This window comes from Acrocarpospora sp. B8E8 (genome assembly GCF_039871605.1).
Lineage (GTDB): Bacteria > Actinomycetota > Actinomycetes > Streptosporangiales > Streptosporangiaceae > Acrocarpospora > Acrocarpospora macrocephala.
In genome coordinates this window covers 56,848-114,518 of the sequence record NZ_JBDPLV010000020.1, presented here as the reverse complement: position 1 = coordinate 114,518, position 57,671 = coordinate 56,848, and the positions used below count along the sequence as shown (strand labels likewise).

The 57,671-nt window shown below is 69.3% G+C and carries 47 protein-coding genes (2 of these 47 only partly in view); 20 read left to right on the top strand and 27 right to left on the bottom strand.

The window, feature by feature from the left end:
• Both ABGB08_RS21130 and ABGB08_RS21125 read right to left on the bottom strand, forming a co-directional pair.
• Positions 1–188, bottom strand: the 5' portion of a protein-coding gene (locus tag ABGB08_RS21130; protein WP_347592797.1) for a hypothetical protein. It extends 31 nt beyond the left edge of the window; only the first 188 of its 219 coding nucleotides appear in the window; its start codon is at positions 186–188; its stop codon lies beyond the left edge, outside the window.
• 209 nt (positions 189–397) lie between these two features.
• Complete coding sequence (locus ABGB08_RS21125; protein ID WP_347592795.1) at positions 398–1,417, bottom strand: NAD-dependent epimerase/dehydratase family protein; 1,020 nt, start codon at positions 1,415–1,417, stop codon at positions 398–400.
• A 119-nt stretch (positions 1,418–1,536) separates the two neighbouring features.
• Between ABGB08_RS21125 and ABGB08_RS21120 the strand changes: the two genes are divergently transcribed.
• Positions 1,537–2,112, top strand: a complete 576-nt coding sequence (locus tag ABGB08_RS21120) for a TetR/AcrR family transcriptional regulator (RefSeq protein ID WP_347592793.1) — start codon at positions 1,537–1,539, stop codon at positions 2,110–2,112.
• Positions 2,113–2,190: 78 nt separating this feature from the next.
• On the opposite strand, the gene ABGB08_RS21115 is transcribed toward ABGB08_RS21120, so the two are convergent.
• The 4 genes from ABGB08_RS21115 to ABGB08_RS21100 form a co-directional block, all read right to left on the bottom strand.
• Positions 2,191–3,648, bottom strand: coding sequence for an MFS transporter (locus tag ABGB08_RS21115; protein ID WP_347592791.1), 1,458 nt, complete (start codon positions 3,646–3,648; stop codon positions 2,191–2,193).
• Between the two features lie 67 nt (positions 3,649–3,715).
• Complete coding sequence (locus ABGB08_RS21110) at positions 3,716–6,148, bottom strand: protein kinase (protein ID WP_347592789.1); 2,433 nt, start codon at positions 6,146–6,148, stop codon at positions 3,716–3,718.
• A 136-nt stretch (positions 6,149–6,284) separates the two neighbouring features.
• The gene (locus tag ABGB08_RS21105; protein ID WP_347592787.1) at positions 6,285–9,104 is read right to left on the bottom strand and encodes a DUF1116 domain-containing protein; all 2,820 of its coding nucleotides are present in this window, start codon (positions 9,102–9,104) and stop codon (positions 6,285–6,287) included.
• A gap of 101 nt (positions 9,105–9,205) precedes the next feature.
• The gene (locus tag ABGB08_RS21100; protein ID WP_347592785.1) at positions 9,206–10,030 is read right to left on the bottom strand and encodes a DUF2877 domain-containing protein; all 825 of its coding nucleotides are present in this window, start codon (positions 10,028–10,030) and stop codon (positions 9,206–9,208) included.
• 227 nt (positions 10,031–10,257) lie between these two features.
• Here ABGB08_RS21100 and ABGB08_RS21095 point away from each other — a divergent pair, with 227 nt between their 5' ends.
• The 7 genes from ABGB08_RS21095 to ABGB08_RS21065 all read left to right on the top strand — a co-directional run bounded on the left by ABGB08_RS21095 (position 10,258) and on the right by ABGB08_RS21065 (position 20,714).
• Positions 10,258–11,892 (top strand): PucR family transcriptional regulator ligand-binding domain-containing protein, encoded by a 1,635-nt coding sequence (locus ABGB08_RS21095; RefSeq protein WP_347592783.1) that lies wholly within the window; start codon positions 10,258–10,260, stop codon positions 11,890–11,892.
• Positions 11,893–12,046: 154 nt separating this feature from the next.
• On the top strand, positions 12,047–13,384 hold the full coding sequence (locus tag ABGB08_RS21090; RefSeq protein WP_347592781.1) for a solute carrier family 23 protein: 1,338 nt from the start codon (positions 12,047–12,049) through the stop codon (positions 13,382–13,384).
• Between the two features lie 38 nt (positions 13,385–13,422).
• Positions 13,423–14,274, top strand: a complete 852-nt coding sequence (locus ABGB08_RS21085) for an FAD binding domain-containing protein (RefSeq protein WP_347592779.1) — start codon at positions 13,423–13,425, stop codon at positions 14,272–14,274.
• Positions 14,267–14,743 carry a (2Fe-2S)-binding protein gene (locus tag ABGB08_RS21080; RefSeq protein WP_347592777.1) on the top strand — a complete coding sequence of 159 codons (477 nt, stop codon included), beginning with the start codon at positions 14,267–14,269 and terminating at the stop codon, positions 14,741–14,743. The genes ABGB08_RS21085 and ABGB08_RS21080 overlap by 8 nt, the downstream gene beginning before the upstream one ends.
• Complete coding sequence (cutA, locus tag ABGB08_RS21075; RefSeq protein WP_347592775.1) at positions 14,740–17,127, top strand: aerobic carbon-monoxide dehydrogenase large subunit; 2,388 nt, start codon at positions 14,740–14,742, stop codon at positions 17,125–17,127. Before ABGB08_RS21080 ends, cutA begins: the two co-directional genes overlap by 4 nt.
• Positions 17,128–17,442: 315 nt before the next feature.
• Entirely contained in the window at positions 17,443–19,326 is a 1,884-nt protein-coding gene (locus ABGB08_RS21070; RefSeq protein ID WP_347592773.1) for a hypothetical protein, read from the top strand.
• Positions 19,323–20,714: an extracellular solute-binding protein gene (locus ABGB08_RS21065; protein WP_347592771.1), complete on the top strand. Its 1,392-nt coding sequence runs from the start codon at positions 19,323–19,325 to the stop codon at positions 20,712–20,714. The genes ABGB08_RS21070 and ABGB08_RS21065 overlap by 4 nt, the downstream gene beginning before the upstream one ends.
• A gap of 12 nt (positions 20,715–20,726) precedes the next feature.
• Here the strand turns inward: ABGB08_RS21065 and ABGB08_RS21060 are convergent, their stop codons facing one another.
• From ABGB08_RS21060 to ABGB08_RS21020, 9 genes are all read right to left on the bottom strand, one after another.
• Entirely contained in the window at positions 20,727–20,897 is a 171-nt protein-coding gene (locus tag ABGB08_RS21060) for a hypothetical protein (protein WP_347592769.1), read from the bottom strand.
• Positions 20,898–20,977: 80 nt separating this feature from the next.
• Positions 20,978–21,163, bottom strand: a complete 186-nt coding sequence (locus tag ABGB08_RS21055) for a hypothetical protein (protein ID WP_347592767.1) — start codon at positions 21,161–21,163, stop codon at positions 20,978–20,980.
• Positions 21,160–22,539 carry a hypothetical protein gene (locus tag ABGB08_RS21050; RefSeq protein ID WP_347592765.1) on the bottom strand — a complete coding sequence of 460 codons (1,380 nt, stop codon included), beginning with the start codon at positions 22,537–22,539 and terminating at the stop codon, positions 21,160–21,162. Before ABGB08_RS21050 ends, ABGB08_RS21055 begins: the two co-directional genes overlap by 4 nt.
• Before the next feature lie 53 nt (positions 22,540–22,592).
• Positions 22,593–24,134 (bottom strand): peroxidase family protein, encoded by a 1,542-nt coding sequence (locus ABGB08_RS21045; protein ID WP_347592763.1) that lies wholly within the window; start codon positions 24,132–24,134, stop codon positions 22,593–22,595.
• A gap of 300 nt (positions 24,135–24,434) precedes the next feature.
• Positions 24,435–25,664, bottom strand: a complete 1,230-nt coding sequence (locus tag ABGB08_RS21040; RefSeq protein WP_347592761.1) for a cytochrome P450 — start codon at positions 25,662–25,664, stop codon at positions 24,435–24,437.
• A complete protein-coding gene (locus ABGB08_RS21035) occupies positions 25,661–26,530 on the bottom strand; it encodes a fatty acid desaturase (RefSeq protein ID WP_347592878.1) in 870 nt (289 codons plus the stop codon). The genes ABGB08_RS21040 and ABGB08_RS21035 overlap by 4 nt, the downstream gene beginning before the upstream one ends.
• 147 nt (positions 26,531–26,677) lie before the next feature.
• Positions 26,678–27,586 carry a cytochrome d ubiquinol oxidase subunit II gene (cydB, locus tag ABGB08_RS21030; protein ID WP_347592759.1) on the bottom strand — a complete coding sequence of 303 codons (909 nt, stop codon included), beginning with the start codon at positions 27,584–27,586 and terminating at the stop codon, positions 26,678–26,680.
• A gap of 102 nt (positions 27,587–27,688) precedes the next feature.
• A complete protein-coding gene (locus ABGB08_RS21025; RefSeq protein ID WP_347592757.1) occupies positions 27,689–29,143 on the bottom strand; it encodes a cytochrome ubiquinol oxidase subunit I in 1,455 nt (484 codons plus the stop codon).
• Between the two features lie 585 nt (positions 29,144–29,728).
• Positions 29,729–30,403, bottom strand: a complete 675-nt coding sequence (locus ABGB08_RS21020) for a polysaccharide deacetylase family protein (protein ID WP_347592755.1) — start codon at positions 30,401–30,403, stop codon at positions 29,729–29,731.
• Between the two features lie 881 nt (positions 30,404–31,284).
• Between ABGB08_RS21020 and ABGB08_RS21015 the strand changes: the two genes are divergently transcribed.
• Positions 31,285–34,416, top strand: a complete 3,132-nt coding sequence (locus ABGB08_RS21015; protein WP_347592753.1) for a tetratricopeptide repeat protein — start codon at positions 31,285–31,287, stop codon at positions 34,414–34,416.
• Between the two features lie 143 nt (positions 34,417–34,559).
• On the opposite strand, the gene ABGB08_RS21010 is transcribed toward ABGB08_RS21015, so the two are convergent.
• From ABGB08_RS21010 to ABGB08_RS20985, 6 genes are all read right to left on the bottom strand, one after another.
• Positions 34,560–35,456, bottom strand: a complete 897-nt coding sequence (locus ABGB08_RS21010; protein WP_347592751.1) for a hypothetical protein — start codon at positions 35,454–35,456, stop codon at positions 34,560–34,562.
• 209 nt (positions 35,457–35,665) lie between these two features.
• Complete coding sequence (locus ABGB08_RS21005) at positions 35,666–36,313, bottom strand: carbon monoxide dehydrogenase subunit G (protein ID WP_347592749.1); 648 nt, start codon at positions 36,311–36,313, stop codon at positions 35,666–35,668.
• An 85-nt stretch (positions 36,314–36,398) separates the two neighbouring features.
• Entirely contained in the window at positions 36,399–37,205 is an 807-nt protein-coding gene (locus ABGB08_RS21000; RefSeq protein WP_347592747.1) for an XdhC family protein, read from the bottom strand.
• A gap of 75 nt (positions 37,206–37,280) precedes the next feature.
• Entirely contained in the window at positions 37,281–39,650 is a 2,370-nt protein-coding gene (locus tag ABGB08_RS20995) for an aerobic carbon-monoxide dehydrogenase large subunit (protein ID WP_155359003.1), read from the bottom strand.
• A complete protein-coding gene (locus ABGB08_RS20990; RefSeq protein ID WP_155359004.1) occupies positions 39,647–40,114 on the bottom strand; it encodes a (2Fe-2S)-binding protein in 468 nt (155 codons plus the stop codon). Before ABGB08_RS20990 ends, ABGB08_RS20995 begins: the two co-directional genes overlap by 4 nt.
• Entirely contained in the window at positions 40,111–40,977 is an 867-nt protein-coding gene (locus ABGB08_RS20985) for a xanthine dehydrogenase family protein subunit M (protein WP_347592744.1), read from the bottom strand. The genes ABGB08_RS20990 and ABGB08_RS20985 overlap by 4 nt, the downstream gene beginning before the upstream one ends.
• A 176-nt stretch (positions 40,978–41,153) precedes the next feature.
• On the opposite strand from ABGB08_RS20985, the gene ABGB08_RS20980 reads away from it, so the two are divergent.
• On the top strand, positions 41,154–42,065 hold the full coding sequence (locus tag ABGB08_RS20980) for a LysR family transcriptional regulator (RefSeq protein ID WP_347592742.1): 912 nt from the start codon (positions 41,154–41,156) through the stop codon (positions 42,063–42,065).
• A gap of 69 nt (positions 42,066–42,134) precedes the next feature.
• Here ABGB08_RS20980 and ABGB08_RS20975 read toward each other — a convergent pair whose 3' ends face one another.
• Positions 42,135–42,983 (bottom strand): NAD-dependent protein deacetylase, encoded by an 849-nt coding sequence (locus ABGB08_RS20975; RefSeq protein ID WP_347592740.1) that lies wholly within the window; start codon positions 42,981–42,983, stop codon positions 42,135–42,137.
• A 192-nt stretch (positions 42,984–43,175) separates the two neighbouring features.
• Here ABGB08_RS20975 and ABGB08_RS20970 point away from each other — a divergent pair, with 192 nt between their 5' ends.
• From ABGB08_RS20970 to ABGB08_RS20935, 8 genes are all read left to right on the top strand, one after another.
• Positions 43,176–43,553 carry a hypothetical protein gene (locus ABGB08_RS20970; RefSeq protein WP_347592738.1) on the top strand — a complete coding sequence of 126 codons (378 nt, stop codon included), beginning with the start codon at positions 43,176–43,178 and terminating at the stop codon, positions 43,551–43,553.
• Between the two features lie 91 nt (positions 43,554–43,644).
• Positions 43,645–45,690, top strand: a complete 2,046-nt coding sequence (locus ABGB08_RS20965) for a hydantoinase/oxoprolinase family protein (RefSeq protein WP_347592736.1) — start codon at positions 43,645–43,647, stop codon at positions 45,688–45,690.
• Positions 45,677–47,494: a hydantoinase B/oxoprolinase family protein gene (locus ABGB08_RS20960; protein WP_155358998.1), complete on the top strand. Its 1,818-nt coding sequence runs from the start codon at positions 45,677–45,679 to the stop codon at positions 47,492–47,494. Before ABGB08_RS20965 ends, ABGB08_RS20960 begins: the two co-directional genes overlap by 14 nt.
• Positions 47,495–47,775: 281 nt before the next feature.
• Positions 47,776–48,642 (top strand): helix-turn-helix transcriptional regulator, encoded by an 867-nt coding sequence (locus tag ABGB08_RS20955; protein WP_347592734.1) that lies wholly within the window; start codon positions 47,776–47,778, stop codon positions 48,640–48,642.
• 32 nt (positions 48,643–48,674) lie between these two features.
• Complete coding sequence (locus ABGB08_RS20950) at positions 48,675–49,520, top strand: SAM-dependent methyltransferase (RefSeq protein WP_347592732.1); 846 nt, start codon at positions 48,675–48,677, stop codon at positions 49,518–49,520.
• Positions 49,517–49,696 carry a DUF397 domain-containing protein gene (locus ABGB08_RS20945; RefSeq protein ID WP_347592730.1) on the top strand — a complete coding sequence of 60 codons (180 nt, stop codon included), beginning with the start codon at positions 49,517–49,519 and terminating at the stop codon, positions 49,694–49,696. The genes ABGB08_RS20950 and ABGB08_RS20945 overlap by 4 nt, the downstream gene beginning before the upstream one ends.
• A 257-nt stretch (positions 49,697–49,953) precedes the next feature.
• Positions 49,954–51,126, top strand: a complete 1,173-nt coding sequence (locus tag ABGB08_RS20940) for a CoA transferase (protein ID WP_347592876.1) — start codon at positions 49,954–49,956, stop codon at positions 51,124–51,126.
• Between the two features lie 134 nt (positions 51,127–51,260).
• Complete coding sequence (locus ABGB08_RS20935) at positions 51,261–52,748, top strand: carboxyl transferase domain-containing protein (protein WP_347592874.1); 1,488 nt, start codon at positions 51,261–51,263, stop codon at positions 52,746–52,748.
• On the opposite strand, the gene ABGB08_RS20930 is transcribed toward ABGB08_RS20935, so the two are convergent.
• Genes ABGB08_RS20930 through ABGB08_RS20915 form a run of 4 tightly spaced genes read right to left on the bottom strand, consistent with a single transcriptional unit; the run spans position 52,740 to position 55,245 of the window.
• Positions 52,740–53,171 (bottom strand): hypothetical protein, encoded by a 432-nt coding sequence (locus ABGB08_RS20930; RefSeq protein ID WP_155351099.1) that lies wholly within the window; start codon positions 53,169–53,171, stop codon positions 52,740–52,742. The two genes, ABGB08_RS20935 and ABGB08_RS20930, sit on opposite strands and share 9 nt — an antisense overlap.
• A complete protein-coding gene (locus ABGB08_RS20925; protein WP_347592728.1) occupies positions 53,168–53,626 on the bottom strand; it encodes a hypothetical protein in 459 nt (152 codons plus the stop codon). The genes ABGB08_RS20930 and ABGB08_RS20925 overlap by 4 nt, the downstream gene beginning before the upstream one ends.
• A 10-nt stretch (positions 53,627–53,636) precedes the next feature.
• Complete coding sequence (locus tag ABGB08_RS20920; RefSeq protein WP_347592726.1) at positions 53,637–54,416, bottom strand: carbon-nitrogen hydrolase family protein; 780 nt, start codon at positions 54,414–54,416, stop codon at positions 53,637–53,639.
• Complete coding sequence (locus ABGB08_RS20915; RefSeq protein ID WP_347592724.1) at positions 54,346–55,245, bottom strand: DUF418 domain-containing protein; 900 nt, start codon at positions 55,243–55,245, stop codon at positions 54,346–54,348. Before ABGB08_RS20915 ends, ABGB08_RS20920 begins: the two co-directional genes overlap by 71 nt.
• A 28-nt stretch (positions 55,246–55,273) precedes the next feature.
• Here ABGB08_RS20915 and ABGB08_RS20910 point away from each other — a divergent pair, with 28 nt between their 5' ends.
• Entirely contained in the window at positions 55,274–56,425 is a 1,152-nt protein-coding gene (locus ABGB08_RS20910; protein ID WP_347592872.1) for a pyridoxal phosphate-dependent aminotransferase, read from the top strand.
• 66 nt (positions 56,426–56,491) lie between these two features.
• On the opposite strand, the gene ABGB08_RS20905 is transcribed toward ABGB08_RS20910, so the two are convergent.
• Positions 56,492–57,283 (bottom strand): SAM-dependent methyltransferase, encoded by a 792-nt coding sequence (locus tag ABGB08_RS20905; RefSeq protein WP_347592722.1) that lies wholly within the window; start codon positions 57,281–57,283, stop codon positions 56,492–56,494.
• 159 nt (positions 57,284–57,442) lie between these two features.
• Between ABGB08_RS20905 and ABGB08_RS20900 the strand changes: the two genes are divergently transcribed.
• Positions 57,443–57,671 carry the beginning of a hypothetical protein gene (locus tag ABGB08_RS20900; protein WP_347592720.1) on the top strand. It continues 470 nt past the right edge of the window, so only the first 229 of its 699 coding nucleotides appear in the window; its start codon is at positions 57,443–57,445; its stop codon lies off the right edge, out of view.

Here is a 57,671-nt window from a genome sequence, read left to right as displayed (position 1 = left end):
AAGGAGCTCTCGCCGATCGCGGGCGGCCATACCACGGGCTCTTCGAAGAGTTCGCAGTGGAAGAGACCTTCTGAACTGGCCATGATTTCAACGTCGTCGATCGCTTTGTCGATGGCGCGTCCGGCCGTCCGACCGCGTCCGAAGCCGTTCCACAGCACGACATCGTCGGCGATGGCAGGGGTGCCCATAGCCACGAGCGCGGCAACCGTCCCGGCCGCCAGGAACCCGTTCAGGGCCTTCCGTCGGGATGTTCGCAATCTCATGTGGAGATACCCATCTCTCTTGGCCGTGCCCCACCGAGGGCTCAACCGTTGCCCGGCGGAGCTTTATCAATCGCTAGGTATACGGATTGCTTTCGGATCGGGATTCATTCAGCAACCGGCTTCTAAAACGGTTCCTAGGCCGCGCCGTGTGCGATGAGGCTCTGGGCACAGTCGAGGACGGTTTGCTTCGCGGGGCGTGGTCGCCAGCCGAGCAGGCGGCTGGCCTTGTCGGTGCTGTGGCGGTTGCGGCGGCCCAGCGAGGGGGTGATCTCGCGTAGCGAGGGGTCGCGGAATCTGGCCGCGAGGCGGACCGCGAAGTCGGGGATCTGCCGGGTGGAGACCTTGTGGCCGTGCGAGCCCAGGCCGTCGCGCAGGATGCGGGCCATCTCCCGCATCCAGGTGAACTCTCCGGTGGCCAGGAAGCGCTCGCCCGCCGCGGCCGGCGCGGTCATGGCCCGGAGGTGAATGTCGGCGACGTCGCGGACGTCCACGATTTCGAGCCCGATCCTGGGGACGCCGGGCATCCTGCCGGAGATCATGCGGCCGACGATGCCGACGGAACCGATGGTGCCCGTGCTGAGGATGGGACCGAACACCGCGCCGGGGAGCACGGTGGTCAGCTCGGTCGGTCCTTCGCGGCCGCTCATGAAGTCCCAGGCCGCACGTTCGGCGAGGGTCTTCGAACGCCGGTAGGGGATCAGTGCCGGGTCGTCGGGATCAGTCCACAGTGTCTCGTCCGTCGTGCCTTCGGTGGCGTACGACGAGGGGCTGGCGGTGTTCGCGGCCGAGGTCATCACGACGCGTTTCACCCCGGCCGCGGTCGCGGCGCGCAGGACGCGCAGGGTGCCGTCGCGGGCGGCGGCGATCATGGCGGCCGGATCCGCGGCGGTGATTCCGAGGGGGGACGCGACGTGCAGGACACGGTCGACGCCCTTGACCGCGGCGTCCCAGCCGTCATCATCGAGGAGGTCGGCGACGGCGAAGGTCAACCGGCCGGCCGGGTCGACGACGGTCGATACGGCCTGGGTGAGGCCCTCCTCCTTGCCCGGGCCACGCACCGTCGTGCGTACGTCGTATCCGCGTTTCAGGAGTTCGGCGATGCACCAGCCGGCGACGTAGCCGCTGCCTCCCGTTACCAGCACCAATTCGGCCATGAATCGTCCTCCGCGGTGGGCGCGTTGTGCCAGAATGAAACGGAGACCCCTCCGATTACGGATTCACGGTAACGGAGGCCCCTCCGATTCGCAAGACGTACGGGACGGATGGCTGACACGTGAACTCGCTGCCCTCGAAGCCGACCAGGAAGGACGCCCTCGGCAACCGGGAGCGGATCTTGACCGTCGCCCGTGACGCGCTGGCGGCCTCGACCAGCGCGTCCCTCACCGCGATCGCCAAGCAGGCTGGCGTAGGCATCGGAACCCTTTACCGCCACTTTCCGACCCGGGAATCCCTCATCCTCGAGCTCTACCGCCACGACATCCAGCAGCTCATCGACCTGGCTCCCACGCTGCTGGAGTCACATCCCCCGTTGGCGGCACTCCGCCGCTGGTTCGAGGAGGTCGCCCGCTACGGCCGCCTCAAGTACGGCGTCGCCGAAGTCGTCCACGCGGCGACCAACGGCGGCCTCGACGACGAGTACTACCAGCCCTTCGTCGACGCCATCGCCGTCCTGCTCAACGCCGGAAGCGCCGCCGGCTCACTCAAACCCGACCTCGTCCCGGAAGACGTCCTGCTCCAGCTCAGCGTGCTGTGGCGGATCGATCCTGCCCGCGACGGCGAGGCAAGAGCCGCACGAATCCTCACCCTCATCATCGACGGCCTCCTGGCGAAGCCAACGACATCCACCTAGGAGGCTGCGAGTGCTTGTCCGCGAGTTCGGTCTCCTGTGCGTGGACGGTGAATAGGGCTGGACGGGCGCCAGATGGCGCTAGGCGGGATTTGCGGGGGTTCGGTGGCCGCGGATCAAGGTTAGGGCGGTGAGGGCGACCATGACCGCTACAGCGGTGGTGAGGGTCGCGAAGGAAGTGGTGCCGACGACGGCGCCGGCGAGGAGGGCGCCGGTCGCGCCGCAGACGTTCATGGTGAGGTCGGAGAGGCCCTGCACGGCCGGGCGGCGGTCGAGCGGAACCGACTCGGTCAAGAGGGCCGAACCGGCGACCAGGCCACAGGACCAGCCAAGCCCGAGGACGAACAATCCGGCGGAGATCTGCGGGACTCCGTAGCCCGCCGTTCCCGCGAGCGCGGCCGAGATCAGGAGCAGGACCATGCCGGCGATCAGGACGGGGGAGCGGCCAAGACGGTCGGCCAGCCAGCCGACAACCGGTGAGAGCACGTACATTCCGGCGATGTGCAGGCTGATCACGATGCCGATCACGGAGATCCCCGCGTGGCCGTGATCGAGGTGAACCGGCGTCATCGACATGATCGAGACCATCGCGGTGTGACTGACCGCAATCGCCACCAGCGCCTGTCGAGCCGCCGGAATCGCCCGGATCGTCCCCCAAGCATCGCGCAACGTATCCACCAGCGATGCCTTCGCCTCAACGTCGGCCTTCCCTTGGGGAGCAGTGCCGGAGACGGCTCCCACCTGGGGAACGGTTTCGGAAACGGCCTTCGCCGGGGGAGCGGATCTAGTGGCGGCTCGCCCAGGGGGAGCGGCTTCGGGAAAGGCTCCGCTTTGGGGGCTGTTCCCTTCGAGGGTGGGTTCAGCGTCGGCCGGAGCGGAGAAGCGGTGAGCGGACCGGGCCAGGAGGAGTGGGTCGGGGCGTAGGCCGAGATTGATGATGAGGGTCGCGACGGTGAAGGTGATGCCGGCCAGCGCGAAAGGTCCGGCCGCCCGGGGAAAATCGAGTGCTTCGGCCAGATTGGCGGCGGGCTCCGCGAGATTGGGTCCAGCCACCGTGCCGAACGTCGCCGACCAGACGACGAGCGAAAGATGCCGAGCCGCGTGCCCCTCCGGCGCCAGATCCGTGGCCGAATAGCGGGCGGAGAGATTCCCGGCACTCGCCCCGCCGACCAGAACCAGCGCCGCCAGCAGTAACGGCCACGAACTGAGGACGACCGCCACGACCGCGATGAGACACCCGGCGACCGCCGACCCGTACGCGAGAGTGAGCCCCGCCCGACGCCCGCTACGCCCGGTGGTCCTGGCGGTAGGCAAAGCCAGCAAGGCGGCACCAAGAACCGTGGCCGTCCCGGCCAGGCCGCTGATCGCGGTCGATCCGGACAACTTGGCGACGAACAACGAACTGAGCGCGACACTCACCGCCACCCCCACCCCACTGCTGATCTGCGCCAGCGCGAGCACACCAAGAGTCCGCCGCTGCACCGCCCGCAGGTCAATCGCCGCAGAACGTATGCCGGAGATGTGGGGGGCTGATGTCATGCGCGAAGTTTGCCATGACTCATGTCGCCAACCAATCGAGTTCTGCCAAGGTGACAGGTCGGAAAGGTCAGGCGGGGGAGAAAGTGGTCCAGAGGACCTGGCGGATGGTGGCGGCGGTTTCGGACCATTCGTAGTCGGGGGCGGTGAAGGTGAGGGAGTAGGACTCGTCGTCGGTTTGGATGTAGCGGGTGATGGTGCGGATGGTGACGTTGGTGGCGTCGCGGTAGGTGTACTCCCATTCGGCGGCGGGCCAGCGGTAGCTGACCGGGCCGAGGGTGACCTGGGTGTACTCGTCGAAGCCGGCGGCCTTCTTGGCGACCTGCTGGAGGGCGTTGAGGCTGCCGTCGGGGATCTTCACGATCAGGCCGCTCTGGGCGCTGTCGGGCGGGCCGACCAGGCGGACGCCGTCGTCTTCGGCGGTGACTTTCCAGGTGAGGGGGACGGCCACGGTCACGCCGCCGAGGGTCTGGCGCTTGAAACCCTTCGGGATCGGCGCCTCGGCGCCGCCGGATTCCGCGGCGGAGGAGCCGGGGGCGGTCAGCGCGGGATTGTTGACGGTGGCCCTGGTGTCCGGTGTGTCGTCTCCGCCGGGGAGCATGATCAGGAGCACCAGCACGATGAGCGCGATCACGGCGACCGCGGCCACCACGACCATCGCGCCGCCGCGGCCGGGAGCGTCGTCGTCGTTGTCCTTGCTGCGGCGGCGGCTGCCGGTACGGGTGGCGTGCTCCCCGGTCGTGGACGCCGCGGAGCGGGAGCGCCCGCTTCCGGTGGAGAACGGGTCGTCGGGGTCGAGCGCCAGATCGCGGGCCAGGTCGCGGGCCAGCTGCCCGGGCAGGTCGGCGGGTCCGGGGGTCGGCCAGCGGCCACCGCCGGTGGGTCGCTCGGGCGCGTGCGTCGACCCGGACGGGCTGGTCAGCGCGTCCAGCGGATCGAACATCGGGTCCCGGGGCGCGGTCGACTGCGGTCCGCCTCCCGGAGCGTTGAAGAACGCCGCGCCCGGGCCGCTGTCGTGCACCGGCGCACCGAACTGCCCACCCATCGCGCGCTGCGGAGCGGGACGGTTCGCCGCCTCGTTGGGCGCACTGGTACCGGACGTGAGGAAACCGGAACCGGTGGCTCCAGAACCAGACGCGCCAGGGCCAGTGCCCTCGGGACCGTACGCGCCAGGACCGGAGGCTCCAGGATTGGAGGTGCCGGGACCAAATGGGTAAGGACTAGAGCCGCCAGGGCCGGAAGTGCCCGGACCATATGCGCCAGGACCGGACGTTCCAGGACCGGACGCGCCGGGACCGGAGGTGTCCATGCCATGCCTGCCCGGACTATGCGCGGGGAAGCCGGAAGCGGGAGTCCCCGCGCCGGGTGTGCCAGGTGCGTTGAACAATCCGGACGTGCTGGCCAGGGCGTCGTAGCCACCCGGGGGCTGGAGCTGGGGGTCGGAGGCGGCTGGCTGGAAGGACGCCATCGCGTAGCCGCCGGACGGGTTGGTGTAGGGAACCCGTACCGGACCCGAGGGGGTTTCGATGATGCGCGACGGGAGCGGGCCCGACGGGGAGTCCAGCGGCGGGAGCATCTGCATGGGGGTCGCCTCGACCGGCGCGGGTGACGGCATGCCGGACTGGCCGCGCAAACCGTTGCCGACCGCGAGCAGCACCCGTTCGAGCATGTCGGCCACCTGAGCGGCACCAATCCGGTCGGCGGGGTTCTTGCGCAGCAGACCCTCGATGACAGGCAGCAGCACCCCGGCGCGCTGCGGCCGGTTCGGCTCCTGGGTGAGCACCGCGCCGAGCACGGCCACCGCGTCCGGCCCTTCGTACGGCGGCCGCCCCTCCACCGCCGCGTACAGCGTGGCCCCGAACGACCACAGATCGGCCGCGTGCGTGATCGTGCGCCCCTGCAGCCGCTCCGGCGGAATGTACGCCGGTGACCCCATCAGCAACCCGGTCTGGGTGATCGTGACATCGCCCTCGATGGCGGCGATGCCGAAGTCGGTCAGCACCACCCGGTCGGTGGTCAGCAGCACGTTGCCGGGCTTGACGTCCCGATGCAGGATCCCGGCGGCGTGCGCGTGCCTGAGCGCGTCCAGCACCCGGATGCCGATCTCGGCCACCTGGCTCACCGGCAACGGCCCGCTCTGCCGTACGGCCTGCTCAAGGGACCACGCCCGGACCAGCTCCATGACGATCCAGGGCCGCCCGTCCTCCTCGACGACGTCGTGGACGGTGACGATGCCCGGGTGGCTCAGCCGGGCCGCGGAGCGCGCCTCGCGCAGCATCCGGCGATGGGCGACCTGGCGGCCGGCGGCGTCAAGACCGTACGGCAGGATGAGCTCCTTGACCGCCACGTCCCGGTCCAGCAGGACGTCGTGCGCGTGCCACACCATGCCCATGCCGCCACGGCCGACGGGCGAAAGCAGGCGGTATCGCCTGCCCACCAGTCGCCCCTGCCCTTCCGGCGCCCCTCCAGGAGTGGCTCCGGCACCGCCTTGACCCTCCGGCATAGGGGGGACCATACCGAGGAGGCGGTCGGTTGTCATAGGCAGTATCCCCAATTCTCCTCGTTTGGTTCGCGCGAGAACTCCGCGCGAAATGAGAGGTTGGGGACTGATAGTAGGTCAATCAGAGGTCAACGCGCATTCATTCGCCCGTCAAGACCCCGGCCAGCGCATTGGCCGCGGCCACGAACGCCTCCGGCGGAGGGCTCACCAGACCGGCTCCGACCTGGCCTGTTCCGGCCACACGCCCGGCGATGCCGGTGTTGACGACCGGAAGCACGCCGGTACGGGCGACCAGGGTGACGTCGATGCCGACGGGGGTGCCGCGGAAGCCGAGCCCGGGAATCTGGTAGGTCGGATGTTCGGCCAGGGTGATCTCGTACATGGCGGTGGTGGCCGCCACCGCGTCCGCCACGTCCCCGCCCACGAACCGGACGATCGCGGGCGCTGCGGCCATCGAGAAGCCGCCCAGGCCCACCGTCTCGGTGATGGTGGAGTCGCCGATGTCGGGGTTGGCGTCGGCGGGGCCGTACTGGCCGAGGTAGAGGCCGTCGGGCACGCCCGCGGGGCCGGTGAACCAGCGGTCGCCGCAGCCGGAGATCTGGATGCCGAAGTCGGTGCCGTTCCTGGCCATCGCCACGACCAGGCTGGAGCCTGGCACGTCCCTGGCGGCGTCGGCGCTGACCTTCGCGGCGGCCATGCCCGCGTTCAGGAAGAAGTGATCGTTGCCGTTGATGAAGCGGAGCACGTCCCCGGCCTGGCCGGGCGCGGCGTCCACGATGGCGGGGGCGAGTTCGCGGACGAGCAGCGAGGTGGCCGCCCGGTTCCTGTTGTGCAGCTCGTCGCCCATCTGCAGCGCCTGCGCGATCAGGTTGCGCAGATCCAGGGGGCCGCCCAGCTCCAGGGCGGCCTGCAGGGCGGGCCCGAGCACCTCGCCCATCCAGCGCAACCGCTCGACCACCTCGGGCCCGTACGCGCCGTAGCGGAGGACCTTGCCGAGGCCCTCGTTGAGCGAGCAGTACGCGGTGCCGCCGTGTTCGGCGTCGTGCACCTCCAGCATCCACATGGACGGGCTGACCACGCCCGCCATCGGGCCGACCGTGCGGTGGTGGTGGCAGGAGTCGAGCCGGATGGAGCCGGTGGCGAGCTTCTCCTCGGCCTCGGCGGGGGAGGCGGCGAGGCCTTCGAAGAGCATGCCGCCCATCAGCGCGCCGCGCATCGGGCCGGACGCGCGCTCCCACTCGATCGGGGGTCCGGCGTGGAAGAAGGTGCCGGGAGGCAGGTCGAGGACGTCACCCGCACGGCGTACGCCGACGAGTTGCGGGCGGGCGGAAAGGAGCCGTTCGGCGGCGCGGGTGTTGGCGGCGGCGCGGCGTGGGTCGGCGAGGACCCGGTTCAGCGCGTCCGAGGTCCCGGCCAGCGGGGGCCGCCAGTCGACCACGGCGTGCGGCACCGCCTGCTGGTCAAGCGCCTCGGCCAGTACGGACGTCCCCACCGCGATCACGTGCGGCTCGGAGACGAGCAACGCCAGCTCAGGTCCGGGGTTCGCGCCGGAACCCGCGTGCGGGGCGGGTCGCGCGGCGGCCGCTGTGGCGGGTGTCAGACCGGCGAGGATGCTCGCGTGCCTGGCGGCGGCGGCGTTGGAGGTGAACACGGCGGCTCCGGCGGCGGCGAGGCGTTCCGCCTGCGCCTGGAGGTCCTGGGGATCGCCCTCGGTCCCCACCAGGGCGACCACGACCGAAGCACCCCGGGCTTTGGCCTCGGCGAGCGCGGGCGCCAGCCGGGCCGCCGGGTCGGGATCGGACCCGTGGCCGAGAACCACGTCCATCAAGACCACGCCGGACTCCACGGCGGCCAGCGCCTCCAGCCGCAGCGCTGGATCGATCATCGGATGAGCCCGTCCCCGGGTGTACTCGTCATCGCCGAAGTCGGTGAATGTCCCGCCACCCGCGATCAGCTTCGCCTCGGTGCACAACGTGCCACCCGAATAAAGGCCGACCAGCGGCCCCGCACTGCCAGGCGTACTGGCCTCCCCCCAGCTAGGCCAAACCGGGACTTCCTTGCCGAGCGCCGCCAGCACATTCTCCGTGGCGGCCGTCAGATCATCCTGTCCTGGACCGAGCAACGCCATCACGACCGGCGTTCCGGACCGCTCCACGGCCGCCCGCACCTGCTCCGCGACCGAAGGATCGGCGGGCTTGGAGATGACCACGATCAGCTCCGTCGCCGGATCCTGGTCCAGCGCCTCCAGCGCCCGCAGCGTGGACCGCCCGCCCACCTCCGCCGACAGATCCCGCCCGCCCACACCGAGCAGATGGCTGACCCCCACCCCGGCCAGATCCAGCAGGCTGGACACCTGCTGCGCCCCCGTCCCCGACGCGGCCACGATCCCGACCGGCCCCGGCCGCAGCACGTTGGCGAAGCCGAGACCCGCCCCGCCCACCACGGCGGTCCCGCAGTCGGGCCCCATCACCAGCACCCCGGCCGCCTCGGCCCGCTCCTTGAGCAGCACCTCCCGCTCCACCGGCACGTTGTCACTGAAGATCATCACTGACAGCCCGGCGTCCACCGCGTCCATCGCCTCGGCGAACGCGTGTTCCCCCGGCACGCTGACCAGCACCACGCTCGCGCTCTCCGCCCTGCGGGCCGCCGTCCTGGTGGTCCGCGGCGGCGCGATCTCCCGCGCGCCCTCCGAGGAGGCCCGCGCGGACAGCTGCCGCCCCAACTCGTCAGAAGCCGCCGCCAGCTCCTCGGCGGAATCCGCCCGGACCGCCACCAGCAGATCCCCCGGCGTCGCCGGGGGCACGTCGAAGCCCGCCTCCCTGGCCAGGTCCACGTTCAGCTCGGTCGCCATCGCCACGATCGCGACCGACACCCCGGCCCGGCTGGCCAGCGCCTGGCTGACCCGCATCAGGCTGACCGAATCGTGGTAGACCCCGCTACGCACTTCGACGAGATTCACGAACGCCCCCAGTTATTAATTAGAAAGTCGTGATCTGGACAGCCGCGGCGGTGAATCGCCTGGTCGGAGGCTATGCGGCTGTCTATGGGACGGGTTTCTGGTTAATAGTTGGACAGGTGAAGGACGGCCGACAACCCGGTGCGTACGCCCCAGGCGAGATCCGCGCCCGAGGTGTGACCCAGATGCAGCAGCCGGTGCAGCGACGGCTCGATCGGCTGCCCGCCCGCCAGCGCGCGCAGCACGGCCAGCACCTCCATGCTCGCCTCGCCGCGCGCCGCGCAGTCCAGCAGGGTGGCCGAGATCGGCGTGGTCCGCGTCCTGGCGTCGAACGTGACGGCCGCCGCCAGCCACCCGGCCAGCCAGACCGCCCGGTCCACGCCCGCCGCCGCGCCCAGCTGGCGCAGCGCCACCAGCAGCCCGGCCAGCATGTCGTCGCCGCTCGGGGTCAGCCCAGGGCCCAGGCCCATCAGCTGCTCGGCCGAGGTCACCGCGTTCACCAGCGACCCGGAATGGCAGCCGTCGGCGAGCAGCTCGCACGCGCCGCCGGTCAGCCCGGGGCGCCGCGCGGACGCGTCGCAGATCTCACCCAGCTGGGCCAGCGACTCGGCCAGCCTGCCCAGGTCCGTCCGGGGCAGCGCCGGAGCCGGATCCCACCAGCGGCGGATCCGGATGGCCAGGCCGCCCACCTCGATGAACCCGTCGCCCACCCAGGCCTCGTCCCCGGCGGCGAACCCGTCCAGCGGATCGGTCAGCACGACGGCGTTGGGCAACCGGGTCGCCTCCCCGGTCACCAGGGCGATGACATGCGGCTCGACCTCCGTCCTCAGTTCCAGGTAGACCGCGGCGGGGAACGCCGCGAGCACCCGGGCCGGGCGTCGTGGCGTCTCCAGCGCGGGTCGCACGGCCATGCTGGCCGCGCCGGGCACGTACGTACGGTCTAGGGTCGCCCCAGTAGAACGAGCCGGGGATCGGCGCGCTCTCGGGCGGGTGCCTACGGTCACCAGACCTCCCTCATCAGGGTGACGTTAGAACGAGCCCTCCAGAGGCCGTACGGGGAAAACTGCCAACAGTCGGCCAAATGCTTGGCTCTTCCTGACAGTCGGATAGTCGGGCACAATCGGCGAGAGATGTACCAACCCCTCCGGAGCAGACGATGACGAGTGACCCCGCGGCCCCCGCCATGCGCCTGGCCAGCACTGGAACGATCATTCACGGTGTCGCCGTAGGCGAGGTGCTCGGGGTCTCCACGCTCGCCGGGGCCCGGCTGATCGCGGGCAAGGGCGGCCTGGACCGGATCGTCCAGCGGCTCAACGTCATGGAAGTGCCGGACATCCTCGCCTGGGTGAAACCGAACGAGCTTCTGCTCACCACAGGCTATCCGCTCAGGAACACTCCCCAGTCGCTCGGCCGCCTTGTGGCGGATCTTGACGAACGCGGGCTCTCCGCGCTGGCCATCAAGCTGGGCCGCTACCTCGACGAGCTGCCGGAGGAGATGGTGGAGCAGGCCGACCGGCTCAACTTCCCGCTCATCCTGCTCCCCAACGACGTCGGCTTCGACGACATCCTGAACCAGGTGCTCACCGACATCCTCAACCGGCAGGCCGCCACCCTGGCCAGGGCCGAGGAGGCGCACCGCGCGCTGGTCCAGATCATCCTGGCCGGGGGCGGCCTGCGCGAGGTCACCGCCGAGGTGGCCGGGCTGCTCGACGTGGCCGTGGCCGCCGTGGACGTGGGCGGGCACGTGCTGGCCTCGGCCGGGGGCGCGGAGCAGGTGGCCATGCTGCGGGAGGCGTACGTGTTGAGCGCCAACCTGAGCACCAGGCCGGAGCCGACCCGCACCGACGCGGCCGACCCGCTGGTCCGCGCGGACGGCCACTACGCGGTCGTGCCCATCGTGGCCGGCGGCCACCACCACGGCAGGATCGCCGCCTTCAGCCAGGCCGGCACGCTCCGCGACAGCGACATCCGCATCCTGGAGCGGGCCGCCACCGTGGCCGCCCTGGTGGTCACCAAGCAGGAGGCCGTCACCGCCGTCGAGAGCAAATACCGTGCCGACTTCCTGCGCGACGTGCTCACCGGCCGCGGCGGCACCCGGATCGCCGAGCGCGCCAAGGCGTTCGGCTGGGATCTGGAGCGCCCGGTCTCCGTGCTGGTCGCCGAACTCGACCCGGAGAGCGACGAGCGCACTGCGCAGGACCGGCTGCTCGCCGCCTGGCAGGCCTCGGTCCGGCGGCACGATCCGCGCGGCGCGGTCGCCGGGTTCACCCGCGAGGTGGTCGCCATCGTCGGCTCCGGCGTGGACACGGCCCGGCTCACCTCGGCCGCCTCCGCGACCTTCGCCGACTGCACTTTCTCCACGGGGATGAGCAGGATCGCCCCCGGGGCCGAGGCCCTCGCCGACGCGTACGGCCAGGCGCTCAAAGCCGCCCGGGTGGGCCGCCAGCTGCACGGCCCCGGCGCGGTCGCCCACTTCGACCAGCTCGGCGTCTACCGCCTGCTCTCCCTGGTCAGCGACACCACCGAGCTGCACTCCTTCGTCCGCGAGACGCTCGGCGCGCTGGCCGGCGACGACGACGCCGAGAACGCCGACCTGCGCCGCACCCTGCACGTGCTGCTGGAGACCAACCTCAACGTGGCCGAGACCGCGCGCCGGCTGCACTTCCACTACAACACGCTGCGCTACCGCATCGGCAAGCTGGAGCGCATGCTCGGCAACTTCACCGAGGACGCCCACCTCCGGCTGAACCTCACCCTCGCCCTCCATGTGCTGAACATGCGTGGTATCTGAGCACGCGGTTTGGCAGATGATGCCCGTGTGCAATGGCGATCACAGTCCTAATGTGCCCGCAACGGGCCTGGTAGGAGGCTCGTGAAGCGATGCCGCGCTGGGATGCCCGCGGGGTGGCCACCGGACGTCGGCCCAGGCAAGTAAAGGGGCTCACATGGCTTTCGGATGGAAGGTACACGGAGAGGGACGCGGTCTCGCGCCGGGCGAGGTCGTCAAGCCGGACGAACGCCTGTCCTGGCCGCGCATGGTCGGTTTCGGCGCCCAGCACGTGATCGCCATGTTCGGCGCCACGTTCGTGTTCCCGCTGGTCATGGGCTTGGACCCGAACGTCGCGGTGATGATGTCGGGGGTCGCGACGATCCTGTTCCTGCTGATCGTGCAGGGCAAGGTGCCCAGCTACCTGGGCACCTCGGCCTCGTTCGTCGGCGCGGTGGTGGCGATCCGGGCCGCCCAGGGCGACAGCGCCACCGTCACCGGCGCCATCCTGGTGGCCGGCCTCGTGCTCGCGCTGTGCGGCGTGGCCATCCACTACCTCGGCGTCCAGGTCATTCACAAGATCTTCCCGCCGGTGGTGACCGGCGCGGTGGTCATGCTGATCGGCTTCGGCCTGGCCTTCGTGGTCGCCGACGTCTACTGGCCGCAGGACCACTGGATCGCGTTGATCACGATGATCGTGACATTCATGATCATCGCGCTGTTCAAGGGCTTCCTCGGCCGGATCGGCATCCTGCTCGGCCTGGTCATCGGCTTCCTGCTGTCCTGGCTCGCCGACAAGATCTTCGGCGACATCATCGCGTTCAACGCGGGCACCAGCGCGGTCGACACCCACCCCCGGGTCAACTTCGACGCGGTGGCCTCGGCCGACTGGTTCGGCCTGCCCAGCTTCCACGGGCCGGAATTCAAGGTGTCGGCCATCGTGCTGGTGCTGCCCGCGGTGATCGCGCTGATCGCCGAGAACGTGGGCCACGTCAAGGCCGTCGGCGAGATGACCGGGACCGACGTGGATCCGTACATCGGGCGCGCCGTCATCGGCGACGGTGTCGGCACCGTGCTCACCTCCGCCGTCGGCGGCTCGCCCACCACCACCTACGCCGAGAACATCGGCGTCATGGCGGCGACCCGGGTCTACTCCACCGCCGCCTACTACATCGCCGGCGTCATCGCCATCCTGTTCGGCCTCATCCCCAAGTTCGGCGCGCTCGTCGCGGCCACCCCCGGCGGGGTGCTGGGCGGCATCACGGTCATCCTCTACGGCATGATCGGCCTGCTCGGCGCCAAGATCTGGGTGGAGAACAGGGTGAACTTCGCCGACCCCGTGAACATGCTCCCGATCGGAGCGGGCATCATCCTGGCCATCGGCCCGGTGAGCCACACGATCACCGACGACTTCTCGCTCGCGGGCATCGCCCTGGGCACGATCGTCGTGCTCGGCGGCTACCACCTGCTGCGTGCGCTGTCCCCGTCGGATGTGGTGAAAAATTCCAACGGTTGAGCCACTATCCGTAACGCGATCGGAGTAGAACCACTTTCGTGAAACCGCCGCCGTTCGACTATCACGCGCCCATCTCGGTGCGCGAGGCCGTTGAGGTCCTCGCCGAGGTGGGCGCGCACGGAAAGGTGCTGGCCGGAGGCCAGAGCCTGATCCCCCTGCTCAACATGCGGATCGCCGCCCCGGCCCACCTGGTCGACATCAACCGGGTGGCCGGGCTCGGCGAGATCCGCACGGACGCGACCGGCGTCCGGGTCGGGGCGCTGGTCAGGCACGCCGCGGTGGAGCGTTCCGCCGCCGCCTGCCTGGCCCAGCCGCTGCTCCGGCAGGCGCTCAAGCTGGTCGCGCACCCGGTCATCCGCAACCGCGGCACCGTCGTCGGCAGCCTCGTGCACGCCGACCCCGCCGCCGAACTCCCCGCCGTCCTGGCCCTGCTCGGCGGTTCGGTACGGCTGGCGAGCACGACCGGCGAGCGCGAGGTCGCCGCCGCCGACTTCTTCACCGGCCCGATGGAGTCGGCCACCAGGCCCGGCGAGCTGGCGGTCTCCGCGTTCTTCCCGGCCTGGGACGGCGGGACCAAGTTCCTCGAGGTGGCCCGCAGGCACGGCGACTACGCCATGGCCGGGGTGGCCGCCGCCGTCCGGCTGGACGAGGACCTGCGCGTCACCGCCGCCAAGGTGGCCTGCGTCAGCGTCGGGCCCGCGCCGGTGGTGGTAGACGTGACCGGGGCCTGTGGCGGGCGGCCGGTCGCGTCGGTGGAGTGGGGTTCGGTGGTGGCGGCCGTACAGGATCGGATCGAACCGGAGGCGGACATTCACGCGACGGCGGACTACCGGCGGCACCTGACCGGGGTGCTGGTCGAGCGGGCGATCAAGGCGGCGGCCGATGTATGACATCACGCTCATCGTCAACGGCGTGCCGCGCGAGGTGCGGGTGCCCGCGCGGCGGCTGCTGTCGGACTGCCTGCGCCACGACCTCGGCCTGACCGGCACCCACGTGGGCTGCGAGCACGGCGTCTGCGGCGCCTGCACGGTCCTGCTGGACGGCGAGCCGGTGCGCTCCTGCCTGACCTTCGCGGTCACCGTCGACGGCCGGGAGATCACCACGGTGGAGGGGCTGGCCACCGGCGGGCGGCTGTCGCCGGTGCAGCGGGCCTTCGCCGAGTGCCACGGCCTGCAGTGCGGCTTCTGCACCCCCGGCTTCCTGTGCACCACGACCGCGTTCCTGCGGGAGAACCCGGCGCCGACCGACGAGGAGGTGCTGGAGGGCATCTCCGGCAACCTGTGCCGGTGCACCGGCTACCAGAACATCGTCAAGTCCGTGCACCGCGCGGCGGAGCTGCTCGCGGAGGAACCCTCGTGACCACCAAGCTGTTCGGCGAACCGGTCCGGCGGCGGGAGGACGCGCGGCTGATCAGCGGGCAGGGCCGCTACCTGGACGACCTCGGGCAGCACGCGCTGGCCGCCGCGTTCGTCCGCTCGCCGCACGCGCACGCCCGGATCACCGGCATCGACGTGGACGCCGCCCTCGAGGTGGACGGCCTGGTCGCCATCTACACCTGGGAGGACCTGCCCGAGGGGGTGTGCGAGCCGCTGCCGCTGCTGATCCCGCATCCGGCGCTCACCCACGGCCGCACCGCCTACCCGCTGGCCCGCGAGGTCGTGCGGCACGTGGGCGAGCCGATCGTGATGGTGGTGGCCCGCGACCGTTACCTGGCCGAGGACATCTGCTCGCTGATCGAGGTCAGCTACGAGTTCCTCAAGCCCGTGATCGGCCTGGAGGAGGCCGTCTCCGGCGCGCATCTCGTGCACGAGGACGTGCCCGGCAACGTGGGCGCGCACATGGTCCAGGAAGTTCCCTCAGCAGACGGCCGCTCGGCCACCGAGGCCATCGCGGCCGCGCCGCACACGCTCTCCTTCCGGCTGGACATCGAGCGCAGCGCCAGCATGCCGCTGGAGGGCAAGGGTGTGTACGCCCGCTGGGACGCCGACGACCAGTCGCTGCGGATCTACTCCTCCACCCAGACCTCCACCAGCGTACGGATGGCGCTGGCCGCCAAGCTGGGGCTGCCGCTGCCGAAGGTCGAGGTGATCGCGCCCGACGTCGGGGGCGGCTTCGGCGTCAAGATCGTGCATCCGTGGCCGGAGGAGGTGCTGGTGCCGTGGGCCGCGCGGGTGCTCGGCCAGGAGGTCAAGTGGACCGAGGATCGGCGGGAGCACTTCATCGGGAGCGCGCACGAGCGGGCTCAGGTGCAGCACGTTCAGGTGGGGTTCGACGACGCCGGACGGGTGCTGGGGCTGTCCGTGGAGATCTTGCATGATCATGGCGCGTATACGCATTACGGGATCATCGTGCCGATCATCACGTCGACGCAGCTGCTCGGGCCGTACCGGATCGGGGCCTATCGGGTGGAGTTCTCCTCGATCTACACGAACACGGTTCAGGTGACGCCGTACCGGGGGGCGGGGCGGCCGCAGGCGGCGTTCTGCATGGAACGCACGATGGACAAGATCGCCCAGCATCTGGGGCTCGACCGGACCGAGGTGCGGGCCGCCAACTTCATCCAGCCCGACCAGTTCCCGTACGACCAGGGCATGATTTTTCAGGATGGGCGCCCGCTTATCTACGACAGCGGCGATTATCCGGAATCACTGCGCAAACTGAAGGATTTGATCGGCTGGGATGATTTTCCCGCATTGCGGGAGTCCGCCCGGGCGGACGGGCGACGGCTCGGCATCGGCCTCGGCTGCTACGTGGAAGGCACCGGCGTCGGCCCCTACGAGGGCGGCCACATCCAGATCACCTCCGACGGCCGGGTGCACGTCTCCACCGGCCTCACCTCCCAGGGCCAGGGCCACGAGACCGTCTTCGCCCAGATCGCCGCCACCGAACTCGGCGTCCCCATCGACCGCGTCTCCGTCGTCACCGGCGACACCCGCCGCTTCGGCTACGCCGTCGGCACGTTCGCCTCCCGCGCCGCCGTGATGAGCGGCAACGCCATCGCCCTGGCCTGCCGCAAAGTCCGCGAGAAGGCCCTGCGCGTGGCCGCCGACGCCCTGGAGGCCGACCCCCGCGACCTGGAGATCACCGACGGCGTCGTCCACGTCGTCGGCGCCCCCGCCGCCTCCATCCCGCTCGCCACCGTCGCCGTCCTCTCCAACCCCCTCAGGTACGCCTTCGACGAGGAGGCCAAACGCGCCACCCAGTTCGCCTCCACCGGCGGCATGGACCGCCCTCCCGTCAGCGAAGGCGAGGAACCCGGCCTCGAAGGCAAGGACTACTACTCCCCGATCCGCTCCACCTTCGCCTCCGGCATGCACGCCGCCATCGTCGAAACCGACCCCGACACCGCCGAAATCCGCATCCTCCGCTACGCCGTCGTCCACGACTGCGGCAAAATGATCAACCCCATGCTGGTCGAAGGCCAGATCCACGGCGGCGTCGCCCAGGGCGTCGGCGGCGCCCTCTACGAAAAAATGGTCTACGACGACCACGGCCAACTCCTGAACGCCTCGTTCATGGATTTCCTCATGCCGTACGCCACCGAAATCCCCCACATAGAAACCGACCACCTGGAAACCCCGTCCCCACTGAACCCCCTGGGCATCAAGGGCGCCGGCGAAGCGGGCGTCATCCCGGTCTCCGCGGTGATCGCGGCCGCCATCGAGGACGCGGAAGGCCTCTCGATCGACCGCATGCCGATCTCCCCTTCCGACCTGCACGCCCTCCGGCGAACCGGACGCTGATTCATTCGCCCCCTCGTATCGAGGGGGCGGGACGGGGAAATCGGTCGTCCAAAAACCCTGGTTCAATACATCAACCAGATGATTGTTCCATTTATCCTGGGCGCTTTCGGAACATAATTCCGTTCGGTCGTCAATTGTAAATCTCCTTATTTTGCGCCGCTCTTGCGAAAACCCACCATTTCGTCGTGCCTCATGTGCTTGCATACGCACATGAGGATGCACGTGCATCTGCAGAGTTATGGAGCAACTCCAGTCAGGTCCAGCTGAGCGATGAGGAGTGACCATGCACTTCTTGGCGAGCCTGGGGGCACACCGGTGACTGCCCAGGACGACGAGCAGGCACGGTCCGGCACCGTCAAAGGGCAGATCGGGATTGCGGTGATCGCCGAGGTCCTCGCCGGAGTCGCCGGCAAGGCCCTGGAAAGCGTCATCGTCTGGATCGCGTGCGCGGCGGTCGGGTTGATCCTCGCCGCCGGATGGGTGCGGCTGCCCACCCGTCGCAGATCACCAGGGTCGGCCGCCGGGCGCCGGCTGAGGCGGTTGGGCGCCCTGACCACCTGGCCCGCCCTCGGCGCCGTCAGCGTGCTGGCCGGTTACCACGCCCTTTCGCCCATTTCGCACTTGGTCCGGCCACAGCCCTGCCCGGCCGCGACGGAGTTGCACGCGATCACCGCACGAGAGAACGTCCCCGCGCTGCGGGCGGCGGCGGGCACGTTCGTGCGGGACACGCTCCTGGGCGGTTGCCCGGCCTACCGGGTCTGGGTGAACGCCGCCCCGTCCCTCGACGAGATGATCTTCGGGTTCGAGCATGACTGGCGGCGCAGCCCGTCGCAGCAGGGGACCGAACCCTTCCACCGGCTGAACGGAGCCCGCCCGCACATCTGGATCCCGGCCAGCACCGGGGAGGCCGACTACCTCATCGAGCGGGTCAACCGGGCTCGGGCCAGGCTCGGTATCCGCGGGTCCATCGACACCGAGCCGATGGTCCTGGCCGTGCTCGGAGCGGTCGCCGCGGACCTGATGCGCGAGCTGGGGCAGGAGGTCAAGGGCGGCGGTCACGAGCTGGGCGAACTGCTGTCCGTGGCACGGTCCGCCGCCCGGCTGACCGTGGTCTATCCGTGGCCGGGGCTCTCCTCGGCCGGTCTCATCGCGGCGGCGGACCTGTCGGATCTGGATCCCGGCGGCGCGTGGGCGCTCAGTGGCGCCTACGACGACAGCGTCAGCGCCCTGCTCTGCCGGTTCCTCGAACTGCCCATGCCGGGCTCCGCTGGCCCGGCGGAACCGACCGGGCGGGCCAGGACCTCGGTCGCCCTCGTGGTGCCCCGCCACAGCGTGAGCGACTACAACCAGGGCGATCTCGGCGTCGAGGGCTGCGGCGGAGACTGGCAGATGGGGCGGGACGCCCTGCAGGAGTTCTCCTCGCCAGGCTTCCGCAGTCTGGACTACCCGTTCGTCGACGTCGACTGGACCGGCCAGCCGGCCCCCCAGCTGGCGGCCGGGCGGGACGCCTTCCGGAACTGGCTGCTGCGGCACGGGCTGTTCGGGGACCAGGTGGCGCCGCCCAGGTCCGGCAAGCCCGCCGTCCGGGGCTCGGCCGAACTCGCCGACGCGCTCAGCGACGTGAAGAGCGGGCTTCACAAGATCAATTTACACATCGCGCTCGATGGCACGGGCTCGATGTCCCGGCCGCCCAACTCGCTGCGCCGCCAGGTCCGCGACGCGTTCCCGGCGGTCCGGCAGATGCTCATCAATGAGGATGTGCTCCACCTCTGGGCGTTCTCCTTCGCCCGGGAACGGGTCATGCTCACCTCGCTCACCTCCTCCGCCTCCCGGAACGACCGCTTCAACGACCTGATTCAGAACATCGCGGGCAGGCCGTTAGTCGGGCCAGAAGTCCCGGTCACCAGCATGATCCGCAAGCTCGGGCCGGGGTCCAGGCCGTTCGTGGCCGCCGTCGTCACCGATGGCGGGCTGTTCGACGACGATCAGGCCGCCGAGACCGCGCGGCGCGTCACCCGGGCGCTGGCCGAGACCGAGCCGGTCGGCGGGGTCTACGTCCTGGTGCTCGGCGACGGCAGGTGCGAGCCCTCGCTGACGTCGGCGGACAGCCGCGCGGGTCACCTCCTGTGCGCCGAGGCGGGACCGGACACCGCGTTCGCGCTCAGGCAGATGATCTCGACGATCCGGGAGTGGTCGTGACCCGCAGGCGGCGGCTGAGGAGGACCAGGCGGTCCTTCCTGCCACGCGCGCTGGCGTTCGCCACCGGTGCCGGCGTGCTGCTCGGCTGGCTGGCCATCCAGAACGGATCAGCCCCGGAGCTCGCGGCCTGCGCGGACCGCGACCACCTCACCGTGGCCGTCGGGAACGATGTGGCCGGGGGCTTCCGCCGCGACCTCGTGGCCGAGTGGAACAGCATCGGCACGATGAAGGCGGATCTGGTCGAGATCTCCGACAGCACCGACGAGGTGCGCGTCGAGATGGTGCAAGCCGCGCAGTTCCAGAGCTGCGCGTACGACATCTACCTGGTGGACGTCGCCTGGACCGGGGAATTCGCCGAGCGGGGATACATCAGCGAAATCCCCCTGACCGTCGCGGAGCGCGCGCGATTCCTCGACAAGGCGCTGCGCACCGGGCAGTTCGCCGGAGTTCAGTACGCCATCCCGTTCGCCACCGACGCGCCCCTGCTGTTCCGGCGGTCGGGCATGCCCCTCCCGGAGAACCCGGACGCGCTCCTGGAGGCCGCCAGGCGGCACGGGTACGCGGTGCAACTCGACGACTCCGAGGGCGGGAGCGTCACCCTGTTCGAGGCGCTGTTCTCCGCCGGCGTCCAGGTCACGGCCGGGGGCGAGGTCGTGCTGGACCAGCCGGTGAACGCCCAGCGGGCGGAGCGGGCGCTGGCCGGCTGGCAGGAGATGATGCGGTCCGGCGCCCAGCGAGCGGTTGGATCGCACCTCCGGGAGGAGGACAGCATCCAGATCTTCCGCTCCGGGGCGGCCGGATACATGCGCAACTGGGCGTTCGCCTTCCACCGGCTGGCCATGGACTCCTCCATGCGCGGTCCCGGCGGCGACCTGCTGTTCGAGGTGAGCCCGCTGCCGGGGACCGGTGTCCTGGGCGGCTCCAACCTCGCCGTCGCGGCCAATTCCCCCCACCCTGAGGAGGCGCGCAAGTTCATCGCCTTCCTCACCGACGACGAGGTCCAGAAGAAACTGTTCGCGTGCAGCGGCTACACGCCGGTGCTCAAATCCGTCTACGCCTCGTACGCGCGCCAGCCGGAAACCTGCCAGGAACTGCTGTCCGGAACGTTGGAACCACCGCCCTCGGACGGCCTGGAGACGACGGCGGCCGAACTGCAGGCGCTGGCGGGAGCGATGCACGCGGCCTTGGAAGCGGCGGAACCCCGCCCGGCAGGGGCACATTATTCGCTTTTCAGCAGGGCCTTCCGTTCCTGCGCCCGCGCCCTGGTGCTCTCCCGCGTGGCCAGGCCGGTCGACTTCGACCGCTGGGCGCGAGCGCTACGCGAAGCGATGTCCGGAAGGCACGTCGGCGAGCGCGACGCCTGCCCCGGCGGTCCCACCGATCAGTGATCCCGTCAGTGATCACGGCGGGACTGCGGTCAGGCGTTCTTTCCCATGCGCGTCCGCGTCCGGGTCAGCGGGGAGAGCGCCGAAGACGCGCTCCTGTTCGGCGAGCCATAGGTCTCGGGTCCGCTCCGCGGCCAAGACCGTGGCGATGCGCTCCGAGACCGAGTCGGCTTGTCCGGCGTCCACGCTGGATCACACCCAGTCGTAAAGATCCTCGGGGAGGCTGATGTCGATCTTCTTCGTGGTCATATGAGAATCATGCATGGTCAGACTCGATCGCCGAGGGCTTGTGACGCGGCGGTCAGGTCGGTGGCGGCTTGGTGGCAGCGGGTGGCGTAGGTGCGGGCGGTGGTGGTGAACCAGGGGGGTGCGGCTGGGTCGTCGTGGAGGCGGTCGGCCAGTTCGGAGAGTTTGGTCGCGCAGGCTTCCAGGGTGTGGGCTAGTTCGATCATCGTGGGTCCTCGGGGGCGTGGTCGAGCATGAGGTAGAGCTGGGAGCGGACGAGTGAGCCTCGATAAGGGGCTAATTGGGTGTCGATGTGGGTGCGGGCCTCGGGGAGGTCGTTGGCGAGGTTGGCGGCGTACTGGGCGACGCTGTGGCAGAGCGGGAAGCGGTGGGTGGGGTCGGCGTAGTCGACCGTGTACCAGGTGGGGTGGAGGTCGAAGCAGGTGCCGGAACCCTGGCCGTCCAGGACGGGGATCAGGTCGTGCTGGTTGATGATGGAGGCGATCCAGGTGCGGGGGTCGGCGGGGGTTTTGAAGTCGATGGGGGAGCCCGCGGTGATGACGTGGGTGACGCGGTATCGGCGGCAGAAGTCGGGGTCCTGGGCGAGGTTCATGACGGCGGAGCCGCCCGCGCTGTGGCCGGTCAGGGCGATGTCCGCCTGGTCGGAGACACCGAATTGGGCGATCGCGTCCTTCAATGCCCCGGTGTACGGCGAGGCGCGCAGGACGGTGTTCCGGAAGGCGCCGACGAGGTCCTGAGGGGAGTCGTTGCGAGGGCCGCCGGGGCGCATGCCGGGGGCCTGCACGACGTATCGCACGACATCGTCGGGGCCGAGGACGCTCTGGATGAGGACGCGGCCGTCGGTGCCGATGGCCTGGATGTTGCGCAGGATGGCGACGATCGAGTCGCCGGTGCGGATGCGGGCGGTCTCCTCGGGGGTGGGGTCGGTGGGGCGGGCGGCGCCGGCGCCCCGGTCCATCGAGGACATGACGCGAGTGGTGATGCCGAGGATGGGGTCGGTGTTCATGACGCCGCGCCCGGTCGCCATCGCCCAGCCGACGGCGTCGTTGAAGGGGTTCTCGTCGAGCAGGGCGCGCAGGGCGAGGATCTCGCCGAACATGGGGGCGATCGCGCTCAGCGCGTCCTGAGCGCCCCGGTCCCGGAACAGGGCGCGTAACGCCCGGGCCGCCACCACGTCCCGGTCCTCGGCGATCGCCGCGACGAGCCGTTGCAGCACCGGGTCGCGGCTCACCTCCGGGTGGGTGAGCTCGACGGCGGCGATGCGCAGGCGGAGCGAGAGCACGAGCACGTGTACGGCCAGCCGGCCCGGCCCGGCCATACCGGACAAGCGGGCGATGGGGCGGCCGAGCGGGCCGCCGGAGAAGGCGATGCCGAGGCCCGACCGGTGGGTGAGCGCCCGCAGCAGGTGGCGCTGGGGACGGAATCCCGGCGCGGCCCGGAGGAGGGCGCGCGGGCGCAGTTCCCGGGTGAGGGCGGCGGTGGCCCGCACGGCGACGGCTTCGATCTCCTCCGCCACGGCGACGAGATCGGCGGCGGCCTGGAGCAGCCGCCGCCGGTCCCGGGGCACGTCAGCTTCGCTCACTGGTGCACCAATCCTCTTGTCGGTAGCGTGAGACAAGATCAACAAGCGCGGGGCTACTTATGTGTCATCCGCGCTTTGAAGGGACGGGTCACCTCCGGCAGATTGCGGTTGAGCACGTCCGAGAGCCTGGCGGTGGTCTCGATGATCTCCATTCCGGTGGGGGAGAAGGTGTCGGGACCGTACACCTGCGGCGACAGCAGCGGGTTGGTGTACGCCTGGGAGAACGCGTCCACCGTGATGATCCGCTGCATGACCGGGGAGAGCAGCGAGCCGGGCAGCGGGTCCTCGGCGAAGATGCCGGTGTAGAAGTCGATGTCGTCCACACTCGCGTACAGCTCGGCGAGGCCGCGCTGCACGCGTGGATCCGAGGAGACCTCGGCGAACGACTTCAGGCGCGGGAAGCCGCAGTAGGCGCGGTAGTCGTTGAAGGAGGCCAGCTCCACCACGCGGCCTTCGGCGACGCTCAGCTCCTCGACGTGGAGCAGGGCCGGGTCGGTGTTGAACAGGCCGATGCGCCCGGCGCGCTGGGTGGAGGCGTCCTCGAAGAGCGGTCCGAGACCGCATTCGGGGAGCAGCCGGTTCCCGGCCAGGGTGTCGGCCAGCGGGCGCTCCCGGCCGCCCGCGAGCAGCGCCGACGGGATGAGGCTGTGCCAGCGGTAGAGCAGGTTGAACTCGATCGCCATGTGGTTGGTCCGGTGCCAGACCGCCGTCCTGGACACGGCCGGGTCCAGCACCACCTGGAACAGGGTGGGTGTGATGTGGTTGATGTACTCCTCAAGGACGATCTTGATGAGGAGCACCACGAGGATGTTCCTGGTGGTCTGGAACAGCCGCTCGTCGTCCCAGTCCGGATGGTGCTCGGCCAGCAGGCGGGCCACCCGGTTGTGCTCGCGCAGGAACAGCGTGGTCAGCATGGTGAAGCCGATGTGCAGGTTGGCCCGGTCGCTGCCGCAGGCGAACAGCGCGTCCCGCGCGCCGAACGGGATGTCGTCGAACCGGATCACGTTCAGCGGCGCGAACTCGTCCTTGATGCGGCCCAGCTCGCACAGGTACGGCGGGAACTCGCCGCCGTTCAGGAGCTGGCTCTTGAGCAGCCCGCCCGAACCGGTCCGCAGCGTGGCCGTGACCGTCGGCGTGAGCCCGTAGAGCTGGTTCAGGTCGATCTCGTGATTGGAGCTGTTCTTGCGCGGATCGCGGGGGACGTGCATGTCGCCGCGCAGGAAGCCGTCGGTGAACCACTGCGCGAAATACGCGAACAGCACGGTCGAGCGCGGGCACGGCGTGGCCTCCCCGTCCCGCCGGAACAGCTGCGCGACGTCGACCGGGTCAGGAGCCGACGTGGACGGCGGCACGGGCGGCAGATGACGGCTGTCGAAGGTGCGGTTGGTGAGAGACTCCCACGAGGTGTACCGCCCCATGGTGCTCAGCGGATTGGGCCGGAGGGGCAGCTTCATCACCAGCCGATCCACCAGGAACCGGTTGATCGCGGCATGCAACGGCGGAATCCCCCGGATCAATTGCCACACCGGCTCCCCGCTGGTCAACACCCAGAACTCCAGGTAGTTTCGCCAGCCGATCCGCGCACTCGGCTTCACAACGCCCCCAGCTTCCCGATAACTCGGTTCATGGATTCGGCGCCCATGGACACGTTCTTCTTCGTCACGACGCCCCCGGCTTCCCCGAACCCCGGTTCATGGATTCCGCGCGCTTGAGCACGCTCTCCCTCGTCACGACGCCCCAGCTTCTCTGGACCGACATTCCGCGCGCCTCGGCATGATCTCCCCCACGATGCCCAGCTCCCGTAGCTCATGACTGCCGCGCGTTCAGCGCGTTCTCCCTCGTCACGACGCCCCCAGCCTTCCCATACCCCCAGGTCATGGCTCCCGCACCCGCCGTCACGACGCTCCCAGGGAGATCGGGAAGCGGCGCGGGAACGGTCCACCGTCGAAATCGATTGGCTCGCCGGGGAGCAAGGCCACGCCCGGTCGCCGCAGCACCCGGCGGACCACCTCGGGGATGACGGCGACGCCGACGTGTTTGCCGACGCAGTCGTGGGGGCCGTAGCCGAAATGCAGGCGGACGAAGTCCGGGCGGTCGGTCCGGAAATCCGCCGGGTCGGCCACCGCCTCCTCGTCCATGCCCGCCGAGGAGGTGCAGGCGAAGACCGGGGTGCCCGCCTTGATGAGCGTGCCCGAGGCCAGGCGGTGGTCGCGCTCGCAGAACCGGAAGATGAGCGGGTTGAAGGGGGCGAAGCGCAGGGCCTCCCAGGCGTAGCCGTCGAAGGGCTCGCCGGCACGGGCGGCGGCGATGGCCTCCTCGCGGACGCCGTCCTCGCGGCCGAGCAGGTGCCGGATGATCTGGACGATCGACTGGGCGGCGTTCTCCACCAGGCCGAGCGGCAGCCCGGCGCCGTTCACCATCAGCCGGAGCTCGTCGAAGCCGAGCGAGGCGGGCGGGACGAGCGAGACCAGCCGCGACAGCGCGTCCTCCCCGGGGGTCCGCCTGCGTTCCGCGATCAACTCGCTGACATGCGCCCGCAACGCGGAACCCGCCGCGCAGGCCGTCGCATGCACATTCGGATCACGAGGAAGATTTCTAATGATGTCGTGCATCGACGCCCGCGACCATTCGGACAACGTCGCCGGATCCGGCCCGGGAACCCCCAGGTAGTCACCGCAGATCCGCAGCAGGACATACCGCGCGAGCCCTTCCACCGCGTCGATCCGCCCGGCGGGCAGGGCCATATCCAGGGCCTCGTCCGCGTATCGCCCGGCCAGCTCGCGAACCCGCGGCACGTCGTGCGCCGGCAGCACCGCCTGGGTCAGCCCCCGTTCGGCCCAGTGCAGCGGAGTGGCGTCCTGCGTCAGCATGTACGGCCCGCCCAGCACGGCCTCCATCGGCTCCCCGTAGAGCCGGACCGTGAACACCTTCTCCCGCGACAGCACCTCGATGACATCCGCGAACCGGGTCACCAGCGTGAACGCGGGCGTCGCCAGCACCGGCCGGGCCTCGCGGAGTTCGGCGAAGAACGGCCGCCACTCGGCGCCGATCCAGTGCGCGACCGCCTGCACGGCCTGCGCCGGATCCTTCGCCAGCAACCGCTCGTAACGGTCCAGATAGCTCATCGCGCCACACTCCGTTTCGCGCTCACCCGCTGCTGATCGGGCCAGCGCACGTCGAACGCCCAGCCGAACTTCTCGAACAGCCAGATCAGCCGGGCGCTGGCGTCCCACTGGCCCTTGAGCACGCCGTGCCGGGCCGCGGTCGGGTCGGCGTGGTGGTAGTTGTGCCAGCCCTCGCCGAACGTCAGCAGCGCCACCCAGCGCACGTTCCCCGCCCGGTCGGAGGTGGCGAACTCCCGGTCCCCGAAGGTGTGGCAGATCGAGTTGACCAGCCAGGTGACGTGGTGAACCAACGCGTACCGCACGAGGGAGCCCCAGACGAACGCGGTGAGCGCGCCGTGCCAGGACCAGGAGAGCAGGCCGCCCGCGAGCGGCGGCAGCAGCATCGAGACCGCGCCGAAGGCCGCGTAGGTGCGCATCGAGAAGCGGCGCAGGTCGCGGTCGCCCAGGATGTCGGGGGCGTAGTGCCGGGGATCGGCGCGTTCGGCGCCGACGATGAACCAGCCCACCTGCGCGAAGATCAGGCCCTTGGCCAGGCCCTTCCAGTCCTCGCCATACCGCCAGGGGGAGTGGGGATCCCCCTCGCGGTCGGCGTATTTGTGGTGTCTTCGGTGCTCCGACACCCAGGAGGTGAGCGGGGACTCCATGGCCAGCGACCCGGCCACCGCCAGCGCGATCCGCAGCGGGCGGGAAGCCTTGAACGCCCGGTGCGTGAACAGCCGGTGGAAGCCGACCCCGATGCCGAAGATGCAGATCGTGTACATCACCGCGGCGATGCCCACGTCCCGCCAGCCGAGCCCCCACCCCCACGCGGCCGGGACGGCGACCGCCAGACCGATCAGGGGCAGCGCGCCGAACAGCACCACCATGGAGATCCGGTAACGAGCCGAGCGGGGGGCGGGCACGAGCCCGGCGACGGCAGACAAGGGCGCTCCTCGTTGGTTACCCAAGGCTATGCAATCTGACTATCAGTAGTCTCCCCAGCTAGGGAAAAGATCGCAAGCCGCGCCCCCGCCTCAGACTCGGGTCAACCGCTTCCTAAAGACCCAGTACGTCCAGCTTTGATAGGCGATGACCCCCGGCAGGGCCACCAACCCAATCCAGGTGAGCACCGTCAGCGTGTACGGCGCCGACGCCATCTCCGCCACGGTCAGCCCGGGCAGCGGCGCCGGATAGAGCGCCCCGAACAGCGACGCCGTGGCCAGCGCGATCGCGGACGCGGTGGCCGCGAACGCCCACCCCTCCCGCCGCCGCCACACCAGCGCCACCCCGGCCGCGAGCGCCGCCATCGCGGCCCCCGCCACCCCCCACAGCGGAGCCGAGTCCACCCCGCTGGGGAGCGCGGACAGCCCCGCGACGGCGACCGGCAACGTCCCGACCGAGGCCAGCAACGCCGCCAGCCGGGCCCGGGCGCGCACCGCGCCGTCGGTCTTCAGCGCCACGAACACCGCGCCGTGCAGCACCGAAAGCGACAGCGACAGCGCGCCCCCGAGCATGGTGGCCAGGCCCGTGCCGAACAGCAGGTTGCCGAAGATCGCCCCCCACAGGAACGCCACCAGCACGCTGCCGGTCACGATCCCCGCGTCGCACAGCGCCACCTCCCTGCCCGAGCGCACCTTGCCGCGCCACTCCAGACCGACGCCGCGGACGATGAGGCCCGCCACGATCAGCACCATGGCCAGGTAGAACTCGCTCATTAAGCCCGAATACCAGGCCGGGAAGGCGGCGAACATGGCGCCGATCGCGGAGATCAGCCACACCTCGTTGCCGTCCCAGACCGGGCCGATCGTGCCGAGGACCTGGCGGCGCTCGGCCGGCCCCCGGGACAGCACCGGCAGCAGCGCGCCGACGCCGAAGTCAAATCCCTCCAGGACGAAATAGCCCGTCCAGAGGAACGCGATGACGATGAACCAGAACGTGGTCATGGCGGGAACCTCAGTATTAATTAGAAAGTCGTGATCTGGACGGCCGCAGCGGTGAGTCGCCTGGTCGGTGGCTATGCGGCTGGCTACGGGACGGGTTTCTGGTTAATACATCAGGGTCGGCCGGGATTCGGCCTGGAGCTGACGGGGGATCAGCACGGTCTCGTCGGAATCTTCGTCGGAGCGCGTGGCGGGGACCTCGGGACCGGCCTTCACGTGCCGGAGGATGAGTCCGGCTTCGGCCAGGGCGAGCAGGCCGTACAGGGCGGTGAAGACGGCGAGGGAGATGGCGATCTCGGTGAGCGTGACGCCGGGGGAGACGCTGGCGGCGGTGAGGAGCTCGCCCGCGACCGTCCACGGCTGGCGGCCGATCTCGCTGAGCAGCCAGCCCGCGATCATCGCGAGCACCGGCAGCGGCAGCGCGAGCACGCACGCCTTGGCGAACCAGGTCGGCACGTTCCTGGCCCGGCGGCCCCGGCCCCGGGTCAGCCACAACCCCAGCACGGACAGGCCGATGGCCGCCGACCCCAGCATGACCATCACCCGGAACGACCAGAACACGACGGGCAGGTTGGGCATGTAGTCGCCCGGCCCGAACTGGGCCTCGAACCGCTGCTGGATGTCGTCGACGCCCTGCACGACGGCGTTGGGGTCGTGCGCGGCGAGCAGGCTCAGCAGGTACGGAATCTCCACGCCCGGCACCGGCGAGAACGGCGCGCCCGCGGTGTCCTGCCGCAGCCCTTCGGCCGCCGCCAGCTTCATCGGCTGCTGCTCGCGGAGGAGCTGCCCCGACAGGTCCCCGCTCCCCGCGACGACCACCCCCGCGATCGCCGTCATGACAAGCGCCCCGCGAAGACTCGTCCGCCACATGTCCGGAAATTTCCGTTCATGGGGGGTGGTGAAGTCGGCCTTGCGGGGGAGCAGGCCCTTCGTGCCGCGGTCCTTCAGGATGCGGTAGCCGCTGACCGCGAGCACGAACACGCCCGCCACCACGAACGACGCGCCCACCACGTGCGGCACCTGGGCCAGCGCCGTCGAGTTGGTCAGCACCGCCCACAGGTCGGTCATCTGCGCCTTACCGTCCACGACCTGGTAGCCGACCGGGTGCTTCATCCACGCGTTGGCCGCCAGGATGAAATATGCCGACAGATTGGAGCCGATCACCGCGATCCACAGGCAGGCCAGATGCACCCGCTTGGGCAGCCGGTCCCAACCGAAGATCCACAGCCCCAGGAACGTGGACTCCAGGAAGAACGCAAGCAGCGCCTCCATGGCCAGCGGCGCCCCGAAGACGTCGCCGACGAACGTTGAGTACTCGCTCCAGTTCATGCCGAACTGGAACTCCTGCACGATGCCGGTGACCACGCCCATCGCGAAGTTGATCAGGAACAGCTTCCCGAAGAACTTGGTCAGCGTGAGGTAGTGCTCTTTGCCCGTGCGGTGCCAGGCGGTCTGCAACCCCGCCACGAACACGCCCAGACCAATCGTCAGGGGTACGAAGAGAAAGTGGTAAACGGTGGTGACCCCGAACTGCCACCGTGCCAGATCAAGTGCTTCCATATCCCCCTCCGGGGTGTTCCGGAGCTCTACAAGACGTAGTTCTACTTCAAGTAGTACTACGGTCTGTAGAGCAATGGAGGGTCGGGTGCCTGCGATCTACGTCACATCAGTTGCCGCCTGCCTGACGGCAGGCCGAAGACCCGAGGCCCCCCGCCTCGGATCCCGGCACCAACCCCGTGCCTAACCGAGAATGCCGGAGGCGATGTCCCGGTTCACAGGGACCGCCGCCCCGACTTCCCGGGAGCCCTTACGGGACCAATCATGGGCAAACACCCAGGCCCACGGCGTCCACCGCGGGGGTGATTCCCAGGTACGCCTCCCGGGTGACGGTTCGCGATCGTCTGTCCATGACCACTCCGCCCTGTGCCCCGTCGCTGAGTGGACCTGCCGCTCCTTCAATAGGCGGCATCGCTGGAGTGTGGGGATCGCGTCGCCGCTGGCCTCGGGGAGCTCGGCCGTGTCTTTGCGCTCCAGCTGAACGGGCCCGCCCAGGAAAAGGTGAGCGGTCGCGGAATCGGCTGGGGGAGTCGCCTTCGGCCCGTCCCGGCGGCTAGTGACAGGGGACGGCCGTCCGCCGTCCGCAGGTCACCGCATCGCCTCGTCGAGGTAGGCATCGAGGTTGCCCAGCGCGAACCCCCGCCGCTTGATCTTGTTGACGAGGACGCGGAAATCCCTGGACAGGTTCGGACGGAAGTGCAGCAGCAGGATGTCCCCCGCGTGCAGCTTCTTGTCCGGCGTTTGATAGGCGATCTTCCCGCCCGGTTGCACGCTCGCGGTCCACAGCAGCACCACTCTGATCCCGCACTCTTTCGCCGCCCGCAGCGTATCGGTGTTGTAGTTCCCGAACGGCGGCCTGAACAGCAGCGGCCGTACCCCCATTCGCCGCTTGATCGCCCGCGACGCCCCGCAGATCTCCGCCTTCTGCGCGTCGAACCCGAGCGTCCGCATATTCGGATGCGTCAGCGTGTGATTCTCGATCGGCACCCCCAGATCCTGGAAGTACGACCAGCCGCCCGCCCCCACGAACCGCCCCCCGGTGGCCGCCGGGTCGACCGGCCCTCTCGCCTCCACGGCGTCCCGCATCGCGAACACGGTGATCGGGATCCGCTTCTTCAGCACCTGCGTGGCGAACCCCGGATCCTGCTCCCACCCGTCGTCGATGGTGAGGAAGACCACCTTCCTGCTCGTCGGAATCGAACTGACCACCGGCGGTAACTCGCCCATGTCGATCTTCCCGACCTCACCCGGGATAGGAAGCACGCCAGCCGGTCCAACCGGTGTCGGCGAGGGCGTCGGCGACGAGACCGTGATCGGCTGCCCGGCCCCCAGCACGGTATTCAGCGGCTGCGGCGTCCCACCCTCACTCGCCGCACAGCCCACCAGCACCGCAACAGCCCCACCAGCAACCATGATGCGCCACAACATCCCCCGAGCCATGGCGCATCATCTTGCCAGCCAAGAGCGATCTGGAGTGGCCTATCCGCGAACCCGGTTCACGCGGGCTTGCAAGGTGCCAGGCGGTCGGTTCTGCACATGGCCACTGTGCTGTGCGATAGGCGTGACCATCGATGTCGTCGGCGTACGGGGCCGCCGGGCGGGTGCGATCCGAACGGTTCTGGGGCGGCTAGGATGATCGCTTGCGGCTGCAGATCGGTGGGCTCGCAGCATAAAGACCTCCGATTCTTGATCGGAGGTCTTTGCGATGGATGTCCACTTAAAACATGAACATCCACGGCCCAAGCAGGATGAGCGTGAGCATCTTTGGTCAACCTCCTGCTGCGGCCCCATAGTGCTGCCGCGCTGTGCTGTCTATGAATTTCGACGACAGTGTCACCAAATGTCTGATTCTTACCTGTTGCGGCCGACCGAATAATCAGTTTTTGGCCGTGACAATTAGTACGGTAGCACTCCTAGACCTGCCTTGTCGATCGATATACCCATACGAAGTCCTCCTGCTGAAACGGCATTCGGTCCTACACGGGGTCGGAGGTATCGCAGCGCGCCGTGGCTCGTTCCAGCGAGGAGCTCAGGCATCGGTGCGGCGAACCTTACAGATCAGGGCGGAGCGGTTTACATCCTGGATTTCGGTATCCAATAGTGAGAAACTCTCGGAAAGTCCTGTCCCCTACATTGGGGCTATCATGGAATTCCGCATACTCGGGCCCATCGAAATCTGGCACAAACAGACGCGCCATAACGTGGGGTGGGCCAGGGAGCGCCATGTGCTGGCGGCTTTGGCACTCACGCCAGGTCAGCCGGTCCCGACCGAAATGCTCATCGACCGTGTATGGGACGGCAATCCGCCGAATAAAGCGCGGGACAATTTGTACACCAAAGTGACCCGGCTGCGAACACGGCTGCAGGAAATCGGGGCCGACGCCCAGGTCAGCAGCCGTGGCGGGTCGTACATTCTGGAGACGGATCCCGAGAACGTGGATTACTACCGCTTCCGGCAATTGCGCGTCCAGGCGCGCGCCATCGCCGAAAGCGGTGACGAGCAGGAGGCCGTGCGGTTATTGAACTTGGCGGCGGCGCTGTGGCGTGGGGAACCGCTGGCGGGCCTTTCCGGATCCTGGGTGGACCGCACCAGAAAGGGCATCGAAGACGAGCTCCTCGGTGGCGCTGTCGAGCGCATAGAATTCGAACTACAGCTCGGACGGCACGCCGACATGGTGGCGGAACTCTCGGCACTCGTGGACGCCTACCCGTACCACGAGAAACTGGTCGAATTGCTAATGACCGCGCTCTACCGCAGCGGCCGTCAGGTCGAGGCCCAGGACGCGTACCGGCGAACCCGGCAGCATCTGGTCACCGGATACGCATCCGAGGCCGGTCCGCAACTGCGGGAACTCCACCAGCGCATTCTTCGCGGCGATGCCTCGTTGCTGCTGTTCCCCGGCGTGGGCCGAGCGAGGAACAATCTGCCGCGCGACACGTCCATCTTCACCGGTCGCACCAGCGAGATCACCCGATTGCTGGCCATGGCCACACCACACGAGACGGCCGTCACCGTGCTGGCCATCCACGGAATGCCGGGGGTCGGGAAATCCGCGCTGGCCGTGCATGTGGCGCATCGGCTCGCCGAGCGGTATCCGGACGGGCAACTCCACCTCGATCTCTATGGCCATGACACGGAGCGCGTACCGCTCGATCCCCTCGCCGCGCTGGGCCAATTGCTACGGATGCTCGGCGTTCCCGCCGCCCGGATCCCGGACGGCCTGGACGAGCGCGCGACATTGTGGCGGGCGGAGCTGGCCCGGCGCAAAACCCTGATCGTGCTGGACGGCGCGGCGGGGCACGAGCAGATCCGCCATCTGTTGCCAGGCACGCCTGGGTGCCTGGTCCTGATCACCAGCAGACTTCGCCTGGCCGGGCTGAACGACATTCAATCGCTTCCGCTGGAAGCGCTGCCGCCAGAAGACGCGGCCACGCTGTTCGGCCGGATCATCGGTCACGGCCGCGCCCGCGAGACGGACGAGGTCGCCACGCTCATGCGGCTGTGCGGCTACCTTCCCATGGCCATCCAACTGGTCGGAACCCGGATCCAGCACCGCTCGTCCTGGCAGGTCGCGGACCTGGTCGCGCGGCTCAGCGACAACAACCGCAGGCTGGCCGAGATCCGGGCCGCCAATCAAGAGATCACCGCGGCCTTCGAATTGTCGTATCAGGGACTCGGCCCGCAGCATCAGGAGGCGTTCCGGCTGTTCGGACTCCATCCAGGCGCCGACTTCGGTGTCGACAGCTCCGCGGCGTTGCTCGACACGGATCCGCACACCGCGGAACGAATCCTGGACGATCTGCTCGATCACCACCTCATCGCTGAACCGCGACGCGGCCGATACCAATTCCACGACCTCATCCGCGACTACGCGCGCCAACTCTCCGCCGAGCGGCCGGAGTCCGAACGCCGCATGGCACGTTCCCGGCTCCTCGACTTCTACCTGCACACCGCGGATCGCGCCGATCAGCTTCTCCATTCTCGGCGCGTGCGCCTGCCATTGGAAGTCGGTGACCCACCGCCGGTCCTGCCCCGGCTGGAGACCGCGGAAGACGCACGGAATTGGTTCACCGTCGAAGTGGACAACCTCCTTCTTCTCGCCGCGTATGCCGCCGACGATCACTGGCTGAGACCCGCGGCATTACTTGCGCGCGTGCTCAGCCAATTCTTGGAGACATCCGGGCACTGGAAGGAAGCCGCGGTCCTGCATCGACGCGCGATCGACGCGTGGCGAGACCTCGGGGACCAGGCCGGTGTGGCACAGGCACGCGCCGATATCGCCCGCATGTTGTGGCGGGCCGGCAATCAGGACGACGCCCTCGAACAGGCCACCCAGGCGCTGACCATCCAGCGCATCCTGAACGACCAGCATGCCATCGCCGACACGCTCGATCTGATCAGTGTCATCCACATACACCGCTCCGAATACACGATCGCCCTGGAGTACTGCGAGTTGGCGCTTCAGACTCATCGCGCTCTGGGCGACCGGCGAGGCGAGGCGGCAAGCCTCAGCCACCTGGGCATCGCCCTGTGGCATCTGGGCGACTATCCCGAGGGCGATAGCCGGATACGTCAGTCCTTGGCCATCTGGCAGGAGGTCGACGATCCACGCGGCAAGCAGATCACGTTGAACAACATGGGCGACTTCGAACTACAGCTCGGGCGCGCCGCGTCCGCACTCCAGTACTACGAGCAAGCCACGGCCGCCGACCCGGAAATGGGCCCGCAGCATCAGGCCATATGTTTCAACAATATCGCCAACGTGCGCCAGTACATGGGTGATCTCGCCGAAGCCAATCAGTACTACCGGAATGCGGTGAAGCTCTACCAGGAGATCGGGGACCGGCGCGGCGAAGCCGACGCCCTTAACAATATCGGCAGTTGTTATGTTCGCATGGGCCGCGACAACGAAGCCTTCATCCACTTCCAGAAAGCCCGGAACATCGCCATCGAGATCTCCGAGAGATTCATCGAATCACAGGCCCTCCGTCAGATCGCGGGCGTGCACCAGCGAGCCGGGCGCCACGACATCGCGCTGAACGGTTACGGCCAGGCGCTCGAAATCGCCCGCGCCATCGGCGACCTCTACCAGCAGGCCCGCACCCTCGACCAGATGGGATTCTCCCTGCTCAACACGGGTAACGCAGTCCGCTCCGAAGAATGCTGGCAGCAGGCGCTCGCCCTGTACGACCAACTGGGCGTACCGGAAGCCGAAAACGTCCGCTCCCGTCTCGGCGCCGCACACGCTCCAGATCGAACGGACTCCACCGCCTGAGATAGGTCCGCAGAACAAGCGGTCCCGATTCTCGGCAAACGATTCATCGGGCCTCGCTCGCCCGCGGTGGGCGCCAATCTGCCTGATGCCTAAGAAAGACGTGGTGGACGTCGACCAAGCCTAGGCGAAATCCTCGGTTGCCTTTATTGGGTCATGTCGTCAATGCGGCGGGCGAGCTGGTCCGGTTCGGCGTCGATGAGGGCGGAGACGGCGCGCCACCAGGCGAACCATTCGGCGCTGCGCCACATCCAGTCGACGCGTTCGACGGCGGCGGTTGCGTCGCCTCGGGTTTCCCAGGGTGGGCCGACATGGTCGAGGGTTGCGCCGTGGTGGAGGGCCCAGTCGCGGAGGATTGTGCTGGGGGTGGGGTCGACTGGGTCGGTGTAGGGGTCGGGGTGTTCGTCGGGGAGGGGGTGGGGGCCGAGACCGGCGGCGACGCCCCAGCTCCATTGGGCTTCGGCGGGGCGGGAGTAGCGGAGGGAGGAGAAGTCGAGGTTGGAGCCGAGGTCGTCGTCTTTGCGGGTGACGACGACGGCGTCCAGGCGGCCGCCGGCGTCGAAGGCGACGACCAGGCGGTTTCCGGCGCGTGCGTCGGGAGGGAGGGGGACGCGGTCTTCCGCTTGCCAGGAGTTGAGGTCGGCGGTGCCGACGGGTGGGCCCCAGATGGCGTCGGCGACGTCGTCGGAGATCCAGGCGGCGAGCATTTCCAGGACGGTCAGGTCCGCCCAGGGGTCCAGGGAGGCGGCTTTGACGAGGACTTCCTCGGGGGGTGGGAGGGCGCCGCCGCGGCTGACCGTCCACCAGCCGGGGCCTAGCTCGCCCGTACCCACGAAGAGGGCCGCGATGGCGGCGAGTTCGGCCGATCGGCGGGTGAGGGGGGCGCCGCGGGCCAGTTCGGCGGCGCGGCGGGTGCGTTCCCGGCCGAGTACGGCTTGCGCCTCTTTGAGCAAAGTTCCGGCTGTGGGGCGTTCCTCGCCCAACAGGTCGAGAATCAGTCGCTTGGCCTCAGATCGTGCGTCCTCCGCGTGAGCCTCCCGCATAGGGCAAACCTACGCCCAAATGATCGCTCACGGCGATAGTGCCCCGGTGAGATGTGCTCACGTGCGCGTCACCGTTGCTCGAACGCGACCTACGCCGCCGTGCGCAGGGGAGATGCGCTCACGCGGACGGCACCGTTGCTCGAACGCGACCTGCCCCGACGCATGCAGGTCACGCGAGCGGCACCGTTGCGCAGGTGCGCTTACGTGCGTCACCGTTTGCGGGAGCGGCCGAGGAGCCAGCCGATGACCGCGCTGCCGAGGGCGATGCCGGCGCCCATGCCGAATGCCGTGATGACCGCCCAGGGTGGAGGGCCCTGCTTCGCGGTGGCGGCTTGCGGGGGGCGGGTGAAGATCTGGGCGGTCTCCGCGGCCGGGGCCTGGGCTTCGATCGAGGGCACGACGACGGCGGGGCCGGCGAGGAGGTGTTCCTCGACGGCGGAGAAGAACTCGCCGGCGGTTTTGCGGGCGACCGAGCCGAGCATGCGCTGGCCGACGCCGCCGATCATGCCACCCACGATTGCTTCGGCGTCATAGTCGACGCGGGTTCCGCCGTCCACCTCGCTGAGCTGCACCCGGACGGTGGCGTCCACCGTGCCCGGAGCGCCCTGGCCGCGCGCCCGCAGTACGAAACGCTCCGGCTCCTCGGGTTCGGCCAGGGCGACCTCGCCCTGGTAGACGCCCTTGATCGACGCTACTCCGGCGTGGACGGTCATGCGGTAGGTGTCGACGCCGATGGACTCCAGACGTTCGCAGCCGGGGATCGTCCGGACGAGCACGCCGGGATCCTGCAGCGCGGACCAGACTTTCGCACGTTCCACCCCGAGCAGAGCGCTGCCGACGACCTTCAATGCTCCCACCTCCAATGCCGCACACTAGAGAATCTAGAGCAGCGAGGATAACGGCAAGATCTGCCCCCTCGGTCGAGTCCGCGCTTGCAGATCTTCACATTCGGGCGGCGAGCACCTCCGCGTAGACGGTGAGAGCGATCTCCGCGGGGGTCCTGGCGCCAAGATCGAGCCCTGCGGGGCTGTGCACGTCTTCGGAGCCCGGAATTCCCGCCAGTACGGCACTGCCCCGCTTGCGGCTGGCGACCAGGCCGATGTACGGAACCCGGGCTTCGATGGCACGGGTCAGGATCGGAACCTCGGCCACACCATGAGACGCCACGATCACGGCGGACGTGTCCGGAGCAAGCGCCACAAGAGGGTCGTCGGTGAGCTCGGTCGCGTAGCCCAGCGCGGATCCGACCGTGTCGAGGGACTGCGCGATCGGCCCCTGGCCGTACACGAGGACGAGCTTGGGCGGGATCACCGCTTCGAGGAAGATCTCCAAGGTCCCGCCAGACAGGCATGGCTGCCCGACCGCGACCAGCCCCTCCTCCTCGTACGGCTCCGCCGCCTCCGGCGTGATCCGCAGCAGCGTGGAACTGCCGTCGGTCAGCAGCCGAAGCCCCTGGGTACGCACCGCCGCCAAGGCGCAATGCCCCCCGACGAACCCTTCGATCGTCCCGTCCGCCAGCACGAGGGCGCGGTCCCCGGCCTTGGCGCTGGTGGGCCGCGCCGCCCGGACGACGGTCGCCATCACGTACGGCTGCCGCCCCGCGCTCAACGCCCTCACCCGCTGGCCGAGCCCGGCATCCCACCCAGCCGAAGCCGATCCACTGAAACGACCCTCCGGCCGAGAAGGCACCGCAGCACGCCGGATCTCCGGCATCCCAAGGAATTCGTCGGGGCTGTGGTGTGTGGTCATGATTTGACCATTTCCGTTGGTTTTGTTCTCCGTGGATGCCCGGCCAAGCGGCCCGAAGCCGCCTGGCCGGGAATGTCATGAGATAGCCAGGTCCGTACGGATGGGGTTGCCCTGCATCGCGCGCCAGACTCCGGCGGGGGTGAGGGGCATATCCGCATGCCGTACCCCAAAGGGCCTGAGAGCGTCGAGGACGGCGTTGACCACGGCGGGAGGCGAGCCCACGGTGGCCGATTCGCCGACGCCCTTCGCGCCGATGGGGTGGTGCGGAGAGGGAGTGACCGTTTCGCCCAGTTCCCAGGAGGGGCATTCCATCGCGGTCGGGAGCAGGTAGTCCATGAAGGAGGCGCCCAGGTGGTTGCCGTCCTCGTCGAAGGCCATGAGCTGCATGAGCGCCATGCCGACGCCGTCGGCGAGACCGCCGTGAACCTGGCCTTCGACGATCATGGGGTTGATGCGCACGCCGCAGTCGTCGACCGCGATAAAGCGGCGGACCTTGACCTGGCCGGTGCCGGGGTCGACGTCGACCACGCAGATGTACGCGCCGAACGGGTAGGTCAGGTTGGGCGGGTTGTAGACACAGGTGGCGTCCAGGTGGCCTTCGATGCCTTCGGGGAGTTCCAGGCTGGAATGGGCGGCGAGGGCGATCTCCTGGATGGTCTTGCCCGCTCCGGTTCCGGCGACCGTCCACGCCCCGCCGGACTCGTTGACGGCCCATTCGAGGTCCTCAGGGGAGGCCTCCAGCATGGCGGCGGCCACCTGGCGGGCGCGTTCCCTGACTTTTCTGGACACCATCGCGGCGGCGGCCCCGGAGACGGGCGTGGAGCGGGAGCCGTACGTGCCGAGCCCGAAGGGCGTCTGGTCGGTGTCGCCGTGCACGACGTCCACGTCGTCAGGGGAGATGCCCAGTTCGGAGGCGACGATCTGGGCGAACGTGGTCTCGTGGCCCTGGCCCTGGGACTGGCAGGAGACGCGGAGCACGGCCTTGCCGGTCGGGTGCACGCGGAGTTCGGCGCCGTCGGCCATGCCGAGGCCGAGGATGTCCATGTGCTTGCGCGGCCCGGCGCCGACGGCCTCGGTGAAGAACGCGATGCCGATGCCCATGAGCTCGCCGCGGTCCCGCTTCTCGGCCTGCTCGCGGCGGAGCGCGTCGTATCCGGCCATGTCCATGGCGAGTTGCAGGGTCTTCTGGTAGTCGCCGGAGTCGTACTCCCAGCCGGTCGGGGAGGTGTATGGGAACTGCTCGGAGCGGAGCAGGTTCTTCATGCGCAGTTCGGCGGGGTCGGCGCCGAGTTCCATGGCGAGCACGTCGATCATGCGTTCGACCAGGTAGACGGCTTCGGTGATGCGGAAGGAGCAGGCGTAGGCGACGCCGCCGGGGGCCTTGTTGGTGTAGACGCCGGTGACTTCGCAGTGGGCGGCCCGCAGGTCGTACGAGCCGGTGAAAACGTGGAAGAAGCCGGCGGGGAACTTGGTCGGCTGGGCGGTGCCGTTGAAGGCGCCGTGGTCGGCGAGGACCTTGACGCGGATGGCCTGGATCTTGCCGTCCCGGGTGGCGGCGACTTCGCCGCGCATGTGGTAGTCCCGGGCGAAGGAGGTGCTCATCAGGTTCTCTGAGCGGTCTTCCATCCATTTGACGGGTTTGCCGGTGACGATCGACCCGACGATCGCGCAGACATATCCCGGATATATCCCGACTTTGTTGCCGAAGCCGCCGCCGATGTCGGGGGAGATGACGCGGATCTTGTGTTCGGGGAGGCCGGCGACCAGGGCGTAGAGGGTGCGGTGGGCGTGCGGGGCCTGGGTCGGGCACCAGACGGTCAGCTTGCCGGTGACCTTGTCGAAGTCGGCCACCGCGCCGCAGGTCTCCAGCGGGGCGGGGTGCACGCGCGGGTACAGCATGTCCTGCGTGACCGTCACCTCAGCCTGGGCGAAAACGGCGTCGGTGGTGGCTTTGTCCCCGGCCTCCCAGTCGAAGATCTTGTTGTCGGCCCGGCCCTCGTGATCGTCGCGGATGATCGGCGCGTCCGGGTCCAGGGATTTCCTGGCGTCGATCACGGCGTCCAGCGCGTCGTACTCGACGTCTATCAGCTCCAGCGCGTCCCGCGCCGAATACCGGTCCTCGGCGACGACGAACGCGACCTCCTGCCCCTGGAACCTGACCTTGTCGGTGGCCAGCACGGCCTGCGTGTCGGCCGACAGGGTCGGCATCCAGGCCAGGTTCAGCCCCGCCAGCGTCTCGCCGGTGATGACCGCTTTGACCTTCGGGTGGGCGAGCGCCGCCGAGGTGTCGATGGAGACGATCCTGGCGTGCGCGTGCGGGCTGCGCAGGATCGCGCCGTACAACATGCCGGGCAGGTTGACGTCGTCCACATAGCCGCCGCGGCCCCGGATGAAGCGCGCGTCCTCCTTGCGGTGCATGCGGCCGAATCCCATCGGAGTGCTCATACCGACGCCTCCTTCTCCGCCGCCCAGCGCACCGAACGGACGATGTTCTCGTAGCCGGTGCACCTGCACAGCTGCCCGGAAATGGCCTCGCGGATCTCGCCCTCGTCCGGGTCGGGGTTGCGGTCGAGCAGCCAGCGGGCGGTCATCAGCATGCCCGGCGTGCAGAACCCGCACTGCAGCCCGTGACACTGCACGAACCCCTCCTGAACGGGATCAAGCGCGCCGTCCTTCTCCAGCCCCTCCACGGTCGTCACCTCGTGCCCGTCGGCCATGACCGCGAGCACCGTGCACGATTTCACCGGTACGCCATCGAGTTGCACCACGCACACCCCGCAGTTGGAGGTGTCACACCCCCAGTGCGTGCCGGTAAGGCGGAGTTCGTCCCGCAGGAAGTGCACCAGCAGCAGCCTCGGCTCGACGTCCCGCACGTAGTTCTGGCCGTTCACCGTGACACTGACCCTCATGCTCGGCTCCTCTCGGCGGCGCGGCTGAGCGCCCGGTAGGTGAGTTCTCCGGCGAGATGCCGCTTGTAGTCGACCGGGCCGCGCTGATCGGCCTGCGGCTCGCAACTCGCTGCGGCGATCCGCGCCGCCTCCCGCAGCACGTCCTCCCCCGCCGCCTTCCCGATCAGGTACGCCTCCGCGTCCGGCGCCGCGAAATGCTCCGCCCCCACCGCCGTCAGCCCAAGCCCCGCCTCGACGATCATGCCTTCGTTCGTCCGCAGGTACGCCCCTGCCGCGGCCACCGGCCAGTCCCCGACCCGCCGCTCGACCTTCTCGTACGCGCTGCCCGCGCCCGGCTTGATCCGCACCCGGAGCTCGGTGAGGATCTCTCCGGGCTCGACCACCGTCTCGTACGGCCCGACGTGGAACTCCCGGATCGGGACGGTACGGCTTCCGCCCGGCCCCACGATGACGGCGTCCGCCCTTACCGCGGCGAACGCGGCGGAAAGATCCTCGGAGGGGTCCGCCTGGCAGAGCGATCCCCCCACCGTCCCCCTGTTGCGGACCACGGGATCCGCGATCACCCGCTCCGCTTCATGAAATATCGGGAAATATGCGCCTACGGCCTCGTCGGCGAGCAGGGCGGCGTGCCGGACGAGCGCCCCGATGACCAGCGTGTCCCCCTCCACCCCCAGCTGGGACAACTCCGCGAGCCCGTTGATGTCGATCAGCGCGTCCGGCTGGGCCAGCCGCAGCTTCATCATCGGGATCAGGCTGTGACCCCCGGCGACCAGCCGGGCCTCAGGACCGTACCGTTCGAGCAGTTCGAGAGCGTGTGGCACGCTCTCGGCCCGCTCGAACTCGAAGCTGGCCGGAACCTGCATATCGACCTCCTCGCCGAGTGCCCCGCCCATGCGACAGCGCACGGAACGGCAGGCACTTGCCACCTTCCCCCGCGCCGGATCCCGCCACAATCCACGAATAAGGGGTTACTTAATGCCGGTGGTGGGTCTAGAAAGAAGGTCAGACCGCGGCCCTGAGCTTTGGTGAGGGAGGACAGGTGACCCTGACCCAGCTGAGCGCCTTCGTCTTCGTCGGCAGGCTCGGATCGGTCAAAGCCGCGGCCCGCGCCCTCGGCGTCAGCGAACCCGCGATCTCTCAAGCCCTGGCCGCGTTGCGCGTACACATGGGCGATCCCCTCGTGGTCAGATCCGGCGACCGCATGCTCCTCACCGAAGGCGGCCGCCGCCTGTTCCCCATCGCCTCCCAGATGGTCGCGTTGGGCGCCGAAGCCGAAGCCGCCGTACAAACGGTCCGCGCCGACCGCCTGCACCTGGTCGCCTCCGGCGCGATCGCCGAATTCGTCGCCTCCTCCCTCACCGACGTGTTCGGCCGCCGCCGCGCCATGGAGACCACCTGCGGCGAAGCCGCCAGCGAGGAAATCCCCCTCCTCCTCACCAGCCGCGTCGCCGACGTCGCCCTGGGCCCCCGCATCACCGGAGAACGCCTGGTCAGCGAGCCCGTCCTCCGCTGCCGCCTGGTCGCCGTAGGCTCCCCGGCAGGCCACCGGGACACCTGGCTGGTCGACCCCTCGGTCGAAGACCCCGCCAGCGACGCCAGCCGATTACTCCAGCGCCTCCGCGTCCCCGAATCCCGCATCCGCGTCTTCCCCAACCAGACAGCCGCCTGGGACGCCGCCGCCGCGGGCACCGGAATCGCCCCCGCCATCGGCCACCTCGTCACCCGCCACCTCCGCAAAGGCGACCTCACCGTAATCGAGACAGCGGCCACCCCCATGAACATCAGCTGGTACGCCACCGCCCTGGAACCAGGCAACCGCTCCCCCCTGGCCAGCACATTCCTGGAATTCCTCGGCACCCCCGCCGCCACCCAGCTCATGCACTCCCCAGAAGCCGGCGTCCCCAGAACCAGATTCCGCCCAACCGTCCACGTCTCCATCTGGAAACAGTGACCAGCCGGCTGCGCTGGCGCGGCTGGGATGGACGTCAACCCCGTTCTCGGCACCGGCCACCCACGGATTTCAGGCTGGGCGGGGTGTCGGTGTCGCGTTGACGACGGCGGTGAGGGTGGGGCCTAGGGGAGCGTTCAGTCGGATCAGAGCCAGGTCGTCACCGGCCGTCGGTTCTTGGTTGACGATGGCGATCGGGATGCCGAGGGCCGCTGCCCGTGCCACGAATCGATAGCCGGAGCGGACCGTGAGCGAGGAGCCGAGGACGAGCAGCGCGCGGGCCGCGGCGACCTGTGCGAAGCACGTGTCGACCCGGGGGCGGGGAACGTTCTCGCCGAAGAAGATCACGTCGGGCTTGAGTAGCCCGTCGCAGGTCAGGCAATCGACGACCTGGAAGGCCGCGACGAGTTCGGCTGGCAGGACCGCGTCGCCGTCGGGGTTGAACTGGGAGGCGGTGGCGTGCCAGCCGGGGTTGGCCGCGTGTAGCCGCCGGTCGAGGTCGGCGCGAGGGCTGCGCTCCCGGCAGCCCAGGCACACCACTCGGTCGAGCCCGCCGTGCAGTTCGGTCACTCGCCGGGCCCCGGCCGCCTGGTGTAGTCCGTCCACGTTCTGGGTGATGATCGCCTCGACCAGGCCGTAGCGCTCCAGTTCGGCGACCGCGTGATGTCCCGCGTTGGGGAGGGCCAGGTCTAACTGCCGCCAGCCGATATAGCTACGCGCCCAGTAGCGCTGCCGGGCCTGCGCGCTGGCCGCGAATTTCTGGTACGTCATGGGTTCGGCCCGGCGGCCCCGCCCGGTTGGGCCCCGGTAGTCGGGGATGCCGGATTCGGTGGACAGCCCCGCTCCGCTCAGCACGACCACGCCGCCTTCGGCGACCAACCCCGCCAGTTCCGCGACTGAGCCTGGCCTCGCGTTCCTCACCCTCCCATCGTGCCCTACGGTTCCGATGGCGGAAGCGAGGGAGGAGGCTTGACCAACCAGATCGAGACAGCCGGGCCGCCGCGCTCGAAGCAGGCACCACCGGTTGCGCGGCATTGGTCTCCGAAGGTTTGGTACGACCGGGACTTCGTGGGAGATTTCTCCCCTAGGTATCCGAGAGCCCCAGGAGGAACCATGGTCACACCAGGCGAGACCCCCGCTGATCTGGACGCGATGATGGTCGCGGATGACATGACCGAAGCGCAGTCGGACGCCGCGCGCTGGCGGTACGGCTTCTACGTCGTGCTCACCGGGCTGGTGGTGATCCTGGTCGGGTTCGCGGTGGCCGTCCTGCGGACCGGGGAAGCGGGGACGTTGTTCGCGGGGATGGCCGGCGTCGTGGGGACGATCATCGGGGCGTACTTCGGGGTGCAGGCGGGGCAGTCGGGGAAGGACAGGGCCGAGGCGGAGTTGCGGCGGGCCAATGATCGGGCGACCAGGATGGCCGCGTATGTCGGGCCGCAGAACATCGATCACATCATGGGGCCGGTGCGGCGGCCGGGTCGTGGGTGAGGTCGGCGGGCAGGCTCTGACGACGATTTCCAGATTCTTCGGCATAGTGCGCTGATTTCACACCTCGCAGGTCGTCGGTAGAAACTGGAGCATGCACAGCGTCCGTATCGGGGTCGACACCGGCGGCACGTTCACCGACGTGGTTCTGGTGGATGAGGCTTCCGGCCAGATCGTCACGACCAAGACTCCCTCTACTCCTGCCAATCCGGCCGACGGATTTCTGGCAGGGGTGCACAAGGTTCTTGAACTGCACGGGAGCACAGAGAGTCTGGACGCCGTGTCCGCGCTGGTGCACGGCACCACGGTGGCCACCAACCAGCTGCTGGAAGACCGGCAGGACGGGACCGCCCACCTGGGCTTCGTCACGACCGAAGGTTTCGAGTTCATCCTGGAGATCGCCCGCCAGAGTGTGCCGGACGGGTACGGGAACTCCTACTTCTGGGTGAAACCACCCAGGATCGTGCCCGTGCACCGGGTGAAGACGGTGGGCGGGCGGCTCGACCATCTGGGCGCGGAGGTGCGCCCGTTCGACGAGGGCGCGGCTATCGAGGTCGCGCGCTGGTTCCGCGAGCAGGGCGTCACCGCGATCGGAGTGTGCTTCCTGCACTCCTACGCCAACCCGGAGCACGAGCGCCGCATGCGGCAGGTCCTGGCCACGGAGCATCCGGACGCGGTCGTCTCGCTCTCCAGCGACGTGCTGCGCGAATACCGCGAGTACGAGCGTTCCGTGACCACCCTGGTCGACGCCGCCGTGAAGCCCATCATGCGGAAATACATCGACAACCTCTCCGACCGGCTGGGGCGGAGCTTCTCGGTGATGAAGAGCAACGGCGGCGTGCTCTCGGCCGCCGAGGTGGTGCACCAGCCGATCACCACCGTCCTGTCCGGGCCCGCGGCGGGCGCGCTCGGCGCGGCCCTGATCGCGAGTACGGCGGGGCACCCTTCCGTGATCACTCTGGACGGCGGCGGCACCTCCACCGACGTGGCCGTGGTCGTGGACGGCGAGCCCTCCCAGACCACCGAGGGCAGCATCGGCCGCTACCCGTGCAAGATCCCGATGATCGACATCGTGACCGTGGGGGCGGGCGGCGGCTCGATCGCGTGGATCTCCCCGGAGGGCACCCTCAAGGTCGGCCCCAAGTCCGCGGGAGCCGACCCGGGGCCGATGTGTTACGGCAAGGGCGGTACCGAGGTGACCGTCACCGACGCCCACGTGTTCCTGGGCCGGGTCCCCCCGCACCTGCTCGGCGGCGAGATCCCGCTGGACGCGGCGGCGGCCAGGGCCGGGATCGAGGGGCTGGCCGCCAAGCTCGGCCTCACCCCGGAACGCTGCGCGACCGGCATCCTGGAGATCAGCGCGTTCAACCAGTCCAACGCGATCCGGCAGATCACCGTCAAGCGCGGCCTCGACGTGCGCGACTTCCCGCTGGTCGCGTTCGGCGGGTCGGGCCCGCTGCTGGCCTGCCGCCTGATCGACGTGCTGGGCCTCAAGGCCGCGATCATCCCGCCCGAGCCGGGCAACGTGTCCGCGTTCGGGCTGCTCACCGTGGACGTCAAGAACGACTATGTCCGGACCCACGTGACCAGGGATCCGTCGCTGGAGACGATGTCCGGGATCCTCGCGGAGCTGGAGGCGCAGGCCGCCGAGGCGCTGGACCGGGAGGGCTTCACCGACCACGTGTACGCGCGCAGCGCCGATCTCCGCTACTACGGCCAGGCCTACGAGGTCCGCGTGCCCGCGCCCGAAGGCCCCCTCACCCCGGCCTGGCGCGAGGCCGTCCTGGAGCGCTTCCACGAAGCCCATTTCAAGCTTTACGGGTACGGCTACCGCGACGACCCCCAGCACGCCGTCGAATGGGTGAACCTGCGGGTTTCCGGCATCGGGCCGATCACCCGGCCGACCGTGGCGCGCAGGCCGTACCAGCCGGAGGAGCCCAGCCCGGTCTGCACGCGGGACGTCTTCTACGAGAGCTGGGCCCGCACGGTGATCTATCGCCGGCGCGAGCTCGGCGCCGGCGCGGTGGTGACCGGACCCGCCGTCATCGAGGAGTACGGCTCGACGCTTCCGATCCATCCCGGTTTCACGGCGACCATGGACGACTACGGCAACCTGGAGGTCCGACGTGAGCTCGGCTGACCCGATCCTGATCGAGATCGTCGAAGGCACGCTGGCCTCGGTCGAGATGGAGGTCGAGACCGCCATCGCCAGGACCGCCCGCTCGCCCATGATCCGGGACGCGCACGACTTCCGGGCCGGCATCCACGACGTCAAGCTGCGCAAGCTGACCGGGCGGTCGTATTCGGCGCTGGTGCAGCCGATCGTCCGGGATTTCCCGATCGGTACCATGCGTCCCGGCGATGTGTTCTTCCACAACGACGTGTACCTGTCCGAAGGCGGCATCGGGCATCTGCCGGACCTGTGCGTGACCGTCCCGGTGTTCCACGCCGGGGAGGTGGTCGCGTTCGTGCAGGCGTTCGGGCATCACGACGACATCGGCGGGGCCTGCCCGGGCTCGATGCCGTCGGGGGCGCGCAGCGTGTTCGAGGAAGGGCTGATGGTCCCGCCGATCCGGCTCTGGGACCAGGGCACGCCCAACGACGCCGCGCTGCGGATCATGACCCGCAACTCGCGCATGCCCGACTCGCTGGCCGGCGACCTGGACGCGGAATGCTCGGCCTGCCTGATGGGCGCCCGCCGCCTCGGCGAGCTCTTCGACCGGTACGGCCGGGACGCGGTCGACGCCTGCTTCGACGCGATCATCGGCAAGACCACCGAGACCTTCCGCCGCGAGCTGCTGGCGAAGATCCCGGAAGGCGTGCACGTGTGGGAGGACTATGCCGAGCACGACGGCGTGGACGAGCCCCGGCTGCACGCGCAGCGGATCACGCTGACCGTCGACCACGCCGCCCCCGAGCCGCTGATCATCGACTTCACCGGCACGTCGCCGCAGGCCAAGGGCCCGATCAACCACGCGGGCGACTACGCCGACGGGGTGTTCCTGAAGAAGTGGCTGGCGCCGATCCTGCGCAACCTGGCCGAGACCCCGGAACGCATGGCCGAGCTCGACGTCAACGAGGGCGTGGTCCCGCTCATCAAGATGGTGTTCCCGGAGAAGGGCACCCTGCTCACGCCCATCTTCCCGGCCCCGACCAACGCCCGCACGTTCGTGATCCTGCGCCTGCTTGGCGTGCTCGCCGGGGTGCTGGCCAAGGCGACCGGCGGGCGCATGCCCGCCGACCAGGAGACGATCCGCTACACGGGCGTGTACGGCCACGACCACAACGGCAACGACTACCTGATGCGCGAGGTCCTCGGCGGCGGCTCCGGCGGACGCTGGTACGCCGATGGCGAGGACACCATTCACATCGTGCCGGATTCCCGGAACATCCCGGTCGAGTTCGCCGAGGCCCGCTGGCCGTTCCGGGTGGAGCGCCTCGGCCTGGCCGTGGACAGCGGCGGCCCGGGGAGGTTCCGGGGCGGTCTCGGCTACGACAAGCACATCCGGATGTTGCGGGACGCGTCGTTCATGTCCATCGCGGACCGGTCGATCCTGAGCTGCTGGGGGGTCAACGGCGGGCGGGCCGGGCGGCCGTTCGTGGTGACCGTCAACGGGGTCGAGATGGACGGGCTCGTGGACGACTTCCCCGTGCGGGAAGGGGAGATCGTCCGGGTTCGCACCACCGGCGGGGGTGGCTGGGGGTCGCCCTTCGAGCGGGAGCCGCAGCGGGTGGCGGACGACGTGCGGGACGGGAAGGTGTCCCTGGAGTGCGCCCGGCACGAGTACGGCGTGGTGCTCTCCGCCGACTTGGTCGTGGACGAGGCGGCCACGGAGGAGCTTCGAGCGAGTATGCCCGTTCTGTCGGAGGCGTTCTTCGACCGCGGACCGGGTTATCCGAAGCTGTCCGGCGGCCAGCCGCACGCGGAGGTCGATCTCCGCTGATATCCGGTGGCGGGGGATATTTCCGTCACCGGATATGAGGGCAACCCTCCCGTGAGGGAGTCCTGTCATCCAGAGAGTCGCCGCCGCGCTACATCACTTCCACAATTCTCGATCATCGTGCAACATGTGCAACATGCTGAGACGAGAGCACTCCGAGACTATAGCAACCATGACCTGGGTAAATAGGGATATCACTGCACCACTTAGAGCCGTCTCTCCTTCCGCCTGGACTTGCACCGCTTTGCATAGCGGCTGGAGCAACATTTCCCGGGAGATCTGACATGGGCGGCGTTGGCGTGAGCAGCGGCGCACAGCAGGCCAGGGAGGCGCTGGGAGCCCGGCTTCGGGAGATCAGGGCCGGGGCGCGGGTGACCGGCCGGGAGCTCGCGGGCCGCGCCGGCTGGCACTTCACCAAAGTGTCCAAGCTGGAACACGGCCGGATCATGCCCAGCGAAGACGACCTGCGCCTGTGGTGCTTCCACTGCCACGCCCTGGCTGACCTGGCCGAACTCCTGGCCATGCGCGACAACACCGAGAAGATGTACGTCGAGCTGCGCCGCCTGGAGAAGGTCGGATCCGCCGCCTTCCAGCAGGAACTACGCGACCGAGAAGCACGAACCCGCTCGATTCGCAGCTTCTCCGCCTTCCTCATCCCAGCGGTCGCCCAAACCCGCGCCTACGCCACCATCCGATTCACCGAATTTTCCGAAATGTCCGGCATTAGGACGGACGTGGAGTCCGCCGTGGACGCCCGGATGGAGCGGACCGAGCTGCTGCTGACCGGCAAATCCCTGTTCCACCTGGTCCTGTGCGAGACCGCCCTGATGGCCGCCATGGCGCCGCCGGACGTCATGCTGGAACAACTACGCCACCTGATCCACCTCTCCCGCCTGCGCACGGTCCAGCTCGGCGTCGTCCCCCTGGGCTCCCCCCACTACCCGCCGCTCTGCGACTTCTGGATCCTGGACGACACCGCCGCCGAAACCGAGACGTACGCCGCCTTCATCCGCGTCACCCAGCCCGGCGAGGTCGCCATGTACGCCAAGGTCTTCGACAGCCTTGCGCGTTCGGCCGTGCACGGAGAGCAAGCAGTGGAGATCGTCGAGCGCCATATCGAGGGCCTCGTGCAACATCTGGCAACATCCTAGACGGTGATGATCCGCTTTCCTAGCGTGAAGCCATGACCCCTCACGGACTGCCGATGGAGCCGCCCGACGCGGACCTCCGCCGGCATCGACGCCCCGAGCCACCACCCGTCACGATCGACGTGAAGGTCCCCAACGTGGCTCGCATGTACGACTACTACCTGGGCGGCAAAGACAACACCCTCGCCGACCGGGAGTGCGCGGAAGAAGTCATCCGCGAGATCCCGCAGACCCGCGACATCGCGTGGGCGAACCGGCGTTTCCTCGGCCGGGCGGTCCGGTTCCTGGCCGAGGAGCAGGGCATCGACCAGTTCATCGACATCGGCGCGGGTTTACCCACCCGGGAGAACGTGCACCAGGTCGCGCAACGCGCCAACCCCGACGCCCGCGTGGTCTACGTGGACAATGATCCGGTGGTGCTCGTGCACGCTCGCGCGTTGCTCGCCCGCGATCCGCAGACAGTGGCAATCTCCGGCGACGCCCGGCGACCGCTGGAGATCCTGGCCGACGCCGAACTGCGCGGCCTGCTGGACCTGTCCCGCCCGGTCGGCGTGCTGATGGTCGCGGTCCTGCACTTCGTCACCGACGCCGAGGACCCGTATGGCGCGGTGGCGTCGCTGATGTCCCACCTGGTCCCCGGCTCGTGCCTGGTCGTCTCGCACGTGGAACGCACGAAACGCCTGGAGGCGGCCACCAGGGCCTACGCCCGGGCGAACTCGCCCGCCGTGCTGCGCTCGGACGCCGAGGTGGCCGCGTTCTTCGAGGGCCTGACCATGATCGAACCCGGCCTGGTCCGGCTCAAGCACTGGCGCCCCGACGATCTCGTGCTCCGCTTCGACCCGGACGTCCCGATCTTCGGCGCGGTGGGAGTGAAGCCATGACCTGGGTCCGCTCCAGCCACGGCCCGGCCGTCGAACTGGCCGCGCTCGGCGACGGCTTCGCGATGCGCAACTCCGGGCAGCCAGACGGCGCCGTCCTGTGTTTCACGACGGCCGAGATCATCGCTTTCCTGCGGGGCGTGAAGGACGGTGAGTTCGACGATCTGATCACAGAATGATCGGGTAATCACACCTGGCAGGGCAGGAAGGGTAGGCTTTGGCCGCGCCTGTGTCTAGACCGAGGAACACAGCTTCCGAAGTCTGGCAACCGCCGCGCCTTCAGTCGTATGTCCCGGCTTGGCCGCGCCTGTGTCTGGACTGAGGAACGCAGGGTCGCGAAGCGGCCCGGAGTGACGAGGGAAGACACAGGCTGAAGGCGGCCAAGCCCGCCGCGCCGGAGGCGCGGCCGTAAGCACAGCCTGTTCCAGGAGTGATGATGCAGGGACCTCTCGGCGACGTCGTCGTGCTCGACCTGTCCCGGGCGCTGGCCGGGCCGCATGCCGCCCAGATGCTTGGCGACCTCGGCGCACACGTGATCAAGGTCGAGCACCCGTCCGGCGACGAGTCCCGCGGCTGGGGCCCGCCCTTCGTCGGCCCAGATGCCGATATTTCGACATACTTCCTGGCAGCGAATCGGAACAAGCAGTCGATCACCATTGACCTGAAGACCGCCGAAGGGCGTGAGCTCGTGGAGCGGCTGGTGCGCCGGAGCGACGTGCTGATCGAGAACTTCCGCACGGGGGTCCTCGACCGGCTCGGCTTCGGCGCCGACCGGCTGCACGAGCTCAACCCGCGCCTGATCGTGCTGTCCATCACCGGTTTCGGCCACGACGGCCCCGAAGGCGGGCGCCCCGGTTACGACCAGATCGCCCAGGGTGAGGCGGGCCTGATGTCACTCACCGGGCCGCCCGGCGAGCCGTACCGGGTGGGAGCGTCCATCGCCGACCTGCTCGCGGGTATCCACGGCGCGTACGGCGTGGTGGCCGCACTCTACGAGCGCGAGCGCACCGGCAAGGGCACCGTGGTGCGCACCTCGCTGCTGGCCTCCGTCGTCGGCGTGCACTCCTACCACGGCACCTCCTGGACGGTCGGCGGCAAGCTCCCCGTCGCCAACGGCAACCACCACGCCTCGATCGCCCCTTACGGCGCCTTCCACTGCGCGGACGGCATGCTCCAGATCGCCGTCGCGAACGACGGCCAGTGGCAGAAGGTCGCCCGCCTACTAGACATCGACCCCAACATCCCGAAATATGCGACAAATAGGGAAAGATTTGCGCATCGGGATGAGTTGATCTCCGACATGGAGAAAGCCCTGGTTGCACACGATCGCGCACACTGGCTGTCCGCGCTCGCCGACCTCGGCGTTCCCGCCGGAGCCATCCGCACCATCGACGAGGTCTACAGCTGGGACCAGGTGCACTCGCAGGGCCTCCTGGTCGACGTCGATCACCCCGTCCTCGGCCGCATCACGCTCCCAGGCCCGCCGCTCCGCTTCGACGACCACCCCGCCCCCGCGCACACCCCGCCCCCCGCCCTCGGCCAGGACAACGACGCCGTGCTCACCTGGCTGGAGGCTCAGGAATCCACCTCGGGAGGTTCCGCTACGTGACAATCCGGACTCCGGACGACGATGTCCCCCAGGACCCGGCAGGGTCCTACCGCCAGTTCTCGGGGAAGAATTTCGGGGGGATCGAGAGCGGGCGGGTCAATGCTGGTGAACGAGGTCAGATCGTGAACGAGGGGCTGGCGCGGCCGGACGCGCGGGCGCTGATCCGGGCGGTGCTCGACGCCGGAACCTGGACATCCTGGGACGAGCCCCCGGCCGACACCGCGCCACCCGGCTCCGAATACGCCGAGGAACTCGCCGCCGCCCGGGCCAAGACCGGCTACGACGAGTCGGTGATCACCGGGGCCGGCCTGCTCGGGGGGCGACGGGTGGCCGTCGTCGCCTGCGAGTTCTCCTTCCTGGCCGGTTCGATCGGGGTCGCGGCGGCGGATCGGCTGGTCCGCGCGATCGAGCGGGCCACCGCCGAACGGCTGCCATTGCTGGCGGCCCCCGCCAGCGGGGGCACCCGGATGCAGGAAGGCGCGCTCGCCTTCGTCCAGATGGTCAAGATCACCGCCGCCGTGTCCGCGCACCGGGCCGCCGGGCTGCCGTATGTCGTCTACCTCCGCCACCCCACCACCGGCGGCGTCTTCGCCTCCTGGGGCTCCCTCGGGCACGTCACCGCCGCCGAACCGGGCGCGATGATCGGCTTCCTCGGCCCGCGCGTCTTCGAATCCCTGTACGGCTACCCGTTCCCCGAAGGCGTCCAGGTCGCCGAGAACCTCTTCGCCCACGGCCTGGTCGACGCGGTCGTCTCGGCGGCGGACGCCAGGGAGATCGCCATCCGCGCCCTGTCGGTCCTGTGCGTGCCAGAACGGTTGGACCCCGTGCCCGAACCGGCCGGATCGGACGCCGACGTCGGAGCCTGGCAGGCGATCATGACCTCCCGGCGGGACGATCGCCCGGGGGTCCGTACCCTGCTCAAACACGCCGCGACGGACGTGACGCCGCTCAACGGCACGGGAGCGGGGGAGAACGATCCCGGGCTGCTGCTGGCGCTGGCCAGGTTCGGCTCCGCGCCCGCCGTCGTGCTCGGGCAGGATCGGCGCAGCCAGCGGGCGGGCGGCCCGGTGGGACCGGCTGGGCTGCGGGTGGCCCGCAGGGGCATGCACCTGGCCGCCGAGCTCGGCCTGCCGCTGGTCACCGTGATCGACACCGGCGGGGCCGCGCTGTCGAAGGCGGCGGAGGAAGGCGGCCTGGCGGGGGAGATCGCCCGCTCCCTCGCCGATCTGGTCATGCTGGACGCGCCCACGGTCTGCCTCCTGCTCGGCGAGGGCGCGGGCGGCGCCGCGCTGGCCCTGCTCCCGGCGGACCGGGTGCTCTGCGCGCAGCACGCCTGGCTCTCCCCGCTCCCGCCCGAGGGCGCCTCCGCGATCCTCTACCGTACGGTCGACTTCGCCCCGGAGATCGCGCAGGCCCAGGGCGTGCGCGCGATGGACCTCAAACGGGACGGCATCGTGGACCGCGTCATCCCCGAATGCCCCGACGCGGCCTACGAGCAGCAGGCGTTCTGCGAACGGGTGGCCACCGCGCTGGAGTACGAGATCACCGGCCTGCTCGCGCGCGATCCCGCCGCCCGGCTGGCCGACCGCCTGGCCCGCTACCGGCGCGTCGGCTCACGGTAAGGTTCCGGGCTGGCAGGGGATGGCGATCCGTTCCACCCGGATGGCGTGCACTTCCTCCCGGGGAACGACCACCTCGTACGCGCCGTGATCCACCAGCCAGTAGCCGAGGGCTTCCGCCTTCATCCCGCTGTGCCCGGTATAGGCGATGTGCAGGCCGCCGCTGTCGCCGTTCTCGTCCTCGTCCAGGATCAGGCAGGGCTCGCCCCCGAACGCCCCCACCGTCCGCAGCAGCGTCAGCTGCTCCAGATCCTTGATGTTGACCGCCAGCCGCCAGTAGCCGCGCCCCCGCTCGAAGCCCTCCGCGGGCGTCTCGCTGAACAGCACCACGTCGTCCCCGCCGGGACCGATGGCGGCGGGGTAGGTCTGTGCCCGGTACCGGGCGACGAACCCCAGGCCGACCGGTTCGATGTCGTTGCCGCTCATGCCGCCGGCCGCCAGGACAGCCCGTCGAAGGCCGCGAACGGCCGTTCCCCGGCCCGGGTGATGTGCACGATCTCGGCGCCCGCCGGGATCGGCATCGGCATCGTGTGGAACTGCGGCACGACATGCTCCCGTGAAGCGGTAAAGCCGTTCCCGGCGAATGGGGGTGAATCGTTCCAGTCGCCACCCATGTGCGCTCCGTACGGAACGACGTAGGTGTCGATGTCGCGCGCCACCCAGCGCATGAGATAGAGCTCAGGCACGGCGGGCGTGAGGTCGGAGCCCTCGAAGGTCAGATCGAGGGCGTCGACGAGGGCGCGCGGGGAGGTCAGCCGGTCGCAGTCCTGGACGCGATACACATACCCCGAGATGATCGTCCGCTTGCCCGCCAGGTACGGCACGAGCAGACGCGGCGGGATCACCTTCTGCATCCACGTGCTGTTCCCAGGCTCACTCATGGCGATTAGTTTACGATCCCGTGACTCCAAGTCGGCGATGTTCCAGGGACGGAAGGGTCTTACGCACACTTTCCGCCCGCGCCTTGTCGATCTTTCCGGTGCGTACGCCCGCGGCCGGCCCGAGATCGTGCACGGTCACGCCGAGCGGGTCGATGAGCAGGCTCCGGCCCACCCCCCAGCCGTCCTCGTGCGGCGGCTGGCCGACCGCGATCGTCCACATCGTGTTCTCGATCGCGCGCGCCCGGGCGAGCGTCACCCAGTGCTCCTCCTTGAACGGCCCGCCCGCCCAGGCGGCGATCACCGCGAACGCCTCGGCGCCCTGGTCCACCAGAGCCCTGGCCAGTTCGGGGAAGCGCAGGTCGTAGCAGGTGATCAGCCCCACCCGCAGGCCGCCCAGCTCCGCCACCACCGGCGCGTCGCCGGGCGCGACCAGCTCGGACTCGCGGGCGCCGAAGGAGTCGAACAGGTGGATCTTCCGGTAGGCGGCGACGAGCTCGCCGTTGGCGTCGATGGCCACCGCCGTGTTGTGCACCCGCGCGCCCGCCGGTTCGAAGGTGCCCGCGATCAGCGCCGTCCCCGCGTCCCTGGCGGCTTCGCGCAACCCGTGCACGAACGGCCCGTCCAGCGGCTCGGCCCGGTCCAGGATGCCCCGGCCGAAGCGGGTCAGCGTGGCTTCGGGAAAGACGGCCAGGTCGGCTTGGGGGGCTGCGGCGAGGGCGTCACGAACCGACTCCAGGTTGTTCTTTGGGTCGTGATCGATGGAGATCTGGCACAACGTTACGCGGGTCACGTGCCTGAGTCTGCCCGTTGGGGACCAGTTCCCACCATGTCAGGCATCGCCAGATCCATTCCAGCGGGCCGTACCGGAACCGGGTCAGCCACCAGCGGGCGAACACCCACTGCACGGCCAGCGTGACCACGGTCACGATGATGATCCCGGCCACCGTCGCCGGGCGCACCAGCAGGATGACGACCGTGCTGCTCAGGTACGCCGTCAGCGCCAGCTTCCCCAGCGGTTCGAACACCCGGGGGCTGACCAGCAGGAACCCGCTCGCGTACGCCGCCGCCCCGGCCAGGCACGCGGCCAGATAGCTCACGTCGGCCCAGGTCAGCACCACGGCGAGCACCACGCTGACGGCGAAGAACAGCGCGTTCGGCCGGATCGCGTCGAACTCCACCGCCGCCAGGCCCAGCAGGAACAGCCCGGCGATGAGAATCCACGGATCGCCGTAGAACACCGCGCCCGTGGTGACCGCGACCCCCAGCGGCAGCTGCACCACCTTCGGCAGGAAGCTGGCCGGGACCAGCGCGACCGCGCCGAAGATCGCGTACGGCACCAGCACCTCGCCCGGGTTGACCACCCAGTGCGCCGCCCCGAACAGGGCCAGCACGGCCAGCCGCCGCCCCATGATCAGCCGATCCGGGTGCGCCCGCAAGAACAGCGCGAAACTCATCCCGAACAGGAAGGAGAAGATCGGATAGAACCGGCCTTGGACGAATTGGTTCATCGCCCAGTCGATCTCGGGTGGTTTCGGCGAATGCTGCCAGGTGTTCACCAGCATGATCCCGCAGATCGCGAAACCGCGGAGCGCGTCGAGCTCACGAATTCGGGTGGCCACCTGACCAGAGTAAGTTGTGACCGTGCTTGTGGGACGGATGCGGGAATTCGGAACGACGGTTTTCGCCGAGATGACGGCGCTGGCCGTGCGGACCGGTTCGATCAATCTAGGCCAGGGTTTCCCGGACGAGGACGGCCCGGCGGCCATGCTCGACCGGGCCGTCGAGGCGATCAGGGACGGCTTCAATCAGTACCCGCCCGGTCCGGGCGTGTCGGAGCTGAGACAGGCCGTCGCCGACCATCAGAAGATCCGATATGGCCTGGACTACGACCCGGACAGCGAGATCCTGGTGACCGTGGGGGCCACCGAGGCGATCACCGCCGCCGTGCTGGCGCTGTGCGAGCCCGGCAGTGAGGTGATCGTCTTCGAGCCGTACTACGACTCGTATCCGGCGGCGATCGCGATGGCGGGGGCGGTGCGCCGGGCCGTGCCGCTCCGGGTCGACGCGGGACGGTTCGCGTTCGACCCCGCGGAGCTGGCGGCCGCGGTCACCCCGAAGACGCGGGCGATCCTGGTCAACTCCCCGCACAACCCGACCGGGACGGTGTTCACGTCGGCCGAAATGGAGGCGATCGCCGGGCTGTGCCAGGCGCATGACCTGATCGCGATCACCGACGAGGTCTATGAGCACCTGACCTTCGACGGCGTCGCGCACGTCCCGCTCGCCACGCTGCCCGGCATGCGGGAGCGCACGGTGACGGTCTCCTCAGCCGGGAAGACCTTCTCGGTGACCGGCTGGAAGACCGGCTGGATCTGCGCGCCGGCCGGGCTGATCCGGGCTGTCCAGACCGTGAAGCAGTTCCTGACCTTCACCGCGGCCGCGCCCTGGCAGCTCGCGGTGGCGTACGCGCTGCGGCACGAGCTGGAGTGGGTGACCACGCTCAAGGACGCGCTTCAGGGCAAACGCGACCGCCTGATGGCCGGTCTGGCCGCCGCCGGATTCGAGGTGCTCCGCCCGTCGGGCACCTACTTCGTGCAGACCGACATCCGCCCGCTCGGCTTTACCGATGGCCTCGACCTGGCTCGCCGCCTCCCTGAACTGGCGGGCGTCGTCGCCATCCCGACCCAGGTCTTCTACGACGAACCAGGAACAGGACGGCAGTACGTGCGATTCGCCTTCTGCAAGAAGGACGCGGTCATCGACGAGGCCATCGCCCGGCTGGGGAGGCTCGCCTATTAACTAGAAAGTCGTGATCTGGACAGCCGCGGCGGTGAGTCGCCTGGTCGGCGGCTATGCGGCTGGCTGTTAACCGAGCTTCTTGCCGACCACGCCGTAGCCGCCGCGGACGGCGTCGGCCGGGATCGGCTTGTCCGGGCGCCATTCCGACGTCCACACCAGGCCGGGCTCGACCAGCTCGAAGCCCTCGAAGAAGCGGCCGATCTCCTCGGCGGTGCGGTTGGTCATCAGCAGCGGTCCGGTGTTGTAGTTCTTGGCCAGCGTGCCCATCAGCTCCGGCTCGAAGTCGGCGGTCAAATGGGTGATGGCCAGGTAGCTGCCGGGGCAGGTGGCGTCGGTGAACTGCTTGACCGCGCCCCAGGGGTCGTCCTCGTCCTTGATGTGCATCAGCGTGCCGATGATGATGATCCCCACCGGCCTGGAGAAGTCGAGGACCTTGACCACGTCGGGGTGGTCGAGGATCGTCTGCGGTTCGCGCAGGTCGGCTTCGACGTAGGTGGTCATGCCCTCCGGCGTGCTGGTCAGCAGCGCCCGCGCGTGCACCATCACGATGGTGTCGTTGTCCACGTACGCCACCCGGGCGGCGGGGCTGACCGACTGCGCGACCTCGTGGGTGTTCCCGGCCGTGGGGATGCCGGTGCCGATGTCCAGGAACTGGTCGATGCCCTGCTCAGCCAGGAATCGCACGGCCCGCCCGAGGAAGGCCCGGTTCTCCCTGGCCCCCAGCACCACGCCGGGGGTGGCGGCGATGACGGCCTCGGCCAACTGGCGGTCGGCGGCGTAGTTGTCCTTGCCCCCGAGCCAGTAGTCATACACCCGGGCCGGATGCGGCACCGACGTGTCGATCTTCGGAGCGGACATGCTCAGGGCCCCCGAATCTGCGGCGATATTTGCCGAGATCCTAGCCAACGACCACGGGTGTGGGAGCGCTTCCACACCCGAAAAACACGGATAATTCGCGATTTGCGATGAAGCCGCGATGTAAGCACGTTGAAAGCACGAGGGGGCAACGTGGGCGGCATGAAGATATCCGAACGTTTTCGCGGACCCGACGGCATGGCCAACGGCGGGTGGGTCTCCGGCCTGGCGGCGAGCTACCTGCCACCCGGCCGCACCGTCGAGGTGACCTTGCGCGCGCCCACGCCCCTGGACGCCGACATCCGCATGGAGAAGACCCCTTCCCTGGTCCGGCTGTTCGACGGCGACACCCTGCTGGTGGAGGCCCGCCCGGTGCCGGACGCCCCCGCGC

What these genes read in the sequence shown, in the direction of transcription:
- ABGB08_RS21125 (WP_347592795.1), bottom strand. Translation starts at nt 1,417, where the DNA reads ATGGCCGAATTGGTGCTGGTAACGGGAGGCAGCGGCTACGTCGCCGGC.
- ABGB08_RS21115 (WP_347592791.1), bottom strand. Translation starts at nt 3,648, where the DNA reads ATGACATCAGCCCCCCACATCTCCGGCATACGTTCTGCGGCGATTGAC.
- ABGB08_RS21110 (WP_347592789.1), bottom strand. Translation starts at nt 6,148, where the DNA reads ATGCCGGAGGGTCAAGGCGGTGCCGGAGCCACTCCTGGAGGGGCGCCG.
- ABGB08_RS21095 (WP_347592783.1), top strand. Translation starts at nt 10,258, where the DNA reads ATGACGAGTGACCCCGCGGCCCCCGCCATGCGCCTGGCCAGCACTGGA.
- ABGB08_RS21090 (WP_347592781.1), top strand. Translation starts at nt 12,047, where the DNA reads ATGGCTTTCGGATGGAAGGTACACGGAGAGGGACGCGGTCTCGCGCCG.
- ABGB08_RS21080 (WP_347592777.1), top strand. Translation starts at nt 14,267, where the DNA reads ATGTATGACATCACGCTCATCGTCAACGGCGTGCCGCGCGAGGTGCGG.
- ABGB08_RS21055 (WP_347592767.1), bottom strand. Translation starts at nt 21,163, where the DNA reads ATGATCGAACTAGCCCACACCCTGGAAGCCTGCGCGACCAAACTCTCC.
- ABGB08_RS21040 (WP_347592761.1), bottom strand. Translation starts at nt 25,664, where the DNA reads ATGAGCTATCTGGACCGTTACGAGCGGTTGCTGGCGAAGGATCCGGCG.
- ABGB08_RS21035 (WP_347592878.1), bottom strand. Translation starts at nt 26,530, where the DNA reads ATGGTGGTGCTGTTCGGCGCGCTGCCCCTGATCGGTCTGGCGGTCGCC.
- cydB (WP_347592759.1), bottom strand. Translation starts at nt 27,586, where the DNA reads ATGACCACGTTCTGGTTCATCGTCATCGCGTTCCTCTGGACGGGCTAT.
- ABGB08_RS21025 (WP_347592757.1), bottom strand. Translation starts at nt 29,143, where the DNA reads ATGGAAGCACTTGATCTGGCACGGTGGCAGTTCGGGGTCACCACCGTT.
- ABGB08_RS21015 (WP_347592753.1), top strand. Translation starts at nt 31,285, where the DNA reads ATGGAATTCCGCATACTCGGGCCCATCGAAATCTGGCACAAACAGACG.
- ABGB08_RS21010 (WP_347592751.1), bottom strand. Translation starts at nt 35,456, where the DNA reads ATGCGGGAGGCTCACGCGGAGGACGCACGATCTGAGGCCAAGCGACTG.
- ABGB08_RS21000 (WP_347592747.1), bottom strand. Translation starts at nt 37,205, where the DNA reads ATGACCACACACCACAGCCCCGACGAATTCCTTGGGATGCCGGAGATC.
- ABGB08_RS20995 (WP_155359003.1), bottom strand. Translation starts at nt 39,650, where the DNA reads ATGAGCACTCCGATGGGATTCGGCCGCATGCACCGCAAGGAGGACGCG.
- ABGB08_RS20990 (WP_155359004.1), bottom strand. Translation starts at nt 40,114, where the DNA reads ATGAGGGTCAGTGTCACGGTGAACGGCCAGAACTACGTGCGGGACGTC.
- ABGB08_RS20985 (WP_347592744.1), bottom strand. Translation starts at nt 40,977, where the DNA reads ATGCAGGTTCCGGCCAGCTTCGAGTTCGAGCGGGCCGAGAGCGTGCCA.
- ABGB08_RS20970 (WP_347592738.1), top strand. Translation starts at nt 43,176, where the DNA reads ATGGTCACACCAGGCGAGACCCCCGCTGATCTGGACGCGATGATGGTC.
- ABGB08_RS20965 (WP_347592736.1), top strand. Translation starts at nt 43,645, where the DNA reads ATGCACAGCGTCCGTATCGGGGTCGACACCGGCGGCACGTTCACCGAC.
- ABGB08_RS20955 (WP_347592734.1), top strand. Translation starts at nt 47,776, where the DNA reads ATGGGCGGCGTTGGCGTGAGCAGCGGCGCACAGCAGGCCAGGGAGGCG.
- ABGB08_RS20950 (WP_347592732.1), top strand. Translation starts at nt 48,675, where the DNA reads ATGACCCCTCACGGACTGCCGATGGAGCCGCCCGACGCGGACCTCCGC.
- ABGB08_RS20945 (WP_347592730.1), top strand. Translation starts at nt 49,517, where the DNA reads ATGACCTGGGTCCGCTCCAGCCACGGCCCGGCCGTCGAACTGGCCGCG.
- ABGB08_RS20940 (WP_347592876.1), top strand. Translation starts at nt 49,954, where the DNA reads ATGCAGGGACCTCTCGGCGACGTCGTCGTGCTCGACCTGTCCCGGGCG.
- ABGB08_RS20930 (WP_155351099.1), bottom strand. Translation starts at nt 53,171, where the DNA reads ATGAGCGGCAACGACATCGAACCGGTCGGCCTGGGGTTCGTCGCCCGG.
- ABGB08_RS20925 (WP_347592728.1), bottom strand. Translation starts at nt 53,626, where the DNA reads ATGAGTGAGCCTGGGAACAGCACGTGGATGCAGAAGGTGATCCCGCCG.
- ABGB08_RS20905 (WP_347592722.1), bottom strand. Translation starts at nt 57,283, where the DNA reads ATGTCCGCTCCGAAGATCGACACGTCGGTGCCGCATCCGGCCCGGGTG.